At 62.3% G+C, this 57,153-nt stretch carries 50 protein-coding genes and 1 pseudogene (2 of these 51 running past the window's edge); 12 read left to right on the top strand and 39 right to left on the bottom strand.

From position 1 onward, the window contains the following. The 12 genes and pseudogenes from ACQR1W_RS33750 to ACQR1W_RS33695 form a co-directional block, all read right to left on the bottom strand. Positions 1–585, bottom strand: the 5' portion of a protein-coding gene (locus tag ACQR1W_RS33750) for an ABC transporter ATP-binding protein (RefSeq protein WP_434854858.1). The gene continues 408 nt to the left of window position 1, outside the view; the window shows 585 of its 993 coding nt (coding positions 1–585); its start codon is at positions 583–585; its stop codon lies off the left edge, out of view. 38 nt (positions 586–623) lie between these two features. Further along, positions 624–1,487, bottom strand: coding sequence for an ABC transporter permease (locus ACQR1W_RS33745; protein WP_434854793.1), 864 nt, complete (start codon positions 1,485–1,487; stop codon positions 624–626). Continuing rightward, positions 1,487–2,491 (bottom strand): ABC transporter permease, encoded by a 1,005-nt coding sequence (locus tag ACQR1W_RS33740; protein ID WP_434854792.1) that lies wholly within the window; start codon positions 2,489–2,491, stop codon positions 1,487–1,489. Before ACQR1W_RS33740 ends, ACQR1W_RS33745 begins: the two co-directional genes overlap by 1 nt. An 86-nt stretch (positions 2,492–2,577) precedes the next feature. Continuing rightward, positions 2,578–4,461 carry an ABC transporter substrate-binding protein gene (locus tag ACQR1W_RS33735; RefSeq protein ID WP_434854791.1) on the bottom strand — a complete coding sequence of 628 codons (1,884 nt, stop codon included), beginning with the start codon at positions 4,459–4,461 and terminating at the stop codon, positions 2,578–2,580. Positions 4,462–4,581: 120 nt separating this feature from the next. Next, positions 4,582–5,961, bottom strand: coding sequence for an alkaline phosphatase family protein (locus tag ACQR1W_RS33730; RefSeq protein WP_434854790.1), 1,380 nt, complete (start codon positions 5,959–5,961; stop codon positions 4,582–4,584). Between the two features lie 2 nt (positions 5,962–5,963). Further along, positions 5,964–7,256, bottom strand: a complete 1,293-nt coding sequence (gene phnA / locus ACQR1W_RS33725) for a phosphonoacetate hydrolase (protein WP_434854789.1) — start codon at positions 7,254–7,256, stop codon at positions 5,964–5,966. Beyond that, on the bottom strand, positions 7,243–8,595 hold the full coding sequence (locus ACQR1W_RS33720) for an amidase (protein ID WP_434854788.1): 1,353 nt from the start codon (positions 8,593–8,595) through the stop codon (positions 7,243–7,245). Before ACQR1W_RS33720 ends, phnA begins: the two co-directional genes overlap by 14 nt. Beyond that, the gene (locus ACQR1W_RS33715) at positions 8,592–9,491 is read right to left on the bottom strand and encodes a branched-chain amino acid ABC transporter permease (RefSeq protein WP_434854857.1); all 900 of its coding nucleotides are present in this window, start codon (positions 9,489–9,491) and stop codon (positions 8,592–8,594) included. Before ACQR1W_RS33715 ends, ACQR1W_RS33720 begins: the two co-directional genes overlap by 4 nt. A 162-nt stretch (positions 9,492–9,653) precedes the next feature. Further along, a pseudogene (locus tag ACQR1W_RS33710) lies at positions 9,654–10,505 on the bottom strand (branched-chain amino acid ABC transporter permease); the annotation flags it as partial. 10 nt (positions 10,506–10,515) lie between these two features. Beyond that, positions 10,516–11,223, bottom strand: coding sequence for an ABC transporter ATP-binding protein (locus ACQR1W_RS33705; protein ID WP_434854787.1), 708 nt, complete (start codon positions 11,221–11,223; stop codon positions 10,516–10,518). After that, positions 11,216–12,037, bottom strand: coding sequence for an ABC transporter ATP-binding protein (locus ACQR1W_RS33700; protein ID WP_434854786.1), 822 nt, complete (start codon positions 12,035–12,037; stop codon positions 11,216–11,218). The genes ACQR1W_RS33705 and ACQR1W_RS33700 overlap by 8 nt, the downstream gene beginning before the upstream one ends. Beyond that, complete coding sequence (locus tag ACQR1W_RS33695) at positions 12,034–13,236, bottom strand: ABC transporter substrate-binding protein (RefSeq protein ID WP_434854785.1); 1,203 nt, start codon at positions 13,234–13,236, stop codon at positions 12,034–12,036. Before ACQR1W_RS33695 ends, ACQR1W_RS33700 begins: the two co-directional genes overlap by 4 nt. Positions 13,237–13,399: 163 nt before the next feature. Here ACQR1W_RS33695 and ACQR1W_RS33690 point away from each other — a divergent pair, with 163 nt between their 5' ends. Next, a complete protein-coding gene (locus tag ACQR1W_RS33690; RefSeq protein WP_434854784.1) occupies positions 13,400–14,395 on the top strand; it encodes a sugar-binding transcriptional regulator in 996 nt (331 codons plus the stop codon). Between the two features lie 8 nt (positions 14,396–14,403). On the opposite strand, the gene phnY is transcribed toward ACQR1W_RS33690, so the two are convergent. The 5 genes from phnY to aepX form a co-directional block, all read right to left on the bottom strand. After that, a complete protein-coding gene (phnY, locus tag ACQR1W_RS33685; RefSeq protein ID WP_434854783.1) occupies positions 14,404–15,840 on the bottom strand; it encodes a phosphonoacetaldehyde dehydrogenase in 1,437 nt (478 codons plus the stop codon). Between the two features lie 60 nt (positions 15,841–15,900). Beyond that, positions 15,901–16,809, bottom strand: a complete 909-nt coding sequence (locus ACQR1W_RS33680) for a DMT family transporter (protein ID WP_434854782.1) — start codon at positions 16,807–16,809, stop codon at positions 15,901–15,903. Then, complete coding sequence (gene aepY / locus ACQR1W_RS33675) at positions 16,806–17,972, bottom strand: phosphonopyruvate decarboxylase (RefSeq protein ID WP_434854781.1); 1,167 nt, start codon at positions 17,970–17,972, stop codon at positions 16,806–16,808. The genes ACQR1W_RS33680 and aepY overlap by 4 nt, the downstream gene beginning before the upstream one ends. Positions 17,973–18,108: 136 nt before the next feature. After that, a complete protein-coding gene (locus tag ACQR1W_RS33670; RefSeq protein ID WP_434854780.1) occupies positions 18,109–19,185 on the bottom strand; it encodes a methyltransferase in 1,077 nt (358 codons plus the stop codon). A 56-nt stretch (positions 19,186–19,241) separates the two neighbouring features. After that, positions 19,242–20,192: a phosphoenolpyruvate mutase gene (gene aepX / locus ACQR1W_RS33665; protein WP_434854856.1), complete on the bottom strand. Its 951-nt coding sequence runs from the start codon at positions 20,190–20,192 to the stop codon at positions 19,242–19,244. A gap of 387 nt (positions 20,193–20,579) precedes the next feature. On the opposite strand from aepX, the gene ACQR1W_RS33660 reads away from it, so the two are divergent. Next, the gene (locus ACQR1W_RS33660) at positions 20,580–21,461 is read left to right on the top strand and encodes a hypothetical protein (RefSeq protein WP_434854779.1); all 882 of its coding nucleotides are present in this window, start codon (positions 20,580–20,582) and stop codon (positions 21,459–21,461) included. A gap of 345 nt (positions 21,462–21,806) precedes the next feature. Here ACQR1W_RS33660 and ACQR1W_RS33655 read toward each other — a convergent pair whose 3' ends face one another. Next, a complete protein-coding gene (locus ACQR1W_RS33655; RefSeq protein WP_434854778.1) occupies positions 21,807–22,655 on the bottom strand; it encodes a hypothetical protein in 849 nt (282 codons plus the stop codon). Between the two features lie 100 nt (positions 22,656–22,755). Here ACQR1W_RS33655 and ACQR1W_RS33650 point away from each other — a divergent pair, with 100 nt between their 5' ends. Beyond that, positions 22,756–23,232, top strand: coding sequence for a helix-turn-helix domain-containing protein (locus ACQR1W_RS33650; protein WP_434854777.1), 477 nt, complete (start codon positions 22,756–22,758; stop codon positions 23,230–23,232). Between the two features lie 68 nt (positions 23,233–23,300). Here ACQR1W_RS33650 and ACQR1W_RS33645 read toward each other — a convergent pair whose 3' ends face one another. The 5 genes from ACQR1W_RS33645 to ACQR1W_RS33625 form a co-directional block, all read right to left on the bottom strand. Beyond that, positions 23,301–24,656, bottom strand: coding sequence for an MFS transporter (locus tag ACQR1W_RS33645; RefSeq protein WP_434854776.1), 1,356 nt, complete (start codon positions 24,654–24,656; stop codon positions 23,301–23,303). Positions 24,657–24,970: 314 nt separating this feature from the next. After that, positions 24,971–26,407 (bottom strand): MmgE/PrpD family protein, encoded by a 1,437-nt coding sequence (locus tag ACQR1W_RS33640; protein ID WP_434854775.1) that lies wholly within the window; start codon positions 26,405–26,407, stop codon positions 24,971–24,973. A 15-nt stretch (positions 26,408–26,422) separates the two neighbouring features. Continuing rightward, positions 26,423–27,880: an MmgE/PrpD family protein gene (locus tag ACQR1W_RS33635; RefSeq protein WP_434854774.1), complete on the bottom strand. Its 1,458-nt coding sequence runs from the start codon at positions 27,878–27,880 to the stop codon at positions 26,423–26,425. Beyond that, positions 27,870–28,904 carry a PdxA family dehydrogenase gene (locus ACQR1W_RS33630; RefSeq protein WP_434854773.1) on the bottom strand — a complete coding sequence of 345 codons (1,035 nt, stop codon included), beginning with the start codon at positions 28,902–28,904 and terminating at the stop codon, positions 27,870–27,872. Before ACQR1W_RS33630 ends, ACQR1W_RS33635 begins: the two co-directional genes overlap by 11 nt. Before the next feature lie 6 nt (positions 28,905–28,910). Continuing rightward, complete coding sequence (locus ACQR1W_RS33625; protein WP_434854772.1) at positions 28,911–30,224, bottom strand: cation:dicarboxylate symporter family transporter; 1,314 nt, start codon at positions 30,222–30,224, stop codon at positions 28,911–28,913. A gap of 138 nt (positions 30,225–30,362) precedes the next feature. Between ACQR1W_RS33625 and ACQR1W_RS33620 the strand changes: the two genes are divergently transcribed. Next, entirely contained in the window at positions 30,363–31,307 is a 945-nt protein-coding gene (locus ACQR1W_RS33620) for a LysR family transcriptional regulator (protein ID WP_434854771.1), read from the top strand. Between the two features lie 81 nt (positions 31,308–31,388). Here ACQR1W_RS33620 and ACQR1W_RS33615 read toward each other — a convergent pair whose 3' ends face one another. From ACQR1W_RS33615 to ACQR1W_RS33570, 10 genes are all read right to left on the bottom strand, one after another. Beyond that, positions 31,389–32,897 carry a glycerol-3-phosphate dehydrogenase gene (locus ACQR1W_RS33615; protein ID WP_434854770.1) on the bottom strand — a complete coding sequence of 503 codons (1,509 nt, stop codon included), beginning with the start codon at positions 32,895–32,897 and terminating at the stop codon, positions 31,389–31,391. After that, the gene (locus ACQR1W_RS33610) at positions 32,894–33,631 is read right to left on the bottom strand and encodes a class II aldolase/adducin family protein (RefSeq protein ID WP_434854769.1); all 738 of its coding nucleotides are present in this window, start codon (positions 33,629–33,631) and stop codon (positions 32,894–32,896) included. The genes ACQR1W_RS33615 and ACQR1W_RS33610 overlap by 4 nt, the downstream gene beginning before the upstream one ends. Positions 33,632–33,650: 19 nt before the next feature. Continuing rightward, the gene (locus ACQR1W_RS33605) at positions 33,651–34,691 is read right to left on the bottom strand and encodes a 2-hydroxyacid dehydrogenase (protein ID WP_434854768.1); all 1,041 of its coding nucleotides are present in this window, start codon (positions 34,689–34,691) and stop codon (positions 33,651–33,653) included. Beyond that, positions 34,684–36,264 carry an FGGY family carbohydrate kinase gene (locus tag ACQR1W_RS33600; protein ID WP_434854767.1) on the bottom strand — a complete coding sequence of 527 codons (1,581 nt, stop codon included), beginning with the start codon at positions 36,262–36,264 and terminating at the stop codon, positions 34,684–34,686. The genes ACQR1W_RS33605 and ACQR1W_RS33600 overlap by 8 nt, the downstream gene beginning before the upstream one ends. A 2-nt stretch (positions 36,265–36,266) precedes the next feature. Beyond that, the gene (locus ACQR1W_RS33595) at positions 36,267–37,376 is read right to left on the bottom strand and encodes an ABC transporter ATP-binding protein (protein ID WP_434854855.1); all 1,110 of its coding nucleotides are present in this window, start codon (positions 37,374–37,376) and stop codon (positions 36,267–36,269) included. Positions 37,377–37,395: 19 nt separating this feature from the next. After that, on the bottom strand, positions 37,396–38,502 hold the full coding sequence (locus ACQR1W_RS33590; RefSeq protein ID WP_434854766.1) for an ABC transporter ATP-binding protein: 1,107 nt from the start codon (positions 38,500–38,502) through the stop codon (positions 37,396–37,398). 4 nt (positions 38,503–38,506) lie between these two features. After that, positions 38,507–39,364 (bottom strand): carbohydrate ABC transporter permease, encoded by an 858-nt coding sequence (locus tag ACQR1W_RS33585; protein WP_434854765.1) that lies wholly within the window; start codon positions 39,362–39,364, stop codon positions 38,507–38,509. A 16-nt stretch (positions 39,365–39,380) separates the two neighbouring features. Next, complete coding sequence (locus ACQR1W_RS33580; protein WP_434854854.1) at positions 39,381–40,307, bottom strand: carbohydrate ABC transporter permease; 927 nt, start codon at positions 40,305–40,307, stop codon at positions 39,381–39,383. Between the two features lie 112 nt (positions 40,308–40,419). Beyond that, on the bottom strand, positions 40,420–41,859 hold the full coding sequence (locus tag ACQR1W_RS33575; protein WP_434854764.1) for an extracellular solute-binding protein: 1,440 nt from the start codon (positions 41,857–41,859) through the stop codon (positions 40,420–40,422). 20 nt (positions 41,860–41,879) lie between these two features. After that, the gene (locus tag ACQR1W_RS33570; RefSeq protein WP_434854763.1) at positions 41,880–42,893 is read right to left on the bottom strand and encodes a sugar-binding transcriptional regulator; all 1,014 of its coding nucleotides are present in this window, start codon (positions 42,891–42,893) and stop codon (positions 41,880–41,882) included. A gap of 157 nt (positions 42,894–43,050) precedes the next feature. Here ACQR1W_RS33570 and ACQR1W_RS33565 point away from each other — a divergent pair, with 157 nt between their 5' ends. Genes ACQR1W_RS33565 through ACQR1W_RS33555 form a run of 3 tightly spaced genes read left to right on the top strand, consistent with a single transcriptional unit; the run spans position 43,051 to position 46,257 of the window. Next, positions 43,051–44,331: an FGGY-family carbohydrate kinase gene (locus ACQR1W_RS33565; RefSeq protein WP_434854762.1), complete on the top strand. Its 1,281-nt coding sequence runs from the start codon at positions 43,051–43,053 to the stop codon at positions 44,329–44,331. Then, positions 44,328–45,194 (top strand): TIGR01459 family HAD-type hydrolase, encoded by an 867-nt coding sequence (locus ACQR1W_RS33560; RefSeq protein WP_434854761.1) that lies wholly within the window; start codon positions 44,328–44,330, stop codon positions 45,192–45,194. Before ACQR1W_RS33565 ends, ACQR1W_RS33560 begins: the two co-directional genes overlap by 4 nt. A gap of 10 nt (positions 45,195–45,204) precedes the next feature. Continuing rightward, positions 45,205–46,257, top strand: coding sequence for a class II aldolase/adducin family protein (locus tag ACQR1W_RS33555; protein WP_434854760.1), 1,053 nt, complete (start codon positions 45,205–45,207; stop codon positions 46,255–46,257). A 29-nt stretch (positions 46,258–46,286) separates the two neighbouring features. Here ACQR1W_RS33555 and ACQR1W_RS33550 read toward each other — a convergent pair whose 3' ends face one another. The 5 genes from ACQR1W_RS33550 to ACQR1W_RS33530 all read right to left on the bottom strand — a co-directional run bounded on the left by ACQR1W_RS33550 (position 46,287) and on the right by ACQR1W_RS33530 (position 51,701). Next, entirely contained in the window at positions 46,287–47,291 is a 1,005-nt protein-coding gene (locus ACQR1W_RS33550; protein ID WP_434854759.1) for a 4-hydroxythreonine-4-phosphate dehydrogenase PdxA, read from the bottom strand. After that, positions 47,288–48,826, bottom strand: coding sequence for a tripartite tricarboxylate transporter permease (locus tag ACQR1W_RS33545; RefSeq protein WP_434854758.1), 1,539 nt, complete (start codon positions 48,824–48,826; stop codon positions 47,288–47,290). Before ACQR1W_RS33545 ends, ACQR1W_RS33550 begins: the two co-directional genes overlap by 4 nt. 12 nt (positions 48,827–48,838) lie before the next feature. Then, positions 48,839–49,321, bottom strand: coding sequence for a tripartite tricarboxylate transporter TctB family protein (locus tag ACQR1W_RS33540; protein ID WP_434854757.1), 483 nt, complete (start codon positions 49,319–49,321; stop codon positions 48,839–48,841). Between the two features lie 57 nt (positions 49,322–49,378). Next, positions 49,379–50,371: a Bug family tripartite tricarboxylate transporter substrate binding protein gene (locus ACQR1W_RS33535; RefSeq protein ID WP_434854756.1), complete on the bottom strand. Its 993-nt coding sequence runs from the start codon at positions 50,369–50,371 to the stop codon at positions 49,379–49,381. 70 nt (positions 50,372–50,441) lie between these two features. Next, positions 50,442–51,701, bottom strand: coding sequence for a CaiB/BaiF CoA transferase family protein (locus tag ACQR1W_RS33530; protein ID WP_434854755.1), 1,260 nt, complete (start codon positions 51,699–51,701; stop codon positions 50,442–50,444). A gap of 248 nt (positions 51,702–51,949) precedes the next feature. On the opposite strand from ACQR1W_RS33530, the gene ACQR1W_RS33525 reads away from it, so the two are divergent. Then, positions 51,950–52,615 (top strand): GntR family transcriptional regulator, encoded by a 666-nt coding sequence (locus tag ACQR1W_RS33525; protein ID WP_434854754.1) that lies wholly within the window; start codon positions 51,950–51,952, stop codon positions 52,613–52,615. A gap of 182 nt (positions 52,616–52,797) precedes the next feature. Beyond that, complete coding sequence (locus tag ACQR1W_RS33520) at positions 52,798–53,328, top strand: nucleoside deaminase (protein ID WP_434854753.1); 531 nt, start codon at positions 52,798–52,800, stop codon at positions 53,326–53,328. Between the two features lie 81 nt (positions 53,329–53,409). Here the strand turns inward: ACQR1W_RS33520 and ACQR1W_RS33515 are convergent, their stop codons facing one another. Continuing rightward, the gene (locus ACQR1W_RS33515) at positions 53,410–54,525 is read right to left on the bottom strand and encodes a hypothetical protein (RefSeq protein ID WP_434854752.1); all 1,116 of its coding nucleotides are present in this window, start codon (positions 54,523–54,525) and stop codon (positions 53,410–53,412) included. 256 nt (positions 54,526–54,781) lie between these two features. On the opposite strand from ACQR1W_RS33515, the gene ACQR1W_RS33510 reads away from it, so the two are divergent. The 3 genes from ACQR1W_RS33510 to ACQR1W_RS33500 form a co-directional block, all read left to right on the top strand. Further along, positions 54,782–54,976 (top strand): hypothetical protein, encoded by a 195-nt coding sequence (locus ACQR1W_RS33510; protein ID WP_434854751.1) that lies wholly within the window; start codon positions 54,782–54,784, stop codon positions 54,974–54,976. Between the two features lie 98 nt (positions 54,977–55,074). Then, positions 55,075–56,646: an ABC transporter ATP-binding protein gene (locus ACQR1W_RS33505; protein WP_434854750.1), complete on the top strand. Its 1,572-nt coding sequence runs from the start codon at positions 55,075–55,077 to the stop codon at positions 56,644–56,646. Continuing rightward, positions 56,630–57,153: the 5' end (the start) of an ABC transporter permease gene (locus tag ACQR1W_RS33500; protein ID WP_434854749.1), read on the top strand. The gene runs 568 nt beyond the window's last position; only the first 524 of its 1,092 coding nucleotides appear in the window; it begins with the start codon at positions 56,630–56,632; its stop codon lies beyond the right edge, outside the window. The genes ACQR1W_RS33505 and ACQR1W_RS33500 overlap by 17 nt, the downstream gene beginning before the upstream one ends.

The following is a 57,153-nucleotide window of genomic DNA, read 5'->3' as shown; positions in this document are numbered from 1 at the left end:
GACCAGGACGTCGAGCGCGGTCGTGGGCTCGTCGGCGATGATGAGATCCGGGCGGCAAACCGTAGCAAGTGCAACTGTCGCACGCTGCCGCATGCCTCCGGACAGCTCATGCGGATAGGCGCTCAGCACCGAGCGATCAAGGTTAAGCCGGGCCAGATGAGCGTGCAGCTCCTGCTCGAATTGTTGCCGAGTGCCCTCGACATGCGGATACGCGAAATCGACGAACACCGATCGGAGCCGGCGCAGCGGATTCAGCACGTTCATCGAACCCTGCATGATGTAGGACAGATGCCGCCAGCGGACGCGTGCGACCTCGGCCGGTGGAGCACGGTGCAATCCCCCATAGCCAGACAGAAATGCGAAATCGATGTTGCCGCCAACGATCTCCATCGGCGGCCTGATCGCCCCCGCGACACTGTTGAGCAGTGTGGACTTGCCGGACCCGGATTCGCCGGCGAGCCCGTAAATTTCGCCGCGCCGCACCGTCAAGCTGATACCATCAACAGCCTTCACCTCGCGTTTGATGCCGAGACGGTTAGCCCGATAATAGGTCCGAAGATCGCGGACCGACAGCATCGGGGGAATCGCTTCCGAGGGAACCTCAGGCACCGCCTGCGCGTACATCAGAAGTTGCCTCCAATGGATTGGAAGCGACTTCTCGGATCAATGTATGCGTTGGCGGTGACTGCGAGCAGGAACAGCCCGATGAACATCATCGTCACAGCGGCTACCGGAAAGACGATCCACCACCAAACTCCCGCCACCATTGCCGCGTGCTGGTTGGCCCAATAGATCATGCCGCCGATCGTCGGCCTGTTGATGTCGGTGAAGCCAAGCACCGCCAACGTCACCTCCAGACCGATCGACCAGACCATGTTGTTCATGGCAGTCGAGAACACGACCGGCATGACGTGCGGCAGATGCTCTTGAACCAGGATCTCGCACGTGCTCATGCCGGAGAACAGGCTGGTCTGGGTAAATTCCCGGGCCTTCAGGCTCATTGCGACAGAGCGGATCAGTCGCGCATCATAGGCCCAGCCGAAACACGCCATGATCAGCGCCAATGCGGGCCAGGACATGCGGTCGCGCATCACGAAATAGAACAGCACGAGCAGCGGCAGCAGAGGGATGACGATGAACGTGTCGTTCACCGACATCAGGGCCCGGTCGACCCACCCTCCCTTATACCCGCTGAGAAGGCCGACCAGGAGGGCCAGAACACGGCTGATCATCGCGACGATGGCGCCGAACAGCAGCGTGTTGCGAAGGGCGGCGCTCAGCTCCCAAAACACGTCCTGGCCGCGCGACGTGGTGCCGAACCAGTAGGCCAGCGATGGCGGCACATCCGGAGGCACCACATATACGCTCTCCGGCGGATATGGCGAGAAACTCGCCAGGGCCGACAGCAGCAGCACAAACGCGACCAGCACCGCCCCGATCCTGAACTCCGCGTGATCGCGGAAGAGGTCTCGCATGGCTCCAGCCATCAGTTGACCTTTACTCTGGGATCAAGCAACGGGTAGAGAAGATCGATCGCAAGCACGCCAGCCGAAACGGCCACGATCGAGACGGTCGTCACGCCGAGCACGAGGCCGTAATCTCCCGCGTAGACCGCGTCGACCAGGAGCGAACCGAGCCCCGGATAGCCGAACACCTTTTCGGTAATGACCGCTCCATTAAAGATGCCCCCAAGCGACATGGCCAGGCCAGTTAGCTGAGGCGCCAGCGCGTTCCGCATGACGTAGGACGACAGGATACGCCAGGGCCTCACGCCAGCCAATTCGGCGTAGACGACGTAGTCCTCGGTCATGACGTTCGATACCAGGGCTCGCATGCCGATAAACCAGCTCCCTACCCCGATCAGGATCAGGGAGAGCGCCGGCAGGATCGCATGCTGTAAGACGCTCGCGACGAACTCGATCGTCAACGTCTGCGGCAAGTTCATCGCCGAACCACCGGCGATCGGAAGCACAGGCCAGAGATAGCCGAACACGATGAGCAGCAGGAGTGCCAGAATATAGTACGGGATTGGATGCAACCCGATCGCGACCACGCCCATCAACCGCAATGTGCAGCTTTTCTGGTAGTAGCCGGCAAGCCCACCCAACAGATTGCCGAGCCCCCAGGCGATGGTGGTCGAGATGGCCAGCAATCCTGCAGTCCAGGGCAGCGCACGGCCAATCAGGGTCGCGACCGGAGTTGGGAATGCCGATAGCGACGGGCCGAAATCTGCGCGCAGAATTCGGCTCCAGAACAGGCGATATTGTTCGAGCGGCGTAGCGCCCAGGCCATAGAGCTCGCGCAGCGAGCTTCGCATCTGCTCGACCGCATCCGGAGCGGTGTTGCCGAAAGAGGTGACCGCTGAGATCGATTGCTCGACTGGATCAATCGGCGAGGCGTGGGTAATGACATACGCAACGTTGATGCCGATGAAAAGGACAAGCCCGAACTGTCCCAGGCGCCGCAACAGGAAAGCGATATACCCGCTCATGAACGCACCCCGATGCCTGAGGAACGATCCCGGACCACCGCAGTCGGCGGCCTCGTAGGACGGGATCGCAGCATCGCCCGACGGACCTAACTGGCGGGCTTGAGCCTGACGAACATATAGCGCGAGTTGCCCCAGTTCGGCACCGGATTCGTGTAAGGATTTTCAGATGTCGGAAATCCGGTCCAGTAGGTCTGGTCCATCGCGGTGAAGACGGTGTAGGCCATCAGCGGGATGGTGGGCATCTCCTTGACCGCCAGCTTGATATATTCCTTACCGAGCTCGATCGACCTCGGATCATCAAAATCGACTCTGCGGATCTTCTCGATGATCTTGTCGAGCGCCGGACTCGACCAGCGCTGCCAGTTGCGTAGTGGCTGGGATTTACCCGGCTCGGCAACGAACTGGGAGTGCCAGCTATCGAGAAAATAGGACAAATCCTGGTGGCCGCCCCACGTCTCGACGCTCCACCCGATCAGGGTGTCGAAGTCGCCGGCGGCCCGTCGCGTGGGCAGCGTCCCCTGCGCCAGATCGATTTTGGCATCGATGCCCGCCTGCTTCCACAGCTGCACGATCATCGTGCCGGCGCGCGTCATCACCGGGCGCAGATCGCCTTCGACCATGACGCGGATGCTGAACGGCTTCCCGTCCGGCGCGGTCCAGGCACCGTTACGCTTGGCAAAGCCCGCCTTTTCCAGCAGTTCCTGCGCAGCTTGCGGATCAGGCTTCCACCAACCCATCCCGAACGCTCGGGCGACCTCTTTCGGGTCGGATGGAATTTGTTCACCCATGGAGGGCCGCAGCATGTCGGCGATCTGCTTTCCTATCGTGGGATCGTACGGCCTGATCTTACGCTTACCGGTGTCGATCTCGAAGCTCTTGAGCCACTCTTCCATCGGCTGGTGATAGGTTTCCGGATGGGCTCCGGTCGGCGGTACGCCGATGGCTGAGATGGTGCAGGCGCCGCGATAGGCGGCCATCGCGACCGCCTTGATGTCGATCAACAGCGCAAGCGCCCATCGTACATCTGGGCTTTTGAACAGATCATTCTGCGTGTTGAAGATCACCGCAGGAAGGGTCGGATCGGGATGACCATAAGGAAATCCCTTGAACCATGTCCGCGTCGTCCCGCTCTGCCTGGCCAGGGCAAACATGCCTTCAGGCGCAATGTCATGGATGACGTCGAGCTCGTGATTGAGCTGCAGAATGACCCGTTTGTCCGGAGGACCGGGATCCACATAGGCGAGATATTTCGGCCCGGGTTTGCCGAAGCGAGCAAGCGTCGTGCGCTCCCAATCGCGGCGAAGTTGCCAAATGTACCATTTTCCGTTTGGATCGTAGCTGTGCAATTCGTATGCACCGAGAGAGATCGGCTTGTTGAAATCGAATCTGAGCGGATCATCCACCTTCTCGAAAACGTGCTTGGGCAAGATCCACACCGCGCCCCAGCGCACGGTGAAATTGGTGTGAAAGCGCGAATTTGGATGCTTAAGTTTGAACACGACTGTGTAACGATCGGGCGCTTCGACTGACGCGACGTTGCTCGCCATCACTGCGCTGAAGCGCATCCCCGGATGCATGATCTGAGTCATCACCGTCGCGACCACATCATCGGCAGTGAACTCAACGTTGTCGCTCCAGAAGATGCCCTTCCGGAGGTTCACCCTCATTTCGGTAAAGTCGGAATTATATTGTGGCTTGTCGGCAGCCAGCGAGTTGTCCCAGACCCCGTCAAGGCCGGCTTCAGGATCAATGTACCAAAGCGTGTCGAGCGCAACTTGCTGCAGCCCGTTCGACTGCGATCCGGCATTGATCGCCCAGATGTTGAACCAACCGGCGTTCTTGATGGTCCCTTCCGGGTTTTCCAGGATCAGCAGTTCCTTCCTTGGAATATCTTGCGGGAGCCCCTGACCATAACTTGGAGGCGCCGAAAGGAATAGCGACAGCAGAAGCGCGGACGTGATCAGCCGCATTGCACGAATGCAGCACATCATTCCCTCCCGTGCAGTTGATCTCCACGTTTTATTGTTTCGCAAATGGTAGATGCGTTGAAACTGCCGAACAACAGAAATCTTCAAGGTCTCTAGACCAGATCATGGGCTCCTATTCACCGCGGAGGTGACTCTGGAACGCCCCGCGGCGGTCAGCAGCACATCCTCACCGGGTCCGAAGTCGTCGTTCGATCTCAGCCATTGAGGCCCCTCCTGAGCGGCCTGGAGCGGGCGCCCGTCCATTCCGGAGACAGGAAGCCCAAGATGAGCAAGAATGGTTGGCGCGATGTCGACGATGCAGGAAGGCTCCTGCCTCACCGCACCACGGCGGAAGCCCGTGCCTTCGATCATGAGAAAGGGTGCCTGCTCGCCTGCGCCGAGACCACCGTGCTGGCCACTGCCGAGAATATCTGCTTTGCCGCCGGCGCGCTCCGCAACGAGGCTGGTGCCAGCCACGCCGTAGGCATTGTGTTCCTCGCTCGCGCGCATTGAGACCGCAAAAGCGAGGCCATGATCCCGGGACTGCCCCACCGATGCCAGTGCGCTGCCATCGAGAACGGTGTCCACCCATTCCTGATTGGCGAGGAAGTCACCGACCAAAGGCGTGCGCGCGACGAAATCAGGATGGACATAGAGCAGCGCGGAGGTGCCGTTCGAGGCGACGACCACGTCGGTGGAGTCGGTGCTCTCCTTCAATCCGGCTGCGACCAGTTCTTCATCGATGTCGATGACGCCGGCGACCGTCTGATGGCCGTGATCTGATCCTATCAGCAATAGAACATCGTCCCTGTCCGCAAGCGTGGCCACGGCGTCGATGACGCGCCCGGCATTGCGGTCCGCCTGTTCCAGCACCGCAAGATGACCGGGTGACCCCATGGGTAAGATGTGCTGCGTCGCATCCGGCTCACCGAGCCACAGCACCGCAAGAGCAGGAGGATCAGACTGGGGCAACACCGCTTCTCGGATGAAGCGCTCGGTCATCGCCCGGTCGCCCTCCGCATCCAGCGTGACGCGAAGCTGCTCGTCTTGCGGCAGCGGGACGCGGCCACGGCCGAACGAACCGGCGCGATGATAGACCCGCCCAAATCCATCCGGATCGTGCGCGTAGGCCGCCCCTGGCGACACGTTGCTGAAGATGACGGCGCCCCCGCTGTCCGTCAGGCATTCGGCCAAAGTCGGCACGGCCAGCGCGCGACCGGTGACGCGCCGCTTGTGTTGGAGGAAGTCGGGGTGACCCGCATCGTGCCGAACGAGGCGCCCGTTTTCCATCAGCGCCATGGTGTTGCCCTGCAAGCCGTGGCGCGCCGGATGGCAACCGGTTGCCAGGCTCGCCGAGACCACCCGCGTGCAAGACGGAAACACCGTGCGATGGGCGGCGAACTGCTCGGAGCGGTCGGCGAAGGCGGCAAGACGTGGTGTGGTCTGGGGTGTCACGAGATCGCGGCGTAGACCATCGAGGATGACGAGGATGGTGCGAGGCATGGTCAGACTTCCACATCGTTGAGCAATGCCGAAAAGACGTCGTAGTTGCGGAGCGGTTGCCCTGCCCTGCCCAGCGCCACCCCGGCCCTCAACGGGTGAGAGAGGATGAACGGTACCACCTGCTCGGCGAGCCCGCCATGAGAACGCAGCCGCTCGCCCGCGAGTCGCGAAATGTCGTGGTCGCGGGCGTGAGCGCCGAGGGCGACACCCGACCTGGCCACCACGGCGATGTCGCCTTCGCGATCTTCCGGCAGCTCGAAGCGCAGGCACGCTTCCTCGCGCGGAGCGGCCATGCAGACGCCGGGAAGCTGCCGAATGAACTCCAACACCGCGGCGCGGGAAATCCCCGTCCGTTGCAGATGCACCCGGACAAATCCGCCCAGGGCGCCATGGTGGCGTACGAAGGGATCGGTGATTGGGCAGATGACGCGGGTTGCACCCGCGCCGAAGGCGGCATCCAGCAAGTCGCCGAGATAGACGACATTCGGCTCGCCGGTCGGGTGGGCCATGTCATTCATGCCATGGTCGGCGACGATGCCGAGGCAGGCGCCGAGCGCGACCAACCTTGCGACCCGCTGGTCTACCGCGCGCATAAAGGCGATCGCTTCTGGAGCCTCCGGCCCATGCTTGTGCTGCACATAGTCGGAAAGCGACAGATAAATCAGGTCTGGCCGGCCGGCCTCGAGCAGGCGAATTCCGGCATCGAGCACGAACAAGGAAAGATCGGCGGAATACTGGTCCGGCGCTCCACGCCCCACCAGCGCACCAATTGCGGAGATGCCGTTCTCCGCATCGGTTGCATCGTCGGCCTTCTCGGCGGAGAAAGCGATGCCGTCGAGCCCATGGCCGAGCGCCCTGCGCAGCTTGTCCTTGGCAGTAATGGCAGCAACCTTGGCTCCCGCTTGCGAGAACGCTGCCAGAATGGTTGGCGCGCGAACCGGCGTCGCATCGACCATCATAATTTCTGCGCCGGTGTCGCGGTCAAGATAGAAATTGCCGGAGACACCGTGCACAGCAGGCGGTACACCGCAGACGATGGACACATTGTTGGGGTTGGTGAATGTCGGCATTGCCGCAAGTGCCGAGGTGCTGAAGCCTTCGCGCCGCATCCGATCGATGGCCGGGATGGCTCCGGCGGCGCTGGCAGACTCGATATAGGCCGGATCGCAGCCGTCGAAACAGATGACCACAGCGGGATGTTTCGGCCACGCGTAGGCCCGCCCGTTCACTCTCAGCAGAGGTCTCTCGGCGCGACATGACGCGACATCGGTCGAGATTCGATCAGATTTGTTCATGAGAAGACTTACCGTCGAGTGTTACAACGTCTGTGAGCCACGCCGCCACGCCCAGAAGTTCGTGGTCACCCCCGTGACGACCAACGAGTTGGACGCCGATCGGCAGGTCGTTCATTCCGCGCAGCAGCGGCAGGGACACGGTGGGTAGTCCGCACAGGCTCCAGGGCATGGACATGACGCCAGAGCCCGGCCCCTCCTCAAGGCGCGTAGCCTCACCTGGCGCGGAGAGCGTGAGCAAAGCATCATGGTCGCACAACAGCGCCGCGGCCAGAGCGCTGAGCCGGTCGGCCATGGCCTCGAGTTCGAGATAGCGCTCGGCACTCAACGAGCGCCCAGCAACGATCCCCTCCTGCAATGGTGGGCAGAAGCTGCGGAACGTTTGCTCCGGCAGGGCACCGAAACGATTTGCCAGATGGGCGTTCAGAAGGCCCAGCACAACCTCAAGCGCCATATCGAATTCGCTTGGAAGATCGACCGTCACCACAGCCACAGGCAGTCCGGCGACCAAACGATCGAGAGCCTGACGCGCGTCGGGACTGACGCTGTCCCAGCCCGGCCCACGGACCAAACCGAGCCTGGGCGGATGCCGCAGTGCTTCGACATCCGCGAGACTGCGATCGAATGCTCCGGCGAATAGTGTGAGATCGTCGAGAGAGCGGGCCAGCAGACCTATATGCGCCATACGCGGGACCAGCACGTTCGATCCTTGCATGCTCGCAAATCCGAACGACGGCTTGAAGGCGAACGCGCCGCAAAACGAAGCTGGCAGCGTAGTGGATGCCGTGTGCTGGGTGCCGAGCGCCAGCGGAACCATACGATCGACCACGGCCGCCGCGGAGCCCGCCGACGACACGCCGGGGGAGCGCGACAGATCCAGGGGATTGTGGGTCGGACTGGGATGATACATTCCGAATTCGGACGTGCTGGTTTTGCCGACGACGACTGCACCGGCCCGGTGCAGCAGGCTGACGGCATCCGCGTCTTCGGTCGGGCGACGCCCACGCAAGCTTTCGCTGCCGTATTCGGATGGCATATTGCTGGTGTCGAACACGTCCTTCACGCCGACCGGCAGGCCATGTAGCGGGCCGAGCGGGAGTCCGCTGGCCTGATATTCATCTGCCAGCCGCGCGCGTTGCCGCGCCGCATCCACATCCAAGAAGCTCCAGGCCTTCACCTCCGGTTCGCGAATGGCAATTCGCTCCAGGCAGGCTTCCATCACGGATATCGCCGTCAGCCGACGCTCGCGGATCGCATCGACGATCGTACGCGCCGACAATTCGTTCAATCGCCTGCCGTTCGAAGCGAGCGCCAGCCTCCGGGTGCCTGATGCGCGATTCATTGGCCGACGGCCTCCACCGTTCTCGGGGCCGCAGCGTCTTCCGAACTTGCATCTCGCCGGCGAAGATTTGCGACAAGCGCAAGGGCATGGGGCAATAGCCCGTCACGAAACAGCAGGACGGAAAGAACGAAAACGCCTCCCTGAATTGCCACGATCCAGGCACCGAACGACGACAGGAAATGTTGCATGGTCACCAACACGGCGGCGCCAACGAGAGGTCCACCGAAGGTGCCGATACCGCCGATCAACGCCATCAGCACGGCTTCGCCCGAAAGTTGCCAATGCGCGTCGGACAAGGTGGCCAATTGGAAGATGATGGCACTCATGGAGCCGGCGACCCCGGCACAGAAGGCGGCGACGCCGAATGCAGCGAGTTTGTATCCATCGACATTGTGCCCCAGCGACAAAGCCCTGCGTTCATTGTCGCGAATCGCGATCAGCATCATCCCGAACGGGGAATTCATCAGACGGCGCAGGCCGAAGAGCACGCCGAGCATCGCGACGGCACTGAGCCAATAGACATTCGCGTCGTTGCGGAGATCGATCAAGCCCAGCAACATGCCGCGAGGAACCGACTGAATGCCGTCCTCGCCATGGGTGAAGCTGGCCTGCACATAGGCAAAATAGATCATCTGCGCGATCGCCAGCGTGATCATCGCCTGATAGATGCTCCGACGCCTGATCGCAAAGATGCCCATGACGAGGCCAAGAGCGAGCGCTGCCGCTATCCCGATGCCAATCGCGGCCTCCGGTGGGAGCGCCCACTCCTTTGCCGCATGCGCTGTAAGATAGGCCGCGGTACCGAACAGGGCCGCCTGGCCGAAGGACATGATGCCGGCAAACCCAAGCAGGAAATTGAATGAGGCGGCGAAGATGGTGAAACAGAAGATCTTCATCAGATAAACGGGATAGAGCAGCATCGGTAACGCCAACAGCGCGGCGGCGACAGCGAGCGCCGGCACCATGCCGATCAAGCGCTTGGCGGCAGCTTCCTTTCCGGCCGGCTCGATCCGCGATAGCCGGGCAGTCAGGAATTCGTGGGATCGAACCACCGAAATGCCGAACAGCCCCTGCGGCCGAAGCAGAAGCACCACGCACATAAAGGCGAAGACGATGAAGCTTGCCGCCTGCGGGACCAGCGCCTGCGTAAGGCTCTCGATCAGCGCGAGGGCATAGCTCGAGATGATCGTCCCTCCGATCGAGCCCATGCCGCCGATAACGATGATTGCAAATACGACAAGCAGGATGTCCGAACCCATCAGCGGGCTGACCTGGTAGATCGGCGCAGCCAGCGCGCCTGCCAATCCCGCCAGGGCCGCGCCCAGGGCAAAGGTCGCGGCGAAGACACGGGGCACGCCGACGCCGAGCGCTTCGGCAGTGGCTGCATTTTCAGACGAGGCGCGCAGAATCGAGCCCAGCCGCGTGCGAGCAATGGCGACCCAGACGATCACACATATGACAAGCGCCACGGCGACGACCCAAAGCCGGTACGTGGGGAAATACAGAAAGCCGAAATCCAGCCCGCCGGACAACCAGTCCGGCGCGGCGTAGGGAAGTCCGGTCGAACCGAAATGGGCCTGGAAGCCGCCCTGAACGACCATCGCCACGCCGAACGTCAGCATGAATCCGTAGAGCGGATCGAGGCCGTAGGTTCGACGCAGCAACCAACGTTCGAGGATCATGCCGAAAGCGGCCACGCACACCGGCGCGAAAGCCAGCCCCTCCAAATAGCCCAATCCGAGATATCGAGAACCCGCCCATGCAGCAAAGGCGCCCATCATGTAGAGCACGCCGTGCGTCATGTTGAGAACGTTGAGAAGACCGAAGATAAGCGCCAACCCGAGACTGAGCAGCGCATAGAACGAACCATTGACCAGGCCGATCGTCAGGTAGCCGAGAATGAGGTCCATCATGGAGGAGTCACAGCGCGAGACGTTGGAGGAGCCGAGCCCTGACGTGCTCGCCACCTTGGGTTTCGAGGTCGTCCACAACCTCACCGTTCTCGATCGCCACCACGCGATCAGCGAGATGCAGGACGAAGTCGAGGTTCTGTTCCACAAGCAGGATCGTGTAGCCGCGGTGCTTGAGTTCGATCAGCGCCTGCTCGATCTGCCTCACGACGACCGGCGCTAGCCCTTCAGTGGGTTCGTCCAGAAGAAGGGCCTGGGCGCCCGTGCGCAAAATCCGCGCGATGGCGAGCATTTGCTGCTCGCCGCCGCTGAGTTGGTCGCCGTAATGGCGTCCCCTGGTGCGAAGATTCGGAAACAGCGAGAAAATCTCATCGTTGGCCATGCCTGCAGTGCAAACCGCTGGAGGAAGGGCAAGATTCTCCTCGACGGTGAGACTGGAGAAGATCGCGCGCTCCTCGGGGCAATAGCCGATGCCGAACCGGGTGCGCTCATATGGGCGCATTCCGCTCGCTTCGTACCCGGACAGGACGATGCTGCCGGTTTGTCGCGGCAGCAAACCCATGATGGCGCGAAGGATGGTTGTCTTACCCGCGCCGTTGCGACCGACCAGACAGGTGACCTCGCCTGGCCGAACCGCGAATCCGACGCCGAACAGCACCTGGGAATCGCCATACCAGGCTTCCACATCCGAGAGGCGCAGCGAAGCAGCGTCAGCCACGGCGCTCCGCTCCGATATAGGCGTTGATCACGCGCGGGTCGCGCGCGACTTCGTCGTAGCCTCCCTCACAAAGGACCGAGCCTTCCGCGAGCACCGTGACCTTCGTCGCTAGACTTCTCACGACTTGCAGATTGTGCTCGACCAGAAGCACGCCACAGCTGGCGGCAACCGTCTTGATCAGGGCTGCGACAGGCGCGATGTCTTCACGGGCGAGGCCGGCGGTAGGCTCGTCGAGCAGTAGAAATTTCGGCGCGACTGCAATCGTCGTGACGATCTCAAGCAGTCGCCGACGGCCATAGGGCAGATCCGCGGCCCTGCGTTCGCTTTCGTTCGCCAGCCCGCCTTGATCGAGAAGATGGCGGACCCTTGCTTCATTTTCGTCTCGTCTCGAGCGGCCGCGCAGAAACTGCAGACCCCGCAGGTTCAGCGCGAGTGCCGTGCGGATATTGTCGGCGACCGAAAGGTTCGGAAAAATCGAGCAAATCTGAAACGATCTGGCGAGCCCGAGCCGAGCAAGTCGGTTCGGCGGGGCTGCCGTCACATCCGCATCGTTGAGACGAACCTGGCCGCTGCTCGGCTTCACAAAGCCGCTGATCACGTTGAAGAGCGTGGTCTTGCCCGCCCCGTTCGGCCCGATCACGGCATGGATCGACTTTGCGTCGAGATTGATCGAGACACCGCGAAGCGCCTCGAAATCGCCGAAACGAACGGTCAGGTCGCGGGCGGTCAGCATCGAAGCTACAGCCCGCCCCCGGACCGCCGAAGCAATCGGCGCGGCTGCCCGCTGCGGACGATCAAGAAGGATGGTCGTCATCGAACGCTCGGAGCGGCGCAGCCCGCCGTATCGATCGAGCGAAAGGCGGTGTCGGCCGGGACCGTGGCGATCCGCTCATAATAGTCCCACGGAGCCTTGCTCTCGGCCGGGCTCTTCACGCGATAAACGCCCAGATCATAGATGACGCGGCCGTTTTCCTGGATCCGGACCTGTTGACCGAATTTGTCGACGGGCAGCTTTCGCATTTCCGCATTCACGATGGCGGCATCGTCACTCTTGGCTTTGTCGGCGGCCTTGAGATAGTGCAGCACGCTTGTATAGACGCCGGCCTGCTCGCGGGTCGGCATGCGACCATGAGCCTTGAAAAAGCGCTCTGAGAAGGCGCGAGTCCCGTCCGTGTCATTCCAGTAAAAGCCGGTCGTGATGATCAGGCCTTGGGCCGCTTCGAGGCCGACACTATTGATATCGGTGACGAAGGCATGGAGCGCCGCGACACGCTGGCCACCACGCATGATACCGAACTGACCAGCCTGCTTGATAGCGTTGACAGTGTCAGCGCCGGCGCTCGCCAGAGCGACGACCTGCGCCTGCGAGGATTTCGCGCGGAGGAGAAGAGCGGAGAAATCGGCCGTGCCCAGAGGGTGGCGAGCACTTCCGATCACCTTGCCTCCACGTTCCTCGACCAGGCGCGTGGCGTCCTTTTCGAGATCGTGGCCGAAGGCATAGTCCGCGGTCAGAAAATACCAGGACTTCAGATCCTGCTGCATAAGGGCGGCGGCTGTCCCGCGCGCGAGCGAATAGGTGTCATCGGTCCAGTGCGTGACAAATGGCGAGCAGCGTCCTCCGGTGATCTCCACGCTTGCGGCGCCCGATATCATCAGGGAGCGCTTTTTTTCGGTGGCAATGGCCATCAATCCGAAGACCACACCAGAATGCGGCAGGTCGACGATGACGTCGACACCGCGCCGGTCGAACCATTCGCGGGCAATTGCAGAGGCGACCTCGGGCTTGTTCTGGTGGTCGGCAGTGATGATCTCGACGGGGACACCGCCAGCGGTGCCGCCAGAATCTTCGACCGCCATCCGGGCCGCCAAGATCGATCCGGGTCCGCCGACGTCCGCAACGACTCCGCTTTGATCACCCATCACACCGATGATGATCTTGTTGTCGGAAAATTCCGCGAACGCGGAGGTTGCCCCGCTGCACAACAGTAAGGATGCGATGATCAGCCGACGCATGGACCGTCTCCTGTTTCCAAGCTCGGCGGACAGATAGAGGTTGCCGTTAACACATTTGTGACGTCTATGGTACATTTGAGCAGAGAAACTCTAGCCTGTGGAAAAATATGATGGGTTGCCATTTCGCCCCGGGAACAGGCAAACAGCAGGCTCCTGAAGCTGATTGGAGGGCCCGGGCGTGTTGATTCGAGGCCCACAAGCGGCACCAAGCGAAGGCGAAGCCGGCGACGGTCGGATCGATGCCGCTCTGGTTGCCAGGATCTGCTGGTACTATTTCAGGGAGGGGCAAACCCAGGACGCGATCGCGCAGCGGCTGAAGATGACCCGCAAGCGCGTCAATCGCATCCTCGGTGAGGCAAGGGAAAGCGGCTTCGTTCAAATCACGATCGCCGATCCGGCGGGCCAACGCACCGAGCTCGAAGAAGAACTCGTCCGCAAATTTGATCTGCGTCACGCGATCGTGGTGCCGGTCCCCATGGGCGGCACCGATGTGCGCTCTTTCATCGGAGCCGCCGCCGCGCGATACGTTGCCGAATGCCTTCCGCCGTCGGGTTCGCTGGGAATCACCTGGGGAGGCACCATCAATGCCGCGGCTCAAAACCTGCCGCTGCGATCTGGAGACGGCACCCGCGTGGTGCTGATGTCCGGCGGACTCGCCGAAAGTGCGCCGATCAATCCGTATGACAACGCAACCATGATTGCCCGGGCGCTTGGCGCGCGGTGCTATTATCTGACCGCGCCGATGTTCGCCGAGACTGCGGAGCTAAGGGACATCCTCGTCGCGAGTGAACCTGTTCGTTCCGTGCTCGCGATGGTGCCCACCCTCGACGTCGCGCTGTTGAGCGCGATCGACCTCTCTCCGCAATCAAAAGCGCTCGAATATGACGTTATCTCTCGCGAAACCTGGGCTTCGTTGCTTGAAGCCGGTGCGGTCGGGGATATTTGCGGTCACTACCTCGATTCAGCCGGTAAGCCGCTTCGCCACCCCCTGGTGCAGCGTACGATCAATCCACCGATCGAGCATGTGCTTCAGATCAGACATCGAATCCTTGCCGCCGGAGGTGAGCACAAGGTCGACATTATTCGCGCCGGCCTGCTGGCTGGCTTCTGCCAGGTCCTGGTCACCGACGAAGCGGCCGCGTCCAAACTCCTGGATTGAAGTTTGTCTCACCACGGCAGCGAGTAGGTTTTGATATTGGTAAAGCTCTTCATGGCCTCCAGCACGCCCTCCTTATGGCCGAGGCCGGAATCCTTGATGCCGCCGAACGGCGTCAGCTCCGTCCGGTATCCCGGGACTTCCCACACGTTGACGCAGCCGACGTCCAGGGCATCCACAAAGCGGGTGACGTAATCGAGCCTGTTTGTGCACACCCCCGCCGAAAGACCGAAGGCGGATGAGTTTGCGACGGCGACGATCTGTTCGACGTCATCCGGGCAGCGAATGATCGGCAGGACCGGGCCAAAGGTCTCTTCGCGCACCAGCTCGCAATCGGGCGGGACATGGTCCAGCATCGTCGGCGGGTACAGCGCGCCCTGGGGGGTATTGCCAAGCAGCAGGCGGGCGCCCCTCCGGATTGCCGCCTCGACGCGGCCGGCAATCGTCGACGCCGCCCTCGCGTTGATGACCGTTCCCACATCCGTGTTGGGGTCCATGGGATCCCCTGCCACGAGACGATTCATCAGAGCGAGGGTCGCTTCGGCAAAGCGATCGGCGATGCCATCAACGACCAGAACCCGCTTGACGGCGGTACAGCGTTGCCCGGAATTTCTCGTCGCCCCCTGCACTGCCAATTGGGCTGCGCGGTCGAGATCGGCGTCACCCATGACGATCAGAGGATCATTGCCGCCGAGTTCGAGCACCAGCCTTCTGTACCCCACCCCCTCGGCAATTCTCTTTCCGATGCTCACCGATCCCGTGAACGTCACCAGGTCGATGTCCGGGTCATTGATCATCGCGTCTCCGATCGAACGCGGATCCCCGGTGACCACCGACAACATCTGAGGTGGTAGTCCTGCCTCGTAGAGCAGATCGGCAAGAGCAAGCGAGGTCAAAGGCGTCGTCTCCGCCGGCTTCAGCACGACCCTGTTGTTGGTCGCGATCGCCGGAGCGAGCTTGTGGCTCACGAGGTTCAGGGGATGGTTGAAGGGGGTGATCGCGGAGATGACACCAAGGAGCGGCGTCCTGGTCGAGAATATGCGTCGGCCCTGCGCGCCCCCTCCGATATCGCCCGCATAAATCTCTCCGTCGTCGTGGAGCACTGCATGCGCCGCGAATGACCAGACATCCCTGGCCCGCACGGTTTCATGCAGCGAGTCTTTCAAGCACAGGCCGCTCTCCGATGTAATGAGATGCGCAAGCCGATCCCGGTTTGCTTCGATCGCCTCCGCCGTGGCCAGCAGGATCCGCGCCCGCTCACGCCTTGTGAGCCTGGGACGGAATGCCCGGGCAATCGCGAAGGCGCGTCGAACGTGCTCGGGATGCGCCTGCGGAACTGCCGCGATCACCTGATCGGTAAACGGGTTCCGCACGTCGATAGACGAATCCGTAAGGACATTCTCTCCTGCGATCTTCATCGGGTGATAGAGACGTGCTGCCTCTGACATCGCCGGGCTCCATGTGGTGTTCCCTGCCGATCATGGGCTTCCGCGCGGGCGGGATCGCGCTTATGGAGATTGGCGCCTCTGGCCACCAGCATGCCAAATCGCGATGGTGACACCGACGATGATGAGGACACAGGCGAGCATGACACGTGTCGTGGGTGTCTGCTGCTGCAAGACAGCGGCCGCAATCAGAGCGACGACAGGGATGAGCACGAGGCTCTGAGATGCGATCTGCGTCGAAATGGAGCTGAGCGCCCGATACCAGGCGACGAATGCCAACCCGGTCGCCACGATGCAGTTGAATGCGATGGGCCAGGCAAGATGCGGCAACTGATTCCAATCGGGACGACGCTCGATCAGAAGCGACGCAACGATCACAACGACGCCCGAGATCGTCAATTGAAAGATGGTACGGCTCCACAGGTTGCCGCCGCCGGGAGTGCGTTTATGGATCCATGTTCCCAGCGCCCAGCTGAAAGCCGCCAGCGAAAGCAGCGCGATGCCCAGGAAGCCATGAGATGTCGCCACCGGATTGGCGCCGGACGCCAGCAGCCCGAGACCGAGCATGCCACAGGTCAGCGCAATGATATCGAGCAGTGATTGCTGCTGACGATCGATGATCCATTCGATTGCAACGAGCCATAAGGGCATCGTATAGAAGATCAAGGCACTGGTACCGACATCGAGATACTGCAAGCCGACTAGGCTCAGCCCGAGACCTCCGGCCATTTGAAGAAGACCCACTGCAACCAGCCTGCCCTTCCCAGCACAACCGAGCTGAAGCGGATAGCCAAGACACAGACGTGCGGCTCCGATGGCAATGGCCCCGCCGAGCAGACGGATGCCGGTGAAAAGCAGCGGTGGCGACGACTGCAGGGCGTCCTTGATCACGAGCCAGTTCGTGCCCCAAATAATGACGACGAACGAGAGGCAGAGGAAGCTGGTCAGCATATTGACCGCCTGATGTTTCACCGCGCCACTCCCACCGGTGCAGCTTGCTGATGGAAAGTTCGCGGCTGAGTCAGCGCGATCTGGAACGCTCGTTTGTTTTCTTCCGGGCTGTGCTGGGATGTCACCCGGGGCAGCGAACGCGAATGCGATTGATTGACCTTGCACAGCACGAAATGCGGCCCTTCGGTCGACAAGCTTCGCGCAACCGCCTCCCCCAATTCGGCCCCGGTTACGCACCGGCTGACCGCCCGGTAGCCGCAGGCCACGGCGACAGCTTCCAGCGATGACGTCACCGACGTGGACTTCTGGCCGCCGGTTGAAACGTAACCTTCGTTATCGAGCACGACATGCAGCAGATTTCGCGGAGAGGCGTGCCCGATCGTCGACAATACCCCCATATGCATCAGCACGGCGCCATCGCCGTCCAGCGCGACTACGCGACGCGATGGATGCGCGAGCGCAATGCCCGCAGCCACCGCGCTGCAATGGCCCAACGACCCCTGCATGTAGAAATTCTCCGGGCGGTCGCTCAGTCGGAACAGCTCGCGTGAAATAAATCCGGTCGTTGAGACGATGAGATCGGTCGGGCGCAGGGATTCGCTGACGATTTCCAGAGCGCATCCGACGCTCAGCGGATAATCGCTCTCGCGTTGCTCGCCATTGACGACGACGCCGAGGCCTGTCGACAGCTGACCTTTCCGGACCAAAATCGCAAACGAGACCGATCGCTCAATTGCCTCCTCGGCCTTCAGCAGGGTCGCCATAAAGCCCTGCGGCGTCCCGTCGAACTCGCTCCATGGGATCGCCAATTGATCGAGCAAAGCGTGGGTTTTGGCACCCATGATACGATGCTGCGGTTCGTCCTCCGGTTCGTCGGTGTGTCCCCGGACCGAGATCAGAAGCAGTGTTGGAATGCAATTGATCTGGACCAGCGACGTCAGCGGATTGATGATGTTGCCCAGACCGGAATTCTGCAGGGCAACGACGCTTCGTTGCCCTGCCAGCGCTGCGCCGACGGCAAATGATAGCGCGCTGCCTTCGCTCGCCGCCGGGACTGACATCATATCGTTGTCCAAGGCGACCTGCTGGAACAGATCGGCGAAATTCGAGCAGGGGACCCCGGAAAAAAACGCGTACTTCTGCTGCTTCAGAAGACCCAAGAGTGTCGTTGTCGACAAAGTCATTTTGAGGCGTCCTCCCGACAAGGTGATATTCTTTCTGACGTCAGCCAGAGCGCAGCGTTTGGTGTCGTCCGCTGGACGACACCAGGACCAGGCAAACCGCCTTCGGACAGCGATCTCGTGCGGAAAAAGGTCTTGTTCAGCTCGGGCTGCTGGCGAGCTTTCGCGCTGTGATGAGACTTCGGTTGCAGATCGACCTGCGATAGTCGACGTGCTGAAAGCCAACGCCTTCCATGAGGGAACGCATGTCCTCGAAACTGTAGCAGCAGCCCTCATAACCGGTCGTCAGCAGAACCGAATATTCTGCTTCCGCAATCGGCGCGGGACGCCCGCCTCGATCGTCCGGGTGACAGCTGTAAACGGCCACCCGGCCGCCTGGCAGCAAGCTTCGGTAGGACTTTTCCAGCAGCAGTCGTACTTTTTCCGGCCCCCAATTGTGAAGGACGTGCGAATAGAGATGGAGCGAAGCGGTCTTTGGAAATGGATCGACGAACATATCTCCGGCGATCACACGCGCTCTTGCTGCGGGCAGCTTGCGTTCGGCCAGACATTGCGTAGCGAGCTGGTCGACAGGAGGACGCTCAAATATCGTGGCCGACAGGTTGGGATATCGGTTAAGCAGGTGCGCGGAATAGACGCCCGATCCACCTCCCACATCCAGCACAGCCGTGTCCTGCGAACAGTCGAGCAGCCGCGCGAGATCGGGAGCAAAGATCCGTCCACGTTCCTCCATTCCGCGCGTGTTCAGATCGGCGAAATCGTCGGTCTGCATCAGCGCGTCCCAATTGGTCGTGTCGCCGCGCTCAACATGCCACGTGTCGGGTGCGCCTAGGCGCAATACGTCGTAGATCTCCCGGACAGATGATTTGTACTTCATGGTCGCGATGTAAGAGGAGATATTCTCGCTCGAGTTGCGGCTCAAATAGCGTCGCGCCGATGCGGTAGCGCAAAGGTTGCCATCGACGTTGGTGAGCAGCCCCCAGGATTCAAAGAGCCTGATCATCGTCCGCGTCGGTCGCTCCTTGATCTGAAAATGACTGCGCAGCGCGGCTTCGGTCGCAGGGGCTTCGTCGAGATAGGTGAAGAGATCAAGCCATGAGACGGCTGCAATATAAAGGTCAGCCGCATAGGAACTGTCACGCCAACGGATCACCTCTGCAATATCCGGTTCAGGCAGCTGATTGGGTATTGAGGCCGCAAGTGTTGAATGAAGCATGGCACGATCTCCGCGTTGGGATGCTTTCTATGCTGTGGGGATGGAGGGCCGGAGAATCACGCTTTCGCGTGACCATTTCCGTTGCAGGTCGGCAGATATCGCTCCTCGGCGGCAGCGAGTTCGCCGTAACGCATCAGGCCGAAGACCTCGTCGAGCGAGGCGACTTCGCCTTCAATGCCGGCGATGCTCTCCTCCGCGAGAATGCGGTCGCAAATGTCTCTCATCCCGGCGACTGCCGCCCGCATCGAGTGGTTGGCCCAGATCACGGTCGAGATGCCGGCTTCGCGATAGGCGGCAACCGGCGTTCGATAGTACTTGGTGGGAACGATCACAACGGGGAGCCGATTTTGCCAAGCGCCGGCGAAGGCGAGGATCTCGTCTGCTACGCTCTTGCGCGAATGAATGAGGATGGCGTCAGCTCCGGCCTCGGCATAGGCGTGGGCGCGTGTGAGGGCCTCATCCATTCCGTGACCAGCGATCAGCGCCTCGATCCGCGCGACGAGAACCAAGTCGTCGCCGACGGCATCTCTCACGGCGCGCAGCCGCCCCGAAAATTCGCCGGTATCGGCAAGCGGATGCCGATCGCCGACGAACGAATTCATCTTGGGAAAGCCCTTGTCCTCCAGTGCCACACCGGCGGCGCCGCGTTGCCGCAGCTTGCGTGCCAGAAGGCGCGCGTTGTTGAAATTGCCAAAGCCGCTGTCGCCGTCGACGAGCACTGGAAGGTCGGTCGAGTCCACCATGCGCTCGACGACATCAACGAGCTGGGTCCAGGATGCTTCGTTGGCGTCGCGGTAGCCTAGCGAGCACGAAATCGACAGGCCGGATGCCCAGAGCCCCTTGAAACCTGCACGCTCGGCTATGGCGCCGGACAGACCGTCGTGAGCTTCCATCAGGAACGAAAGCTCGTGATTGCAGCAGATCTGGCCGCGAAGTTTGTCCGCCACGCGCGTCGTAGCGTGGTGATGATGGCCATTCGCGACGACGGCCTGTTTCTGCGGTTGCATGCCGAACTCCTTGAGCGTTCCATCAGAAATTCTTTGACTAGCAATACTAGTCACAAATCCACACTCAGCGTCAATATCTAATTCTAGTTGAGATGCGAAAAATCTAGTTCTGGTTGCCGATAAGGAGCTCATGCTGAAGCGACACAGCCCGTTTCGAGCGTCCTTAATTTCGCCACAACCTATAATTGATGCGACTGCGCCCTCGCGCACGACGACGAAGCGACTGCAGCAAGGCGAACTCACAACTACGCGGTCACCAAAGCGTGAACCCAATCACCCGTTGAATTTTGATGTCCCGCAGAGCGAGCGTAGTTAAGATGACGCAACTTCGCCAAAAAATAAGCGCCAGATGGACGACTTTACTCCGGGTTGACGGGTGAGTGTCGCATGCAAACGATCGTTCTGGATGACCACGGTCGCGCATGGGATGCGCGATCACCAACCTTGAGAAGTTTCCTGCATTGCTCGCTTCCCGACTTCGACTTTCTGGCCTACTTGATCGAAAATCTGGGATTTGTGGCCATAACGAAAATCGCTCCCGACGCGGCGCGCATCCGGTTTCGACCTGAAACGGCGTCCCCGACGAGCATCGCGGCAGCTCTCTATTTCCTTGCTGACATGGGGATCGAGCGCACCATCATTTCCTGCCCTGACCGGTTCGTCGAAAAGCTGCTCCCGAGCCTCCCGCAGACGATCGCCTACATTGCCGAGCAGGTTACTGCGAGCCATCAGCAATATTCGTCCGTCTTCACGAGCCGAGAGCAGCCGCTCGAAATACTCGCGAACGCGGACGAAGCACTTTCGTCGCTTTTCGCGCAATGGATTGATTCGAAGCAGGTCTATGATTCGGCAGCGCTGGCCGACGCGCTGCCTGAATCGCTTCGGGCGCGCTTTTTTATTGTCGAGCCCGTGGATGGGCGCCTGACTATTGCCGATGTCGGATCCGGCTTTGAGATTTACGGCGAGACCTGGCGGAAGAATGCGAGGGGCCTGCCTCTGGAGGAACAACCGGATTACGATTACGGCCGATGGGTGAAAGGCATTTACCTCCGCGTCCAGGAGACGCGACTACCACGCCTGGACGAGGTGGACGCCACGATCAGACGGCCAGACAGGAACGATAGCCTTCGCTGCCACTATCGCCGTCTCATCTTGCCGTTCACCTATAAGGGAAATGGGGGAGCATGCCTCCTTGGCGCATCGGTGTTTGACGTCAGGGAGCAGCAATCCACACTCGATTCCCGGGTTATCGAAAAATATCTCGCGTAGATCGATCCGCCCTTCCCTGATGCAGTAGACATCAGCAGAATCCACGCTGAGATTGCCCCATTCTTGGCACCCCCGGAAAAGCTGCCCGCAACACGCATGTTTGCGCCGTCGCTCAGCGCCCTCTCCACGCGGTACCGCCGAGCGAGATAATCCGTTTCGTCAGATCGAATTCCAGGATTGCCGGCTTTCCGACAAACGGCTCGTAACCCGGTCGTTCGTAGATCGCATCGTTATGGAGAAATTCGGAAAGCCCTGCCCAGTCCCAGCCGTCGATGCAACCGAACAGTCCCTTGACCAGCCCTTAGTCCTCGGGACGAACGGTTCATACCGTCTTGCCTTGCAACATCAATTCTTTGCCTCCTCGGCAACGCGGAGTCCGATGTCGGGGACGCTCGCCCGAGCCATGATTGCGGCGAGATCGGCGAGGAGTTCGTCAGACTGCATCCAGGCCAACCCGCAATGCAACTCGCCAAGCGGCGACGCCATGAGCTTGATGCAAGCCTGCTCGACCTTGGTGTATCCGGCACGCTCGGCCAGGCCGCCGGCGATGATGCCATCGCCCAACATGCCGATCGTGAAATCGCTATGCCAGCTTGTGAAGGCGTATGCCCGCGAAATGCGCGGCAGAATTGTTCCAAGATCCTTGCCTCTGAAATCACGCCGATACCAGATGGCGCCGGAAAAGACGACGCGCCCGGTGATTTTCTCGGCGATCGGCGTGTTGATCTCGCAGCGATCTTCACGCGCCAAAGCTGCATCAGGATCGGCATAGAACATCCGCAGCGAGGTGGCTTCGTCCTTCAGAGAGGTTTCGGGCCAATCATAGAGGCGCGCCGCTTGTGTTGCGACGATCTCCCCATCATGGCTCCGCCCGATCAAGACAAAGGCTGTCTCCGGCGTAACCCCGCCCAACGCCTCGTCAAAAACCGGCACAAGCGGGCGCCAACTATCGGAATTGGCCCTGTTGGCTTCGATGAGATCCTGCAGGCTGCCAAAAGACAGCGTCACTCCGCGATCCCTGGCCGCGCTGTCGGCCCAGAGGAAGAACCGCCCGAGCAGGCCTACCGGCCCGTGCTTGACCTTGAGATGGGCGGGTAGACGCCCCGATGTCGGAAGAGGCTCTTGCATGGGTGAGACGTCCCGCAATTCTTGTGTGCCTTGACGCCCAATAATCCGTGCATTTGTAACCCGCATGACATAATTCTAGTTGATAGTGCCGCCTAGGAGTTGATATGGCCTGTTCACTATTCCAGCTGATTGTGCCCCGGAAAGAATTCAACCGCGGTGTTTTTTGATGGCCTCTGAACCTTCTCCGAAAAAGTCGAAATCTCGCGCGCCGAACCGGCGCGGCGGCAAAATCAGGGTTTCGTCGAAAAAGCCGACCCAGGTCGACGAGCACGTCGGGAAGCGATTGCGTCTCAGGCGTAACCTCCTGGGCCTCAGTCAAGACGAGTTAGCAAGACGCCTTGGCCTGACATCTCAGCTCATTCAAAAATATGAGGCCGGGGAAACCCGCATCAGCGCCTCGAGACTCTACGGCATTGCCACCCAACTCGCCGTCCCGATCACCTGGTTCTTCGATGAGTTGCAAGACAAGAAGCGGCCGTCCGTCGAGTCGAAGCAAACCTCGGAAGCGCAGGATTGGAGTGAACTCGTTACCAAGCGGGAGTCGCGTCAGCTCCTCGAGCTCTATTTCGGCATTACTGATGAGCGCCTGCGCCGAAAAGTAATGGAAGTCGCGCAGCTCTTGAAGGCGACTGATACGGAATAGCGGTGCCAACTGCTCATCAGCAAGCGTCTCGCTTGCTCCGATGCGGATCGGCAATCATCTCGAAGACGCTAGGCGTGCGTATCCGCCGAAGTGACACGATGCAGATCAGCGCCGCTGGTCTCGGGCAAGGCCATCGCTGCGACAAACGCCACTCCGTAAGAGGCGAGCGCACAGATGCCCATTGAGAAGCCCAGGGGATGAGACGCGGCCAGCATGCCGACGGTTGCGGGTACGACCGAACCGAAGCCGCGCCCTCCACCAAGACAGAAGCCCTGTCCGCTCGCACGAACTTCGGTCGGGAATAGTTCCGCGAAGGTCGGCAGCATGCCTGACGCCAATCCGCCCTGAAAGGCACCAAGGAAAAAGCTGAGCAGGATCGTGGTATTCGCGCCGATCGGCGCGAGCAGATAGATGCTCGCATTGATGGCCTGGCACAGCAGGAAGATCATGAAGGCGGGACGCCGCCCTGTCCGGTCCGAAAGCCAGCCATACAGCAACGGCCCAACCAACGAACCGAGGATGTTCATTGCAAGATATCCCGCGCTGGTCCCGACCGTGAGGTTCAGGACCGTCCGCAGATAGGTCGGCAGCCAGGTGATCATGACGTAGGCTCCGCCAAAAATGCCGGTGGCCATTGTGGCGGCCGCCACTGTGCGCCGGAGATGCGCCCTAGTGAAGATTGTCCACGCTGGCATTGCGGCTGTCTTGTTCGCCCGGCTTTCACGATAAAGCCCCGACTCCGGCACAAGGCGTCGGATGAAGAAGACCAGAAACGCCGGCGCAATCCCGATCGCGAAGAAGACGCGCCAGCCGAGCTCGTCCGGGAAAATTGAAGAGATGACGGGCAGCAATGCGACGGAGACGGCATAGCCCACCGCATAGCTGCTCTGGACGGACGCCGCGACACGGCCGCGCAGCGCTGGCCTGACGACCTCGCTGATCAAAACGCCACCCACGGCAGCCTCGCCTCCGTAGCCGAGCCCCTGGAGAAAGCGCACGACAAGCAGAAAATTGAACCCCGTCGCGAACGCGGAGGCCAGCGTGAAGAGTGCGACCCAAAGAATCGTCAACTGGAGCACTTTGATCCGACCGATGCGGTCGGCGAGGATGCCACCACCCCACCCGCCAACGGCCGCACCGACGAGGGCTGCCGTCGCGAGATAGCCAGCTTCCGGACGCGTCAGGCCGATCGTTGCAATCAGCGCTGGGATGACCAACGCGTAAATTGTCGAATCCAAGGAATCGAGGCCGAATCCGGCGAAGCACGCCCAATAGGTTCTACGTTCGACGTCGTTGAGTTCCGCATACCAGCCGAGTTTCATTGTCTCTTTCACTTTGTGATGTCGAATTCCGCCAAAGGTACGCGTCCGGCCCGGCGGCAGCGGGCGAACAGGCACGGAGCATAAGTGCGCCGCCGCCTCCAAGAGTCGGCCGGTGCATGTTCAAAGCAGATCGCAGGCTGCTATCGTCGAGCCCGGCCGTGGCGCCGGCCGGCTCGATCATCCCAACGACTGGTCGTGAATTTACGGCAGACGGCACGACGGCCGGGGCCCCTCCCTGAACCGCGGCATTCGTCACGAACTTGAATTTTTCGCCTGGAATTTGGTGAGCCTTTCGGTTCCGTTAGACCCAATTCCACAGCAGCGACAATACTGTTTTGGATTGGTGGTCATAAGAAAGACATATGGTTTGGGCGCGACGCGTCGCCTCCAGAGCAACGTTGTTATGGTCGTCGACATTACGTCGCGAATGCCTGTCGCAGTGCGGCCACATCCTCCAGCCGTTCAAGCGTCCCGATCTGCGTGATCAGTTTTTCCGTCTTGTCGAGTCCCAGAACCGGAAGCATCAGGTCGCGCGCCTTCGCGCTGACTGCTTCGGTGCTGAGTGGATTTTCCTTGGTGCCCGGCGGGTATTTCGTGAAGTGATCCACCCTTCTTCCATCGGTCAGCGTCACTTCGACGATAGCGCCGCGCGGTGCAGCCGGGTCCATCAGCGCCTGATCCCCAGCCAGCATCACCTTGGCACGCTGTTCGATGATGCTCGGATCGTGCATCAGCGCAACATCATGGCTGTCGTCGAAGGAAACCGCACCCTTGACCAGCGCGACCGCCACGAGGTGCTGACAATTGACGTCCGGCATCGCGCTCTCACCCACGATCCCCATCGCGTCGGTCGGAAGCTTGACCAGAATGCTGCGAACGTTGTCCGGGCCAAGGCCGTAGCGCTTACGCAGCGTCAACAGCGCATCCAGCGGCGACTGAATGGGATAGCCGACCGAATAGGTCTTGATCGCGGTCTCCGTGACATAGAAGCGGCTGCCGAGGTGCTTGACCATTTCTTCTGGTTTCGGATCGGTTGAGAGCGCGATGAGGAGATTATGTGTGCCATCGAGCACGTCGTCGACGCCAGTCAGCCCGGCCATCACCATGTCAACGGCCATCACACCGTTGCGTTCGCCCATGCCGGCAAAGTCGAACGCTTTCTCAACATGGTCCTTGTCCTTGACCCAACTCCAGAGCCCAGAGACCTGCTGGGCCGAATAAGAGATCGCAAAGCGCATCCCCCTCTCGTCAAGCCTTGCCAGCGATGCGGCAGCCCCGAGTGCGCCGAACGTCGATGAGGTGCCCTCGGCACTGCGATGCGAGCCGCGCACGAGGTCCGGCCCCAGCGCCATCAGGAGCCGACAGTTCAAGTCATAACCCAGCGCAACCGCCCGAATGAACTCCTCCCCGTTGCGGTGCTCACGCTCGGCCATCGCAAGCGCGGCAGGAATGACCGAGCAGCCGGGATGCGCCTTGGTCACCGGTTCGAAATCATCGGTTTCATCGGCATGAGCGCACATGGCGTTGGCCAGCGCCGCATTGACGGCGCTGGTACGAAGGTCGGATCCCACCACGGATGCTTGCGGCTCCCCACCGAGGCTGCGGACATATTTCAGCGCCATCTCGCCCGGATGCATCCGCGCACCGGACACCATGGCGCCGAACGTATCCAGAATGCGGTGCTTGCATGCGAGCACCACTTGTTCCGGCAGTTCTTGATCGCGTGCCGCGGCCATGTAGCGCGCCAGCCGTTCGGTCACGCGCGGCCCGGCCGCCCTGACCGCTCGGCTTCGCGTCGCCGCCAAAGCGGCGATCGAGCCGGCGGACTGAAGGAAACGACGACGTGACGGCATACTCGTCCGCTCCACTCAGGTCGAAACGGACATCTTGGCGATTTCCGCAGCACTCGGCAGGCTCTCGACATTCCAGCACGCGTCCATCACGCGCCTGATCATCGCACCGGGTATGATGCCATCCGCAAGGTCGGAGAACTTCGCTTCGAGCTGCTTGTCCGTGAGCGGCACCTCGACGCTGCCGATCGCGTGTTCGATAAAGCGGTTCAGCTTTCGCCCATCCTTGAGCACGATTGTCAGGTCGACTTGTTCCGGCTTGATCGCGGGCGTGATGACCGGGACCACCTTGCTCCGCAGCGCAAGGACGGTCGGATCGGTCACAGCACGATCGCTGAACTGCTTCTCGCCGCCCGCTCCTTCCACGATCGCCACGGCAACCGCATGATAGACGCTGAACTTGCCCTCGAGGCCCTGCTGCGGCGTCTTCTTGCCGGTGAGCTCGAGCACGAGAGGATTGACCTTCAGGTCGATCCTCTCGATCTGGTCGGCGGTCAGCTTGTTTTCATTGCGCAACTGGATCGCGGCGTCGATCGCGGGATGGAGCACGATGCCGCACGCGAATGGCTTGTAGGTGTTCAGCGCCGCCTCGTAGCGCTTGCCAAGATCGCCCAGGATCTCGTTATAGTCCTGCTTGGTGCTGATGGTATTGGCCCAGCCGCGCTTGGCTTCGATCATGCCGTCCGATGACGTGAAATTCTTCGCCGCCAGCAAAGCGGCGAACATGCCGTTCGAGGCTGCACGCCCGGGATTGAAGCTCTTGTTCATCGAGCCGAAGGATTCACGCAAGCCCACGGGCTGCGACGCGGCAAGTCCGAGCGCCCATGTCATCTGCTGCTCGTTCAGCTTCAACAGCTTGCCGACTGCAGCTGCCGAGCCGAACACACCGGCCGTGCCCGTGATGTGCCAGCCGACATCGTAATGGTTGGGGTAGACGGAGTTTCCGATCCTGCATTCGGTCTCGACGCCGAGCACGAGTGCGTTCAGGAATTCCTTGCCGGAGACCGGCTGCATTTCCGAAAGCGCGAGGATCGCCGAGGCCACCGGGCCGGCGGGATGGATAATCGTCTTCAGATGCGTATCGTCGTAGTCGAAGATGTGGCTCGACACGCCATTGATGAAGGCGGCGTTCATGATGTCGAAGCGCTCGCGTCGTCCGAAAAGCGACGCTTGCTGCGGACCCGAGAACGGCGTGAGCGCGGCGACGGCGATGTCGACCGTCTCGTGGTGCGATCCGCCGATGGCGACGCCGACCCAGTTCAACAGCGTCCGGACACCTTCCTTGCGGACATTGGGCGGCAAATCGTCATAGCTCGCCGTCACTAGATAATGCGCAAGCGCACGTGTCACCTCCTTGGGCGGCGGGGCTGCGGGCGCCGCGGCCGGAGCCTCGGCGGCGAACGCGGGGCTGGCGCCGACGGTGGCCAGCGGAAGCGCGGCCGCCGCCTGCAGCAGGGTTCTGCGGTCAGTATGCATAGGATGCCTCCTTTACCTTCATCGACGCGAGTTGGGCGGCAAGGCGGACCGCGCTTTCGAGCGCGCCGGTCTTGGCGACGCCCTTGCCGACGATGTCAAAAGCTGTTCCATGCGACGGCGTGGTGAAGACCGTCTCCAGGCCGGCAGTGACGGTAACACCGCGGTTGAAACCGCGAAGCTTGGTCGCGATCTGGCCCTGGTCGTGATACATCGCAACCACACTGTCGAACTCGCCGGCGAAGGCCCGGACGTAGACAGTGTCGGCGGGGTACGGCCCGGTGCAGCAAATGCCGCGCTTCGCAACAGCTTCGATCGTCGGCCGGATCATCTCGATCTCGTCCCGGCCGAACAGGCCACCCTCACCCGCATGCGGATTGAGAGCAGCCACCGCAATGCGCGGCTCGGCGACGCCGGCCTTTCGCATCATCCGGTCGACCAGCTCGATCGCGTCGGTGATGCTCGCCGGGTTGATGCTGTCGAGGGCCTCACGCAGCGACTGATGCCCGGTGACGCGCGACATCCACTGGCCGTCCAGGACGTTCATCTCGGAGAAATAGCTGCTGTGACCGAGCAGACTCGCGAACATCTTGTGCTCGTCAGGAAACTTCCAGCCGCCGTCGAACATCGCCCGCTTGTTGAGCGGCGCGAACGTGATCGCGTCGACCTCACCGGACTTGGCGAAATCGATCGCGCGCGACAACGTCTCTCCAGTCAGCCGTCCGGATTCTGCGTTGGACTTGCCGATCGGGAATGTCGACGGATCGGTGTTACCGAGATCAACCAGTTGCACGGCGCGACGGCCCCAGTCGGCCGCCTTGGGTGACTTGATCCGCTCGACGGTCAACTTCACGCCGGCATGGGCCATGCCCATCTCGAGCACACGGGCGTCGCCAATCACGACGAGGCGTGCCACATCCGCAAGCCGGTCGTCAGAGAGAATGCGAGCGATCTGTTCGGGGCCGATGCCGGTGCAATCTCCGGGCGTCAACGCGACGATCGGCAGCTCATTTGTGTTGGTCACCATTGATCCTTACTTCGCTGCTTGGATTTGAAGGGAAGACCTGGTCCAGTCCTCCTTGTCGAATTCACCATCCCATTTCGCGACCACAATCGCGGCGACCGCGTTGCCGATGGTATTGGTGATCGCACGCGCCAGCGACATGAACCGGTCGATGCCGAGCAGCAGCGCCAGCCCTTCCGCGGGCAGCCCCGCGGCGACGACGGTTGCGGCCAGCGCAGCGAACGCTCCGCCCGTGACCCCGGCAGCGCCCTTGCTGGTGAACAGCATCACCACGAACAGGCTCAATTGCTGCGCCGCCGTCAGCTCGATGCCGTAGACCTGGGCGACGAAGATCGTGCTGAGCGGCAGCGTCAGCGCGACGCCGTCGAGATTGAAGGAATATCCGGAAGGGATGACGAGGCCTGCCACCGCACGCCCCACGCCGGCCTTCGGCAGCTTCTCCATCATCCCAGGGATGGCGGTTTCCGACGACGAGGTCCCGAGCACGACAAGTAACTCCGTGCGCAACAGGCGCAACAGATCCATCAGACGAATCCCGGCGAGACGGCAGATGGTCCCCAGAACGACGAAAATGAAGAACGCCATCATCGCCCAGGCGGTGCCGACCAACACGCCGAGCGCATACAGCGTCGCGACACCAAACTTGGCGACCGTGAAGGCCATCGCGCCGAAGGCTCCGATCGGGGCCAACGCAACGACGACGTGGACGACGCTGAAGACAAGCTCGGTCACTCGCTCAAGGCCCGACCGCAGCGGCGCGGCCTTCTCGCCAAGGAGCAGCAGGCCGATCCCGCATAAGAGCGCCAGCACGAGAACCTGGAGCACATCGCCGCTCGCGAATGCGCCGACGAAGCTATCCGGTATCATATGCTGGATGTAAGCCGACAGAGATCCGACATGGCTCTCCGCGTAGCGGGCCACAGTTTCGGCCTGCTGTGCGGTGGCGTGGGCTACGCCCGCACCGGGCTGAACCCAACGCACGACAACGAAGCTGAACAGGAGACAAAGGGTCGTGACGATTTCGAAATAGGCGAAGGCCTTGAGACCGATGCGGCCTACCGCCCTCATGTCGCCCACCTGGGCAATGCCGGTCACCACGACCAGAAAGATCAGGGGCGCAATTGTCATCTTGATCAGCGAGATGAAGGCGTTGCCAAGCGGCTTCAGATCGACCGCGACGGTTGGAAAGAGAGCGCCAACCAGCACGCCGAGTGCGGCGCCGGCCACAACCAGGACATACGGCTCGCGCCATAGCGGCTTGCGGCGCCCCTCGGATACGGGCCGCGGCAAGGGCTCGGACAGCGATGGTGTTACGACCCGCAATTCGTTTCCCCCTGAGACGTTTTTCCGCGCCATATCAGGAAGGCGCTTTGTTCTGGTTTTTGCGACGCGGTTACAATGGACCAGCGCCGTCCGAGGCGCTAATGCCGTATCGGAATGATTTGAGGACAAAACGTTATTATGGACCTGGTTTGGCTCGAGGATTTCCTTGCGGTTGCCGAAGAGAGCGGGTTTTCGCGCGCCGCCGAGCGCCGTCATGTGACCCAGCCGGCGTTGAGCCGCCGCATCAAGGCGCTGGAGGAGTGGCTTGGCGCTCCCTTGTTCGAGCGCAGCACACACAACGTGACGCTGACGTCAGCGGGCGAGAGCTTTCTCCCGGTCGCCGAGGACGTGCTCCGCAGGGTGCTGAACGGGCGCGAGGAAGCCCTGGAAGCCGCCCGGTTCAAGGCCGAGACCATCCATTTCGTCGCAACCCATGCGCTATCGCAGACGTTTTTTCCCGATTGGATCCGTCGGGTCGACCGTGCCGGGGCCGGTGCGGCGATCCAGCTCGTCGCCTCCAATTTCGCCGGCTGCGAAAGGCTACTCCTCGACGCGCAGGCGCACTTTCTGCTGGCCCACTATCACCCGACCCTCACCAGCCGGCTCGAGCCCGATCGATTTCAGCGCATTGAGCTGGATCGCGACGTGCTGATACCGATCAGCGCGCCGGCGCCGAAGAAGGCCACCCGCAGCGGGGGCCAACGCAGGGCGGTCCCGCGCTATGCGTTGCCGGGCGCGAGCAACGCCCCGCTCCCCTATCTCACCTACCATCCGGGCTCCGGCGTAGGACGAATTGTGACGTCGTTTCTCGCCACCAAGGAACCAAGTGCATCACTGGCGCCCAGCTTCTCGGCTCCCGTGATGCTGCTCGTCAACATGGCGCGCGAAGGCCGTGGCATCACCTGGGCCCCGCGCAGCCTGGTCGAGGGCGATATTCACAGCGGCCGCTTGCTGCGCGCAGGTCCGAAAGAATGGGACATCGACATCAGCATCTGCCTGTTTCGATCGCGGGCTCGCATTACGAGCGCAGCCGAAGCTTTTTGGAGCACGATCAAGAAACTCGGCAAAAGCCCGATCTCATAGCGTCAATCAGCGCGGCGCTCAAAACTCGGATCGCTTGTTGACAAGCGACGCGTTCAGCTCGTTATCAGTTCAGCAAGCTCATCAAATATCGCGCTCAAATGCCTCCCTTTCAGCCGGCGCGAGATGCAGCCCGTGCTTGGTCCGCCGATCGAGGTAGTCCGCAGCCGTCCTCGCCCACTCCGTTTCGCGAAGAAAGATCGCTTCTCGCTCGTAGAAACTTCCTCCGAAATGGCGGCCGAGATCGGCGGTCGTACGGACTGCGCCAAGAAGCAGTCGGGTGCGCGTGCCATACAGACGCGCATAGTGATGGATCAGTCTGTGCGGCAGATCGGGATACTCGCGCGCCAGCTGGAGCGCGAAACTCTCGAAGCTGCCAGCGATGTCGCCGCCCGGCAGCGGCTGACCCGCCGTCCAAGCTGAGGCCATCTTTGGAAACCACGGCTGCAGCCGCTGTAGCGCATGCTCCGCCAGCCGGCGATACGTCGTGATTTTGCCGCCGAAGATGGAGAGCAGCGGCGGCGCATCGTGCGTGCCATCGACCTCGAACACATAGTCGCGCGTGACTGCAGACGGATTTTCCGCGTTGTCGTCGTAGAGCGGCCGGACGCCGGAAAACGCATGCACAATGTCGCTCGCCCGCGGCGCAGCCTGAAAATAGCGATGCAAGACCTGCAGCAGGTAGGAGATTTCCGCTGCGTCGATCGCGACGTTCTCCGGTCGACCGTCATATATTATGTCGGTGGTGCCGATCAACGCGAGCTCGTCCTCATACGGATTGACGAAGATGACGCGACGATCCGTATTTTGCAGCAGATAGGCTTGCGGTCCGCGCCAGAATTTCGGCACCACAATGTGGCTGCCCTTCACAAGCCGCACGTTATATGCGGAGTTCATCCCGGTCACGCCCTGCAGGACCTCCTGAACCCAGGGCCCCGCTGCATTGACCAGAGCTCGTGCTCGCACAACCTGTGCATCGCCGTCCTCGCCCTTCAGCTCGAGGACCCAGACCTCGCCCTCTCGTCGTGCGCGCACCGCCCGCGTGCGGGGCAGGATCGTGGCGCCATTGCGCGAGGCATCGATCAGATTGAGAACGACAAGCCGGGCGTCGTCCACCCAGCAGTCGGAATATTCGAAGCCGCGGCGAAATTCGCGGCGCAGGGGTGCTCCCTCGGGAGCCTGCGCCAGATCGAGCCCGCGGCTCGCTGCCAGCTGCTTGCGGCCGCCCAGATGGTCATAGAGAAACAAGCCCGTCCGCACCAGCCAGGCCGGCCGCTGCTCCGGCGAATGCGGCAACACGAAACGCATCGGCCAGATGATATGCGGCGCGGAGGCAAGCAGCACCTCGCGCTCAATCAGGGCCTCACGGACCAGGCGGAATTCGTAATACTCAAGATAGCGCAGCCCGCCGTGAACGAGCTTGCCCGAGCGCGACGAGGTGCCTTCGGCAAAGTCGTCCTTCTCGCAGAGCAATACCTTGAGGCCGCGGCCTGCGGCATCGCGGGCAATACCCGCTCCATTGATGCCGCCGCCGATGATGGCGATGTCGACGAGCCCGTGATCCCTGCCCGCAACCGGCGCAGTCTCTGTCATCGCTTCGTGCTGAGCTTCTTCTCAGGCCGTTTCCGTGCCGCAGCGGTGGTGAGGCGCGCCTTCGCTGGCTTCGCTTTCGGCGGCTGCAGGCCATAAGTTGAAAAGCCCCTCGCCGTCTCCGCGATTTCCTCCTCGCCGAGAATATGAGGCGCGCCGAGCGCGAGCGAGAGATAATACTGCCGCGCGATCGTCTCCAGCTCGACGGCAAGCCACATCGCCTTGTCCAGATTGGCGCCGACCGCGATCATGCCGTGATTGGCCAACAGACAGCCGTTGCGGCCTTCCAGCGCCGCGAGCGCAAGCTCGGACAATTCTTTGGTGCCATAACGCGCATAGCCGGCGCAGCGGATATCGTTGCCGCCGAATGCCGCCATCATGTAGTGGCAGGCGGGAATTGGCTTGCGTGCAATCGCAAGCACGGTGGCATAGGTCGAATGCGTATGGACGACGCCGCCGACATCCGGCCGTCCGCGCATGATGTCGAGATGGAAGCGCCATTCGGTGGAGGGCTGCAGCGGCCCCTCCCAGGAGCCGTACTCCTTGCCGTTGATCGGCATCGCCGCAATCATGTCCGGTTTCATCGCGTCATATGGCGTGGCCGACGGCGTGATCAGCATCCTGTCCTTGTAGCGCGCGGAAATGTTGCCCGACGTGCCCTGGTTCAGACCCGACGCATTCATCCATCGACACTTGGCGATAATGGCTTCGCGCAATTGCCGTTCTTCACGGGTCATCTGGCAATACCTTTCGTCTTCAGCACGGGTTGAGTGGCGGTTCGCCGGCGAGGAAGCGGCGAACTTCTTCCGCCGCCTGATCGGCGGCGAAGGTGACTGTGCGCACGGAGGCACCGGCGATGTGCGGCGTCAGCGTGACGTTCGGCAATTGCAAGAGCGGCCAGTCCGGCGGCACCGGCTCAACTGCGAACGTATCGAGCATGGCGCCGCCAACACGCCCCGATGACAGCGCGTCGTAGAGCGCGTCGTAGTCGACCAAGGGCCCCCGCGCCGTGTTGATCAGGAAGGCGCCGGGCCTGATCCGCGCAAACGCGTCCCGATCGATGAAGCCCGTCGTCTCCGGCGTCACCCGCGCATGCAGGGTGATCACGTCGGCGCGCGCCAGCAGGTCCGGCAGAGCGACGTGCTCGACGCCGTCATTGCGGTCCTGGGCGCTGAGCTGGACATAAGGATCGGCCACCAAGATCCTGCAGCCGAACGCCTTGAGCAGCTTCACCACGCGCGTGCCGATCGCCCCATAGCCGACGATGCCGACGGTCATCTCGCTGAGCTCGCGGCCGGTACGGTCGGCGCGATAGAGATCGCCGCGCCATTCCCGGCCACGCAGCGATTCATGGCCACTGCGAATGAGACGGGTCTCGGCGAGAATGGCACCGATGGTGAACTCGGCGACCGCGCTGGCGTTGCGGCCCGGCGTGTTGACGACGAGCACCTCATGGTCGCGCGCGGCCTGCATGTCGATATTGACCGGGCCGCCGCGCGACACCGCAATGAACTTCAGGTTCGGAAGCCGCTGCAGCATCGATCGCGAGATCGGCGCCAGGTGGGTCACGAGCATCGACGCGTTACCGATGAAATCGACGACGTCATCGGGATCGCCCATGAACTCCTTCAACCCATCGAGCTTCGAGCCGGCATAGCCGTGCTCCATCGGCTCATCCGGCCACGGCTGCTCGAGCATGCGGATCTCGATGTCGTTACCGCAGGCCGACGTAATCCGTTCGGCAAACACCGACGGCAGCATGAAGCGATCACCGACGATGGCGATGGAGCTAGACATGACCGGCCCCCGCGCGCAGCGTTGCCAGCTCTTTCCAGACCGGACGCGCGGCCAGCCTGGCATTGAGATAGGCCGGGAACATCTGTCCATAACGCGCGACCAGCGCGGCATCCGGCGCCTGTGGCGCGTTCAAATAAGGTGTCACCCAATCCTCCGCGCAGGCCGCCATATCCGGATAGAGGCCGGTCGCGACGGCTGCCATCATGGCAGCTCCCGCAGCGCCTGCTTCGCCGCGGCTGCAAATGCGAATCCTGCTTTCGAGCGCCGCGCCCAGAATGGCTCCGAGCGCGCGGCTCCGTGCCGCGCCGCCGGTCATTCGCACCTCACCCGGGAGCGAGCCCATCGCCGCATAACAATCGCGCGCAGCAAAGGCTAGCCCTTCCATCACGGCGCGCATCAGGTCCCAATAGCCATGGCGCGAGCGCAGGCCCAGGAACTGCGCGCAGGCCTCATGGGCAACGAACGGACCCCGCTCGCCGGCGTCGGAGATGAAGGGATGAAACAGCAGCTCGCATGGCCTGGCCTGCAGCACGTTCTCATCGAGACGCCGGATCAGGTCGGCGCGCGAACGACTGACACCTTCGGAGGCCAGCAGATCGCGTGCGAGATCGACAAGCCAGTCGATATTGAGCGTCGCGGCCATGTTCGACTGCATCTGGGCATAATAGCCAGGCACCGGAAAAGGCATGGTGTAGCCGGTTGCTTCCGGATTCAGAGCCACGGCGTCGGCGCTCGGCGCGAGCCGCATATGCATGCCGGTTGAACCGATGATCGTGCATCCGACATCGGGAGCCGGGTCATATAGGCCGGCGCCCAATGCCGTACAGATCACGTCGACATAGCCCAGCGTCACCGGCAGGCCCGCCGGCAGGCCCGTCTCCGCCGCGGCCGCCGCATTGAGCTGATGCGTCGTCGTTGCCCCGTCGACGACCCGCGGAAACAGCCGCTTCAGATCGGCGATGCCGATCAACCGCGCGGTTTCCGCATCGAAGCCACCTTCGCGGAAATTGCCGCAGGAAAAACTGGCCTCCGCGGGATCGGTCGCGCGTTCTCCGGTCAGCAGAAAATAGAGCCAGTCCTTGCAGTGGAATGCAGTCGCAGCGCGCGACACGATCTCCGGTGCGTGCGTCTGCAGCCAGGCCAGTTGCGGTCCCTGCTGGCAAGCATTCAGTCCGGAGCCGGTCCGCCGATAGAGCGCCGTATTGCGCTCGCTGGTGCGAATCTCCTCAACGATGGCAGCGGCGCGAGAATCGAGCCACAGAAGCGCCGGCGCAACCGGCTGGCCGTCGTCGTCGATCAACCACGTCCCGTCGCCCTGGCCCGTCACCGCGATGGCCGCGACGCGCCCTGCGAGATCAGGAACGGCCGCACCCAGTCCACGAAGTGCCGCGACCGTATCGCGCCAGGTTCGCGCCATGTCCTGCTCGACGCGGCCTCCGGCTGCGGTGTCATAGGCATTCGGCAGCGAGACGTCGCCAAGCTGTTGGCCGCTCGTCGTGAACGCCACAGCCTTGATCAGGGACGTTCCGGCATCGATGCCGATGATGAGGTCGCGGCCTGGGGAAAGCTGCATGATCAGCCCGCCTCCGCATGATGGATGCAGGTGCCGTCGCCGGCGAAGATGTGGAGATGACGCGACTCCATCGCGAATGGGACGACATCATCTGGCCGCGCCGCGATCCGGTTCGGCGTGACTGCGATCAAGAGCTTGCCGGCACATTCACCCGCGACATGCGACTGGTCACCGAGCCATTGGTTGGAGACGACGCGCAGCCGCACATCACCACTGCCAACCGCAACCTTCTGGGGTCGGATGCCGACCGTCAGGCGCGCACTGCCCTCCAGCGCTTTCTGCGCAGCATTGTCGAGCGTGTCTCCCGGAATCTGGAACACCAGATCCGGCCCAACCGACAGGCCAAAACCGCCGTTGTTGCGGGCAACCTCCGCCTGAAGCAGGTTCATCGGCGGCTCACCGATGAAGCTCGCGACAAAAAGATTGGCTGGACGGTTCTTCAGATCCTTCTCGCTGGCAAATTGCTGCAGGATGCCGTCTTCCATGACCGCAATACGATCGGCAAGCGCGCTTGCTTCGGCCTGATCGTGCGTGACGAAGATCGCGGTCATGCAGCGCTCGGCGAGCAGTCCCTTGATCCGGCCGCGCAGCACGGCGCGAAGCTGCGGCTCCAGCTGGCCCATCGGTTCGTCCAGAAGGTAGAGATCGGCGTCGCGCACCAGGGCGCGCGCCAGCGAAACCCGCTGCTGCTGGCCTCCCGAAATTGCGCGCGGATAGCTGTCCAGGATGTCGTCGATCTCGACCAGCCGCGCAATCGCATCCACCCGGCGGGTCACCTCGCTCCGCGACAATTGTTGCGCCTTCAGCGCAAAGGCGATGTTCTCGCGCACCGTCAGCGGCGGATAGAGTGAATAGCCTTCGAACGCCATCGCCACCTTGCGCTGAGCCGGCGGCAGCCGATGGATCTGCCGATGTCCCAACGCAATCGAACCCGAGGTGACCTCTTCAAAGCCCGCGATCATGCGCAGGGTCGAGGTCTTGCCACAGCCTGATGACCCCAACAGCGCGACGATCTCGCCGCTCGGGACGTCCATATCGAGCGCACGGACCGCATGGACTGGCGGCTTGCCACGGCTGCCATAGACCTTGTCGACGTTTCTGAGCTCGAGCATACCCATCGCCAACAGCTCCTCAGGCCGCATATCGCCGATGCGGAAGGCCGACGCGAAGGCCCGTCGCTCGATCGAACAAAAGCGCGGCCTCCGGCGCAAAACGAACGAACACGTCCTCGTCCGCTCCGGCAATCCCCGCCTCCGACGGCAACGCGGCGAGCCACTCCATGCCATCGGCGAAACGGAGCAACATCACCGCCTTCTCATGCATCGGCGTGACCGCAACAATCCGCGCCGGAATCCCGCCCTCGCCAGCTGCCGCCGAAATCAGGAGGTCATCGGGCCGGACGCCAAGCCAGCATGCACCGTCGTCTTCTGCCTGCCGGTCCACTGGACCAAGCCGCACGCGCGACCCGGAAATATCTGCGAAGACGCCGCCCTGGTCTACATATGGCGCCACTTCGACGAGATTGATGCTGGGGTCACCGAACAGCCGGGCAACCGCAACCGAAGCGGGACGGCCGTAGATCTCGTCCGGGCGCGCGACCTGCTCGAGCCGCCCGTTGATCAGGACAGCGATACGATCGGCAATCGCCATCGCTTCGCGATAGTCCTGGGTGACATAGAGGACCGCGGCAGTGCCTCGTCGCAACAGGCTCGGCAACTCCAGCCGCATTTCATAGCGCAGCTTGGCGTCGACATTGCGCAGGGGATCATCGAGCAGCAGGACCTCCGGGTTGCCGATGAGGGCGCGCGCCAGCGCCGTGCGCTGCTTCTGACCGTTCGACAATTCGCGCGGCGCGTGGCCAAGCACATGCTCGATTTTCAGGAGCCGGGCAATCGATTTGACCCGCGCCGCTGCGTCGCTCCTGGTCTGCTTCGCCCGCAGCCCGCTTGCGATATTGTCTTGCGCGGTCATGTGCGGAAACAGCGCAAAATTCTGAAATGCCATGCCGACGCCGCGCCGCTCGGGAGACGCGCCCACGACCGACTGGCCGCCGATCAGAATGTCTCCGTCGTCCGGCTCGAACATCCCCGCGATCATCCTCAACAGCACTGTCTTGCCGCTGCCGGACGGACCGAAGACCGCCACGATCTCGCCGGGTTCGACAGTGAGCGACAGATCATCGGCGCAGCGTACCGCGCCGAATGCTTTCGTGAGCGAATTGAGCTCGAGCCGTGCCATACGTTCAGCCTTTCACCGCGCCGAGCGACAGACCTTCGACCAGGTATCGCTGCGCATAAAGTGCAAGCAGCAGCGTCGGCATGACCGACAGCACGATGGCCGCGGCGATCTGACCATATTGGATGCCGGACGCGGTCACGAAGGCGAGCGCACCCACGGTCACGGGCTGCTTGTCGGCGGAGGCCAAGATCAGAGCAAACACGAAGTTGTTCCAGCAGAAGATGAAGGACAACAAGGCTGCCGCCGCAATCCCGGGCCCAGCAAGCGGCACTGCGATGCGCGTGAAGGCCTCGCGCCAGGAATGCCCGGCGAGGCGATAGGCGTGCTCGATATCCGGGCTGATATCCTCGAAATAGCCGCGCACGATCCACAGAATGAGCGGCAGCGCGATCAGCTGATAGACCCAGACGATGCCGAAATAGGTGTCGTTGAGGCCGAGCTGCTGATAATAAAGCGACAGTGGCAGCAGCACCAATAATGGCGGCGCAAAGCGAAACGACAGCAGGGTAAACGCGATGGTTTCACCCAGGCGAAACTTGAACCGCGCAAAAGCATAGGCTGCCGGCACGCCGAGCAGCAAAGCGAGCACCACCGCCGCGCTCGACAGCACAAAGCTGTTGAAGAGATTGCGCATGAAGGAAATCTCGAGATTGCCGGCGGCGGTGCGCAGCTGACCCGAGATCAGCGCCTCGTAATTGGCGAGCGTCGGCTCGAACAGGAGACGTGGCGGAATTCGCAGAATCTGCTCATTGGTCTGGAACGACATCATGAGGATCCAGACGATCGGGAACATGAAGAAGACAAGCACGAGCGTCAGCGCTACGCCCCGGAAGATACGACCTAACAGGCCCGAATGGTCCATCGCCGCCTCCCGTTCCCTAGGCGTGACTGTGGGCACGCGCCCGCAACCGCAGCCAGTTCTTGATAAAGATGTTCGACAGGATGTTGGTGATCAGCCAAAGGATCATCAGCAGCGCCGCCGAGCGTCCGACATTGGTGTACTGGAAGAACTCAAGATAGGCCTGGACCTGGAACACCATCAGCCGGTCGCCGGGCCCGCCTTGCGTCATTGCGTAAATGATGTCGAACTGCTGGATCGAATCCAAAAGCCGGAACAGCGAGGCCGTGATGATGTAGGGCGCAAGCATCGGCAGCGTGATGCGAAAGAACACGAAGCTTGCCGGCACCCCGTCGAGTGCGGCCGCCTCGAACGGCTGGCGCGGCAAGGACCGCAATCCGGCCAGCAGCAGGATCATGATAAAGGGCGTGTAGACCCAGACGTCGACCAGGACCACGGTGAACAGCGCCGTCGATGGATCGGACGCCCATTTGAAATCATGCACGCCGAACAGGCTGACGAGATAGGAAAGGATACCGAAGCCCGGGTTGGTCATGAGCTTCCACATCAGCGCCGCGATCGCAGGCGCCGTCATCAGCGGCAGCAGCAGCATGATCGAGACTGCATTGTGAAAGCGGGTTGGCCGCCGCAGCAACAGCGCAATGCCAAGGCCAAGCAACAACTCAAAGACGACTGTCACCGCCGTGTAGATCAGCGAGATCCGAAGCGTGTTCCAGAACGCCGGGTCCGAAAGGAAGTCTATATAGTTGTCGACCCCGATGAAGCCGCGGAGATAAGGCAGGTTCAACCGGTAGCGCTGCAACGAATAGATTGCCGCCGTCACAAACGGCACCAGGATGGCGATGCAGACGAGCAGCGCCGGAAGGCTCAAGAGGTAAGGCAGGAGGCGTCCGCGCAGCTTCGTCGTGCGGCGTGGAAGCGCATTGGCCTGCAGTAGTTGCACCATGCTCATGACGATAAAGGATCGCTCATTCGTTGCAATACCGCCGGCTCGGATCGGGTCAAGGTCCGAACCGGCGGGTTGGCGTGGTGTGGAGGATCAATCACCACGTCAGACTTCAGCCGAGGCCAGCCTGCTTCAGCTGCCGGTTGATGCTGTCGGCGAGCTTGTCGAGCCCCTCGTCGACGCTGACCTCCTTCGCCACCATCTTCTGCAGCGATGCCGCCCATTCGGTCGTGAGGTCGAAGAACAGCGGCTGCGCAGTGAAATAGATCTTCGCGCCAGGAGACGACACGTCGAACTGCTCGAGATAGCCGGGATAGGATTTTGCGATGCGGTCGCGGAACTCCTGGTCTTTCCACACCGATGCGCGCACCGGGTTGACGAAGTCCATCTTGCGCGCGCCGAACAGATCGTGCTCGACGGAGGCCGCCCATTGCATGAACAGCCAGGCCGCGTCCTTCTGCTTGGAGAAGCTCGAAAGAGCCAGCGACCAGATCCACACATTCGGCGTCGGCGCCTTGGCTTCCGGGTTCGCGGCGAACGGCGCGTAGCCGAGATTACCCTTTTCCTTATTGTCACCGCCATTCATGAAATAGCCGAGGATGTCGGCATCGAAGATCATGCCGGAAGCACCGGCGCCGAGATCGGTGCCGACCTGATACCAAGTGTAGGTGGACCAGTTCTTCGGGCCCGAGGCCTGGATCATCTTCACCCATTTCTCGTGGAAATCCTTCGAGGCCTTGGTGTTCATTGCGGCTTTCAGCTTGCCGCCCTCCATCACGAAGTCCTTCTGCCCGAAGTTCGAATAGGCCGACAGGAACCCGGGATGGATGGTCGCCCAGGAGCGTGATCCGCGGACGCCGATGCCGTAAGGACCGCCGGCATCCTTGGTGATCTTGGCGGCGACGTCGAGCATCTCGTCGAGGTTCTTCGGCGGCTTCACGCCGACTTTGTCGAAGATGTTGCGATTGTAAGTGATGTTGTTGAGCTCATAGCCCCAGGGGATGCACCACTGCTTGGCCTGGCCGGAGCCGAGCTCGGAGCCGGCAACCCCGTCCCAGGCGGTCGAGGCCCGCAGGTTCGGCAGCACATCATCCCACGCGAAAGCCGGACTGGTCTTCGCTGGGTCCTTGATGTAGGCGTTGAGATCCTCGATCCAGCCGGCCGGACCATAGGTCCAGGTCATGTAGGCGCCGGTCATGAACGCGTCGTACTGATCCGACTTCGACGACAGCGCAGCCGTCACCTTGTCGAAATAGACATCCTCCGGGAAGATGTCATAGGTGACGTTCATCCCCGTCAAATTCTTGAACGCCTCGAGATCGGCGATCATCGCGTCGACATACGGATGCTTGTTCAAGAGCAGCTTGATGGTCTTGCCGCTCGAGGCCTTCCAGTTGAAGTCCGCCGCCATCGCGCGCGACATAGCGGACGCGAACGCCGCATTGGCCGCAACGCCGGCGATGCCTAGCTTGGCAGCTCCGTCGAGGAGATCACGCCGACTGAGACGTTTGGCGGCGTAGGAGTCGAACAGATTCTTTTCGCGATCGTACATTGACACCTCCCATATTGTCGTTACCTGCCCTTCCGACTTTTGATTTTGGTCTTGCCGGATGTTGCCTCCGGCTTATCCGTCACGAGCGCCTGTGCGGTCACCTCGTCGATGATGAGGCCATGCAAGAGGCCGCTGCACAGCGCAGCACGCAAAGCCGTCACCTTGGCAAGTCCGCCGGCAATGGCGACAATGCGGTGCTTCCTGAGGTCTGCCGCCCCCATCGAGGTGGCACGTGCCGAGAGATCGATGTCGAGCATCCCCCCCTTGGCATTGAGAAAATGACCAAGCAGATCGGCACAGGCGCCGGCCCGCTTCAATTCGACAACCTCGTCCGGCTTGATCATGCCGCTCGAGACCAGAAAGCCGTCACTGTGAATCTGGCCGATGCCGACGAACAGAACCGAAGCCTTGCGGGCAAGCGCGAAGACATCGGCAATGCCGTATTGCTGCATCAGAACGGCACGGTCGGCGACGGAATTCGCAAACACTGGAACCGGCAGCAGATAGGCTTCCGCACCAGTGCGCTCGGCCAGGCGATGAATCACGTCGAATGGATTGGCGGCAAATTTCCGCGTGAGGCCGCCGAGCAGCGAGACAAACTGGACGTCGCGCGCCGGCGTCTGCGGCAGTTGCTCGACCACCGCCGCGAGCGTCCGGCCATGCCCGACGCCGATGATCTTGTGCTCGCCACGCTCGAGAATTTGCCGCAGGAAGCTTGCGCCTTCGAGCGCCAGCGCTTTCAGCGGCAGATCGCCTTCACCGAGATCTGGCGCGACCCGACAAAACGACAGGCCATAACGCTGGGCCAGCGTGTTCTCCAGCGCGACGCATTCCGCCACCGGCCCCTCGACAAAGACGCGGATCATGCCTTCGCGGCTTGCGCGCGCGATCAACCGGTGCGCCTTGGTGCTTTGGATGTTCAGCCGCTCCGCAACCTCGGACTGCGTCAGGCCGGCGGCGAAGTACAGCCATGCCGCCCGCGTCGCAAGCGAAGCTTCTCCGTCAATCGTCGGCAGCCTGTCTGGTGTCGCCACGCCGAAAAGCCCGCTTGCAAAATTCTTCACACCTTGCAAAAAATTGCAGAGGCACGGCTGGCCGTCAATCCCCAAAACGTGCTGCGGTGCAATCGGACCAACTTGCGTTGTGCTGTGTCAGTTCGCCCTTGAGGCAACTGCAAAGATGGTGAAGTCGATGACAGCTCTATTCCTCGGCATCGATATCGGAACCGGTGGCGTCCGCGCCTGCGCAGTCGATCTGCATGGCGAAATCCAGGCGATCGAGGCCTCTCCTCTGCCTTCGCCGCGTCGGGATGGCGACGCGATCGACCAGGATCCGGAACTCTGGTGGCAGGCAACGACGTCCGCGATTTCAGCACTCGGCCGGAAGCTCGACCTCAAACGCGTCGAGCGGATATCCGTCGACGGCACCTCCGGCACGCTCTTGCTGATTGACGCCGCAGGCCGTCCCACCACGCACGGGCTCATGTACAACGACGCGCGCGCGGCGAGGGAAGCCGCCCGCATCGCGGAGGTCGCGCCGGCGGAAAGCGGAGCACATGGCGCAAGCAGCGCGCTCGCGAAGTTGCTTTTCCTGCTGGATCGCGCGCCCCTCAAGGACGCGCACATCGCCGTCCATCAAGCGGATTGGATTGCCGGACGGCTCGCCAGCACTCACGGTGTCAGCGACGAGAACAACGCGTTGAAGCTTGGCTACGATCCCATCGCGCGCAGCTGGCCGGGGTGGCTCGACCAACTCGGTGTCAGCCGCGAATGGCTGCCCAAGGTGCTCGTGCCGGGCACGCCCGTTGCCGTGGTCGATCCGGAGGTTGCATCCGCGCTTGGCCTGTCACGTTCAGCTCAGATTACGGCCGGCACGACTGATGGCGTTGCAGCCTTCATTGCCACCCGCGCCGACGCGCCGGGCGACGCCGTCACCTCACTCGGGACGACACTCGTCGTCAAGCTGCTCGCAACGCAACCGATCTTTGCGGCGGATCAAGGCGTCTATTCGCACCGTCTCGGCGACCGCTGGCTCGCTGGCGGCGCCTCCAACTCGGGTGGCGGCGCATTGCTGACGCATTTCACCGCGCAACAGATGGACCTGCTGACGCCGCTGCTCGATCCGGATGCGTCGACAGGTCTCGACTACTATCCCCTCCCCAAACCAGGCGAACGCTTCCCGATCGCGGATCCTGCTCTGGCGCCACGGATCACGCCACGCCCATCCGAAGATCGTCGCTTTTTCCAGGCTCTTCTCGAGGGAATCGCAGCGGTCGAAGCCCTCGCTTACCGACGCCTGATGCAGCTCGGAGCACCGACGCTGCGCCGCGTCATCAGCATCGGCGGTGGCGCAAAGAACGCTGCGTGGACAGACATCCGGCGTCGCGTTCTCGGCGTGCCTGTCGAAGTCGCCGTGCAGACCGAGGCATGTTATGGCGCCGCCCTCCTTGCCTTGCGGGGTGGTCCGCCATGAGAAGCGAAACGATCGCGATTGAAGGCCTTTCCGCCATCGCCGAAAGGTTCGATCATGTCCTGCTCGACCAATGGGGCACGCTGCACGAGGGCGGAAAGGTGTTTCCAGCGGCGCGGGAGTGCATGGACAGGCTGCGGAACGCGGGCAAGCGCGTTGTGATCCTCTCGAACTCAGGCAGGCGCGCACGCAACAATACGGAGCGGCTTACGGAACTGGGCCTGCCACCCTCGACCTATGACGACATCCTCACTTCGGGCGAAGTGACCTGGCATGGCCTGCGAAGCCGGACCCGCAAGCCGTTCACCGATCTTGGCCCTTCCTGCTTCCTGATCACCCGCGGCGCCGACCGGTCCATTGTCGACGGGCTTGATCTCGCAATCACGGACGATGTGCAAAAGGCCAGCTTCATCCTCCTTGGTGGTCTGGACGATGATTTCGCCGAGCCCGAATCCTGGCGCGGATGCTTGAGCTTGGCCAAGGCGCGCAGGGTGCCGATGCTCTGTGCCAATCCGGACCTCAAGATGTTCGGCCGAACCGGATTGATCCCTGCCCCCGGCGCACTTGCGCGCTTCTATGAGCAGCTCGGCGGCATCGTGACCTATATCGGCAAGCCGCACGCACCGATCTTCGAGGCGGTGCTGGAACGCCTGGGTCGCCCAGCACCAGGGCGGGTCCTGATGGTGGGCGACTCGGTCGACCACGACATTGCCGGAGCGCACGCCGCCGGAATGCTGACACTGCTTCTCAGTTCAGGTGTGCACCGCGATCTCCTGACGACGCGAGACGTGGCGGCCGCGACGCGACGGCTCGCCGGCTCGCCGGCGCGAGTTCCGAATTGGACGATGGATCATCTGGCCTGGTGAGGAAGCGCTGATGCGAGAACCTGCAGAACTCCGCGAGCTGCGCCTGATGTCCACGCGGGTCGGCACCAATATCCGGCTGGTTCAGGGCGCAGGCGGCAACTCCTCGATCAAGCACGGCGACGTACTCTGGGTGAAAGCCTCGGGCACATGGCTTGCCGATGCCGAGCACAAGGACATCTTCGTCCCGGTTGCGCTGCAGGCAGTACGGGCGGCGCTGGCGCGCGGCGACGAACGGATCCCGCTAGCTGATCAGGGGCAGGCTGCCCTTCGTGCCTCGATCGAGACATCGCTCCATGCGCTGATGCCGCATCCGGTGGTGCTGCATGTGCATTCCGTCAACACGATTGCATGGGCGGTCCGGCAAGACGCGCGCGATGAATTTGCCAGACGGCTGGCCGGATTGGCGTGGCGCCACCTCCCCTATTATCATCCGGGGCTGCCGTTGGCCCGCGCCGTGACCGAGGTCATCGCGCGAGACACGGTCGACGTCCTGATCCTCGGCAACCACGGTCTTGTGGTGGGAGCGCCGAGTTGCGAGGCCGCGGAGGCGCTGGTGCACGAGGTTGAAGAACGGCTCGCGTTGACGCCGCGCATCGCGCCGGCCGCGGACGAGAGAACGCTCCAAGAGCTTTGTCGAGGGAGCGACTATCGCCTGCCGACTGATCCGCTTTGCCATGCCGTCGCCATCGACCGCTTCAGCCGTGCACTTGCAACAGGCGGCTCGCTTTATCCCGATCACGTCGTGTTTCTCGGTCCCGGCCTGCCGGTGTTGCAGCGAGGCGAGGAGCTCTCCGCGATCGCCGAGCGGACCGTTGCAAACGGGCTGCCGCCGCCGGTTTCGCTTCTCGTGCCCGACATGGGCACTGTCGTCCGCACCGATGCCAGCCCCGGTGCCGAGGCCATGTTGACCTGCCTTTCGCTTGTCACCTCGCGCCTGCCATTGGACGCCGAAGTCGTTTATCTCACGGCCGAGAACGAACAAGCTCTGCTGAACTGGGACGCTGAGCGCTACCGACAGCAATTGACCGCTAATCGCAGCGGGACGGCGATACAGCAGACATAAGCAGATTCCACTCGCAATAAGGCTGATACTCAGACGACGCGACGAGCGGCCATCTCCGCTGCGAGCAGCAGCGCGGCGCGGCTCGCGCCAATCGATGCGATCCCCTGGCCCGCGATGTCATAGGCGGTGCCATGCGCCGGCGTGCAGATCGGAAACGGAAAACCGCCGAGCAAGGTCACGCCGCGATCAAAGCCCATCAGCTTCATCGCGATCTGGCCCTGGTCATGATACATCGTCAGCACCGCATCGAAGGCGCCGCCCTTGGCGCGTAGAAACACCGTGTCGGCAGGGAACGGCCCTTCTGCGGCAATGCCGTCGCGCTGGCCGGCCGCGACCGCCGGCGCAATGACATCGATCTCTTCGCGGCCGAAATTGCCGCCGTCGCCGGCGTGAGGATTCAGTCCGGCAACCGCGATGCGTGGACGCGCGAAGCCAGCGTCACGCATGCAGGCCTCCGTCAGCTTGAGCGCGCGGTAGATGCGTTCGCTGGATAGCCGCGCCGCGACGTCCTTCAGCGGGATGTGCGAGGTGACGCGCGCATTCCAGAGCTCGCCCAGCACATTGAATTCGCTTGCCGCGGTCGTGAGCCCGACCACCTTCGCCGAGAAGGCTATTTCGTCGTCATAGTCGGCGCGCGCGAGCCGCATCGCCTGCTTGTTGAATGGCGTGAAGCCGACGGCATCGACGCGGCCGTCGCGGCCAAGCTCGAGCGCGTGCCTGTAGTTCGCCAGCGCGAAGCTTCCGCCGGCAAGAGTTGCGGTTCCGCGCTCAACGTCAGCGGGATGGAGGTGACCGAGATCGACGAACAGTGCCTCCTCCCGTTCGGAACGAAAGTCGGCCCCCTGCTCCACGGTCTTCAGCTCCGGCGTCACGCCGGCCACGCGCGCCCCCGCCTCGAAGATGCGCCGGTCGCCGATGACAACGAGGCGGCAGCGCGCCCGGATGTCGTCGAGCGCAACGAGCTTCGCCGTCAGCTCCGGGCTGATGCCGGCGGGATCTCCCATCGCCAGTGCGATGAGCGGCTTTCCGGTCATACGATTACTTTCTCCTGGCCTGTCGTCTCGTCGGCGGGCGAGGCGGGCTTGCGCCGGATACGCGTGAGCTGCAAGGCGAGCGGAAGCAGCAGCAGCGCAATGCCGGCCACGACCAGGCTCGTCACCAGCCGGTTTGCAAAGAAGATCCCGAGCGATCCCTTGGACATCAGCATCGATTGGCGGAACGCATCCTCGGCCTTGTCGCCGATGACGATCGCAAGCACCAGCGGTGCCAGCGGATAGAACAGCTTTTTGAAGAGATAGCCGACGACCCCGAAGCCGAGCATCAGCACCACGTCGAGATAGGAGTTCGACACCGAATAGGCGCCGACGACGCAGATGATCACGATCAGCGGCGCGATGATCACGAAGGGAATCCGTATCAAGGCCGCAAACACGGGCACGGTGAGCAGCACCAGCGCGACGGCGACGATATTGCCGACATACATCGAGGCGATCAGCCCCCAGACGAAATCCTTGCTGTCGACGAACAGCATCGGCCCGGGATTGAGGCCCCAGATCATCAGCCCGCCCATCATCACCGCTGCGGTGGCCGATCCGGGAATGCCGAGCGAGAGCATCGGCAGCAGCGCGCTGGTGCCGGCCGCGTGGTCGGCCGTCTCCGGCGAAATGATGCCTTCGACTTCGCCGGTGCCGAAGTGCCGGCCACGGCGCGAGAAACGCCGGGCGATGCCATAGCTCATGAAGGACGCCGCCGTCGGGCCGCCCGGCGTGATTCCCATCCAGCAGCCGATCGCAGCACTCCGCAGCAAGGCAACGCCATGCCGTGGCAGTCGCGCGACCGCACGAAACACTTCCCGCCAATCGATCGTCGATGAGACGGCGCGGGCATGAAACTCCTCTTCAACGGCGACCAGGAGCTCGCCGATGCCGAACAGGCCCATCACCGCGACGACGAAGCTCACGCCTTTCACCAATTCGTCGATGCCCATGGTGAGGCGCACGCTGCCGGAGACGGTGTCGATGCCGATGGCCGCGATCGCAAAGCCGATCGCCAGCGCCACAACGGTCTTCATCGGTGCCGCGCCGCCCATGCCCACGAAGCTGGCGAAGGCAAGGAAGTAGACCGCAAAATATTCCGGCGGTCCGAAGGCAAGTGCGACCTGCGCCACCCATGACGCGAGGAAGGTAATCAGGATGACGCCGACCAGCGCGCCGAACGCCGCCGAGCCGAAGGCGGTGGCGAGCGCTGTCGTCGGCCGTCCGTCGCGCGCCATTGGATAGCCGTCGAAGGTGGTCGCGACCGACGATGGCTCTCCCGGGATATTGAACAGGATCGAGGTGACGGAGCCGCCGAACAGCGCTCCCCAATACATGCTCGAAAGCAGGATGATGGCCGACACCGGCTGCATGCCGAAGGTCAGCGGCAGCAGCAGCGACACGCCGTTCGGCGCGCCCAGGCCCGGCAGCACGCCGACGAGAATGCCGAGCAGCACGCCGATGACCATCAGGACCAGATGCGGCACCGTCACCGCAATGGTGAAGCCGTGCAGGAGCTCCTGGAGATTATCCATCGGTTCTCTCCGTCAGAGCCCGATTGCCGCGGCAAGCGCGCCATGCGGCAGCGTCACCTGGAACATGCGCTCGAACACGACATAGAGCGCAAGCGGCGTCGCCACCGCGATCATCAGCGAGCGAAGCACGGATTGATGCCTGGGGATCGCGAGCACCGCGAACACGTAGGCGGCCGCGGCCAGATACATCCCGAGCAGCGGGATCGCGGCGACGAATATCGCGGCCGGCACGAACAGGCCGGCGAGCCGGCGCAGTTCGGTCGACGTCAGAGCGATGGGAACGTTTGCGAGCCTCGCAGCCGGCACGACACCTCGCACCAGATTGTAAAGGCTCCCGAGCACGATCACGAGGCCGGTCAGGAACGGAAACGTGCCGGCGTCCACGCCCGCACTCGACCAGCCGATGCCGTTGTCCAGGCTTGAGACGACCACCGCGACGCCGAAACCCCCGGTGAGGATGGCCGTCGAGAGTTCGAGGGCGCGGCGCGATATCATCGAAAGCTCCAGTGCGGCGTCAGGCAGTGGGATGTCGTTGCGCGGATGTTCGCAATCTCACTTGATGAGCCAGCCCTGCTCGCTCGCAACCTGCTTGAGGTGCTCGAGATCTTGCTTGATGAATTTGTCGAAGTCGGCTCCGGTCAGGAACGTGTCGACCTGGGAGGTCTTCTCGATGTAGTCCTTCCATTCCGGCGTGGCCTGCACCTTCTTCATCAGGTCGACATAGAACCCGGTCTGGTCCGGCGTGACCTTGCCGGGCAGCCACACCGTCCGCGGCTGCTCATATTGCGCAATGTCGAGACCCTGCTCGACGCAGGTCGGAACGTCGCTCCAGCCTTCGGTCGTGGTGATCTTGGGGCCCTGCGGCAACCGCTTCGGGCTGAAGGCGCACAGCGGGCGCTGCGTTCCGCCGCGCCATTGCCCGAGGCTCTCGCTCGGATTGTTGACGTGGGAATCGATGTGCCCACCGGCGAGCTGCACGGCGGCTTCGGCGCCGCTCTTGAAGGGGATGTAGGTCAGTTTGACATGACCGACCTTCTCGATCATGCGGGTCAGCACCTCGTCGGTGTCCTTCGATTGCGCGCCGCCCATCTTGAATTCGCCCGATGCGGCCGCCTTCAGATAGTCGCCCGCCGTTTTGTAGGGGGCGTCCTGCTTGACCCAAAGCAGGAACTCGTCCTGCGCCATGGCCGCGATCGGGGTGAGATCGGTGTAGTTGAAGGCGACCTTGGATACGAGCGGCTGCTGCCAGGCGTTCGAGGTGCCGAAGATCACCTTGTAGGGATCGCCCGCAGAGGCCTTGCCGTAGACATAGCCCTCCGCGCCGCTGCCACCCCCCTTGTTGACGACGACGATCGGCTGATCCGTCAGCTTGTACTTGGTGATGATGTTCTGCACCGCACGGGCGAGATTGTCAGTCCCACCGCCCGGTCCCGCCGTGGCAACGAACTCGATCGGCTTTTGCGGTTGCCAGGCTGCCAGCGCCGGCATCGTGCCGGCGAGCACCGCAGCAGCTGCGGAAAACAGAAACGACGACGTACGACGCATGATTTCCTCCGACTGATTCTTTGTTTTTTGTGTTGTCTTTGTGTGTCGTATAGATCGTATCGATATGCAGTCAGGCGACGCGTTCCTCGCACCTTCCTGAAGCCGAAACAATTGCGCCCTGCTCTTCGAGGGCGTCAATCTCCTGTTCGTCGAATCCGTACTCCGCCAGCACCTCGCGTGTATGCTCGCCATAGACCGGCGCGCCGGAACGGACCTTGCCCGGGGTCTCGGAGAATTTGACCGGAAGCCCGATCGTCTTCACGGGGCCGAGCGTGGAATGTTCGACCTCGACGACCATCTCGCGCGCCAGCGTCTGCGGATCGCTCAGCGCCTCCAGCATGTCGTGCACGGGTCCGCACGGCACGCCCTTGTCGTCGAGAGCCGCCAGCCAATGCCCCCGCGGCTGGGTGCGGAAGCGCTCGCTCAACACCGCCTCGAGCTCCTTCAGGTTCGCCATGCGATCGGCGCCGGTCACGAACCGCGGATCGGAGGCGAGTTCGGTGGCGCCGAGCGCCTCCAGCATCAACAGCCAATGCTTCTTGTTGGCGCCGCCGACCACAAGCCAGCCATCCGAGGCCTCAAAGGCCTGATACGGCGCGTTGAGCGGATGCGCGGAGCCCATGGCGCGAGGCGCGGTGCCCGCCGCCAGCGCGATCGTAGATTGCCAGTAGGTCTGCACCAGGGCCGCTTCGTAGAGCGACGTCTCGACCCACTGCCCCTCGCCGGTCTTAAGACGATGGGTATAGGCGGCGAGGATGCCCATGCTCGCGAGCAGGCCGGCAGTGATATCGGACAGCGGCGGACCACATTTGACCGGCGGTCCGTCGGGACGTTCGCCGGTGAAGCTCATGATGCCGCTCATGGCCTGCGCAACCAGGTCGAATCCCCGGCGATGCTTGTAAGGGCCGGTGCGGCCAAAGCCCGACAATGAGCAGTAGATCAGCGCCGGAAATTCCTTGTGCAGTGCTTCATAACCAAAGCCCAGCCGCTCCATGGCGCCGGGCGCAAAATTCTCGACCAGCACGTCGGCGCTCGCGATCAGGCGCCGCAGCACCTCCTTGCCGCCGTCGGTCTTCAGATCCAGCACAATGCCGCGCTTGTTGCGGTTCATCATCAGGAATGAAGCCGCCTCGTCGCCGATCTTGGGCGGCATCGAATGGCGAGTGTCATCGCCGTTCGGCCATTTCTCGATCTTGATGACGTCGGCGCCCATGTCGGCGAGCATCAGCGTGCAGGTCGGCCCCGCCATCACATGGGTGAGATCGATCACCTTGAGGCCGGCAAGCGGACCCGAGCGACCAGATGTGGATTGCGATGGATCGCTTTGCATCGACCTGTCCTATTGGCGCGCGTGTTGGGGAAAATACCGAGCCCTTCGCGGCCAGCCTGGCTCGTGTCGCACATCAGGATGAAGCGCATCCCGGTCAGCCGCTCGTGTCCGCCTCGCGACCTGCAGGTCCATTTCCTCATGTTCCTTGTTTTCAGTATTTTTGAATGCAAAACTTGAGACTTTCAAGCTGGAACTTGCGACGTTCCGCCATTAAGTTCGATTTTGCATGCAAAATGGAGCCTGATGCCATGCTTCATGAAGAGGTCGTCGGCCGCATCCGCACCATTCTGCTCGACGGCGAAATCACCCCGGGCGCCCGAATTCCCGAGCGCGACCTTTGTGAGCGGCTGCAGATCTCGCGCACACCGCTGCGCGAAGCGCTCAAGGTGCTCGCCGCCGAGGGCCTGGTGCAGCTGCTGCCTCATCGCGGCTCACGCGCGGCGAAGCTGACGGACAAGGACGTGCGCGACCTGTTCGAGGTCTGCCAGGGCTTGGAGGCACTCGCCGGCGAGCTCGCCTGCGAGCGCATCACGGACAGCGAGATCGAGCAGATTGCCGCAACGCATGCAGCGATGGTGCAGCATTTCCGCGAGGGCGATCTGATCCAGTACTACCGCGGCAACCGTGCCATTCACGAGGCCATCGTCACTGGCGCCCGAAATCCCACGCTCGCAGGACTCTATGCCTCCGTGACCGCGCGCATTCGACGCGCGCGCTATGTCACCCCGATGACGCCGCAACGCTGGGCCCTGGCCGTCCAGGAGCACGAAGCGATCCTGAACGCACTCCAGAGGCGCGACGGCGTCGGCCTCTCCCACATCCTGCGGACGCATCTCCGGCATAAGCGCGAAGAGGTCCTCCAAGCGGGCTTTGCCGAGACAGAAGCGAGCGAGCTCACACTGCGGATCGCGTGAGCGCTTGACATCGCCTATCGATCCGATGGCTCGCGCTTGCCGAGCCTACCGCCCGGCCTCCGGTCCTTCGATTCAACCAGGTAGTTGCGCCTCGCAGGCTCGCTTCGATTCGGGCGGCGCGGGCTTGCGGTGCGATCAGAAGGAGCGCAACATTAGTTTGTCATGCCGCATCGGAGAGATCGATGGAGGAGCAACACGCGGATGGAGGCACGCGAGCCGGCATCGGCTCGCCCGGGTTGCTGGAGCGCGATGAACATTTCTTGCGGCGTTCCTATGGGGTCGCCCGCAGATCGCTCACGCACGGCAACCATCCCTTTGCGGCCATCCTGGTCGACGAGCACGGCCGAGTCCTGATCGAGAAGGAAAACGGCTACATGCCCGCGCGTGACGCAACGGCGCATGCGGAGCGGCTCGTTGCCACCGAGGCCTGCACCACGCTGACCGATTCCGTCAGGGCGAAAGCGACACTCTACTCGTCAGCCGAACCCTGCGCGATGTGCGCCGGCGCCATCTACTGGGCCGGCATCGGGCGCGTGGTCTATGGATTGAGCGAGCGCCGATTGCGCGCGCTCACCGGCAACCATCCGGAAAACCCCACACTCGATCTGCCCTGCCGCGAGGTCTTCGCGAGCGGGCAACGGCCGACGGACATTACCGGACCGCTGCTCGAGGACGAAGCCGAAGCCGTGCACGCCGGAGTCTGGCAGAGCTGAGTGCGATTGCATCTTGCCTTCATAAGCGATGACGCCGCGGAGGACCGCGGCGCCATTATTTCAACCGGCGAGATCAGGCGATCAGAACTTCACCGTGATACCGGAGTACAGCGAGGACTCCGTGCAGGCGCCCGTACTGATACGCGTGCCGCCACCCCCGGCAACCGAGCATCCCACCGCGTTGTTGTGGTCCAGGCCGAACTTATTCTGCCAGTAGCGATAGGCCACCCAGACGTCGACGAAGTGGCTGTACTTCGCCCCCCACATCGCCTTGGAAGCGTCAAGTGTCAGACGGATCGGCTCGGAGTTGAACTCGACCTTGGTGGGGTAGACGCCATTGGCCACGCTGACCGGAAGCGGCTCGGTGTCGCTGCCCTTTTTGCCATACCAGCCGGCGCGACCGGAGATAGAGAAGAACTGCATGTTTTCAGGGAGGAAGCCGAGATCCATGTAGTAGTTGGTCTCGATCGCCCAGGTCGGCTTGAACTTGGTGTTGCCGTCGGCGAGGCAGGGGTTCATCCAGCCGGCGCCGCACTGCGAGAACCCGTTATGGTTGTAGAACTCCCAATACACCAAGGGAGCAAAGTCGAAGTATCCCTTGTAGGGCAAGTCGAAGGCGAATTGCAGACCGGCGACTACGTCACGCTTGGCCGCCCCGAAATACCGGTTCTCGGTGTTGGCATCCATACCAACTTCGAAGGAGATGTTGTGCAGCGGCCCCATCGTGAAGGCCTTGGTATTGAAAATCTCATTCCAGCCGAACGTCGAGCGGAACAAGCCGTAAATTTCGGTGGCGCCGGCGCAGCTCGCCGGAGTGAACGCGAAGCCCGCCGCAGGCGACACGATGCCCCCGGTCTGGGTGCACGGTCCGGCCGGATCGTTATGGTCCGATTTGAACAGCGAGATCGTGAAGAAGTTAGTACCGTAGGCCCAGATATCGAAATGGGTAAAGGAGTAAACTTGCTTGGTCGTCTTGGCGTTGAACGTGCCATTGCCGTTCGCGGTCCAGGCACCCGGCTGGCTGGCGTTAAAGATATAAGAGAACGTCACCCGGTCATCGACGACCAGGAAGAATGGCAGGTCAGGTGCCTTCTTGGCGGCCTTCACTGGTAGATCGGCCGCAGCAGCGGTACCGATCGCGCTTATCGCGCTAGCGGCCAATGTTACCGCCGCAAGGATTGTTTGACGAAACGTCATGAGCAGCACCCCCGAGTTAAGAAGCAATCACATTGTTAAGCGGAGAGTTGCGCCGATATGCCCGGTGGGAGAAGCCTCATCTTTTTTCAGGCGCTGCTGCAGGTTTCATCACCATGGCGCCTGGATATCATCGGCTTGTATGCAACTAATGAGCTGCCGGCAGCATTGAGAAACTCAACCCAAGTCGCATCGCACCTGCTGCTTGGTAGTTCACATTATTGGGATTTCTACGCGCGTCGTCATCGGCCTGGAGCGCATGAAATTCAACGTGACGATGTTCCGATTTGTCGAACTTGCGCGTTGGATGATGCTGCTCATCCAACAAGCAGCCCTGCTGCAGCAAGTTGATTTCCGAGGCCTGTCGCAAATTTGCAACATTCCAGCCGCGATCGATGTTGGATCATGGGGTCGATCGACGCTGCCGGTCGCTCTGATCCAAAGTACTAGCTGAGCACAAGTTAAGCACGAGGTGCCGCTTTTCACCTCTTACGTGCGCGGACAAATTAGCCCACAATTGAGGCAAGCCTCTTGATCAAGCTGTGGCAGAGAATGTCTGACGTGCCGCCTGTTGTTTCACCCGTGCGCGGGACGCCGCTCCTGCAGACAGTCGGCTTGACCAAGCGCTACGGCGACTTCGTTGCCAACGACTCGATCGACCTCGAGATCTGGCCCGGCCAGATTCACGCTCTGCTCGGCGAGAACGGTGCTGGCAAGTCGACCCTGGTCAAGACCATCTACGGCCTGATCCAGCCCAGCGCCGGTGAGTTGCGCTGGCAAGGCCAAGCAATGGCACTGTCCGGCCCGGCGCAGGCTCGCGACCTTGGTATCGGCATGGTGTTCCAGCATTTCTCGTTGTTCGACAACCTCACCGTCACCGAGAATGTCGCGCTCGGCCTCGACGGCAAGGAATCGTTCAAGGCGATCTCGGCGCGCCTGGCACAGGTTGCGCGCGACTACGGCCTGCCGCTCGACCCCAAGCGCGAGGTCTGGCAGCTCTCGGTCGGCGAGCGCCAGCGAATCGAAATTGTACGCGCCTTGATGCAAAACCCGAAATTCCTGATCCTGGACGAGCCGACGGCGGTGCTGACGCCGCAGGAAGCGGACCAGCTGTTCGTGGTGCTCGAGCGCTTGAAGGCGGAAGACCGCGCCATTCTCTATATCAGCCACAAGCTCGAGGAGGTGAAACGGCTCTGCGATACCGCCACGATCCTGCGGGGCGGCAGGAAGATCGCGACCTGCAATCCCAAGCTCGAGACGGCAGCGTCACTGGCCCGCATGATGGTCGGCACGGAAGTCAAGGAGGTCAAACCGAGAGGCGAACGCCGCATCACGGTGCCGCGCCTCGTCGTCAACGACCTGAACCTTCCGCCCGACGATCCCCACGGCGTGAGCCTGCAGCATATTTCCCTGGAGCTGAAGGGCGGTGAAATCCTGGGGATCGCCGGCGTTGCCGGCAACGGCCAGGACGAGTTGTTTGCAGCCCTTTCCGGCGAGCGGCTGGTGAAGGAGCCGGGGACCATCATCATCGACGGCATCGCCTGCGGGCATCTTTCGATCACGCATCGCCGCAAGCTGGGCGCGGCGTTCGTGCCCGAGGAGCGGCTCGGCCATGGCACCGCCCCACGCATGAGACTCTCTGAAAATGCGCTGCTGACAGGTCACGCGGCAGGCGACATGGTGCGGCATGGCTTCGTCAATGCCGCAGCCACGCTGCAGACGGTCGACCGCGCCACGCAAGCGTTCGACGTACGGAAGGCCAAGCGCGATCCCGAGGCGGCCAGCCTCTCCGGCGGCAATCTGCAGAAATTCGTCGTAGGACGAGAAATCTTGCGCAACCCGGCGGTGCTCGTAGTCAACCAGCCGACCTGGGGCGTCGATGCCGGCGCGGCGGCGATTATTCGCCAGGCTCTGCTCGATCTGGCCGATCAGGGCGCAGCGCTGCTCGTCACCAGCCAAGACCTCGACGAGCTGATGGAGATCGCCGATCGGATTGCAGTGATGTTTCACGGCCAATTGTCGGCGGCCTTGCCGCGGTCTGAGGCGACGCGCGAAAGACTCGGCCTGTTGATGGGCGGCAGCAGTATCGATGGGAAGGACCCGGCGCATGCAGCTCGTGCTTGAAAAGCGCGCCGAGCGCTCGCAGACGATCGCACTGATCTCGCCACTGATCGCGATCGGACTCACCATCGTGACCATGAGCCTGCTTTTCGTTATTCTTGGGAAGAATCCGCTTGCCGCGCTCGATGCCTATTTCGTGGCGCCGCTCACAGATGGCTATTCGCTGCAGGAGATCGCGGTCAAGGCGACGCCGCTGGTGATGATCGCGATCGGGCTGTCGCTGTGCTATCTCGCCAACGCCTGGAATATCGGCGCCGAGGGGCAGTTCCTGATTGGCGCGGTGGCAGGCAGTTGGATCGCGGTGAAGACCCAAGGCACCGAGGCCGGCCATTGGGTGCTGCCGGCCATGCTGCTGGCGGGCGCCGCGGCGGGTGCGCTCTACGCCCTGATCCCAGCACTGTGCCGGGTCAAGTTCGGCGCTAGCGAGATCCTGACCAGCCTGATGCTGGTCTATGTCGCGGACCTCCTGCTTGACTATCTCGTGCGCGGCCCCTGGCGCGATCCGGCCGG

Source organism: Bradyrhizobium sp. HKCCYLS1011 (genome assembly GCF_051167795.1).
In the GTDB taxonomy this organism is placed as follows: Bacteria; Pseudomonadota; Alphaproteobacteria; order Rhizobiales; family Xanthobacteraceae; genus Bradyrhizobium.
Note: the sequence above shows the minus strand (reverse complement) of the source record. Positions and strands in the feature narration are given on the sequence as shown.

Excerpts from the sequence above, each read along its gene's own strand:
- ACQR1W_RS33745 (WP_434854793.1), bottom strand. The coding sequence starts at position 1,487 with ATGGCTGGAGCCATGCGAGACCTCTTCCGCGATCACGCGGAGTTCAGG.
- ACQR1W_RS33740 (WP_434854792.1), bottom strand. The coding sequence starts at position 2,491 with ATGAGCGGGTATATCGCTTTCCTGTTGCGGCGCCTGGGACAGTTCGGG.
- ACQR1W_RS33735 (WP_434854791.1), bottom strand. The coding sequence starts at position 4,461 with ATGCGGCTGATCACGTCCGCGCTTCTGCTGTCGCTATTCCTTTCGGCG.
- ACQR1W_RS33730 (WP_434854790.1), bottom strand. The coding sequence starts at position 5,961 with ATGCCTCGCACCATCCTCGTCATCCTCGATGGTCTACGCCGCGATCTC.
- phnA (WP_434854789.1), bottom strand. The coding sequence starts at position 7,256 with ATGAACAAATCTGATCGAATCTCGACCGATGTCGCGTCATGTCGCGCC.
- ACQR1W_RS33720 (WP_434854788.1), bottom strand. The coding sequence starts at position 8,595 with ATGAATCGCGCATCAGGCACCCGGAGGCTGGCGCTCGCTTCGAACGGC.
- ACQR1W_RS33715 (WP_434854857.1), bottom strand. The coding sequence starts at position 9,491 with ATGAAGATCTTCTGTTTCACCATCTTCGCCGCCTCATTCAATTTCCTG.
- ACQR1W_RS33700 (WP_434854786.1), bottom strand. The coding sequence starts at position 12,037 with ATGACGACCATCCTTCTTGATCGTCCGCAGCGGGCAGCCGCGCCGATT.
- ACQR1W_RS33695 (WP_434854785.1), bottom strand. The coding sequence starts at position 13,236 with ATGCGTCGGCTGATCATCGCATCCTTACTGTTGTGCAGCGGGGCAACC.
- phnY (WP_434854783.1), bottom strand. The coding sequence starts at position 15,840 with ATGTCAGAGGCAGCACGTCTCTATCACCCGATGAAGATCGCAGGAGAG.
- aepY (WP_434854781.1), bottom strand. The coding sequence starts at position 17,972 with ATGACTTTGTCGACAACGACACTCTTGGGTCTTCTGAAGCAGCAGAAG.
- ACQR1W_RS33670 (WP_434854780.1), bottom strand. The coding sequence starts at position 19,185 with ATGCTTCATTCAACACTTGCGGCCTCAATACCCAATCAGCTGCCTGAA.
- aepX (WP_434854856.1), bottom strand. The coding sequence starts at position 20,192 with ATGCAACCGCAGAAACAGGCCGTCGTCGCGAATGGCCATCATCACCAC.
- ACQR1W_RS33660 (WP_434854779.1), top strand. The coding sequence starts at position 20,580 with ATGCAAACGATCGTTCTGGATGACCACGGTCGCGCATGGGATGCGCGA.
- ACQR1W_RS33655 (WP_434854778.1), bottom strand. The coding sequence starts at position 22,655 with ATGCGGGTTACAAATGCACGGATTATTGGGCGTCAAGGCACACAAGAA.
- ACQR1W_RS33650 (WP_434854777.1), top strand. The coding sequence starts at position 22,756 with ATGGCCTCTGAACCTTCTCCGAAAAAGTCGAAATCTCGCGCGCCGAAC.
- ACQR1W_RS33640 (WP_434854775.1), bottom strand. The coding sequence starts at position 26,407 with ATGCCGTCACGTCGTCGTTTCCTTCAGTCCGCCGGCTCGATCGCCGCT.
- ACQR1W_RS33635 (WP_434854774.1), bottom strand. The coding sequence starts at position 27,880 with ATGCATACTGACCGCAGAACCCTGCTGCAGGCGGCGGCCGCGCTTCCG.
- ACQR1W_RS33630 (WP_434854773.1), bottom strand. The coding sequence starts at position 28,904 with ATGGTGACCAACACAAATGAGCTGCCGATCGTCGCGTTGACGCCCGGA.
- ACQR1W_RS33620 (WP_434854771.1), top strand. The coding sequence starts at position 30,363 with ATGGACCTGGTTTGGCTCGAGGATTTCCTTGCGGTTGCCGAAGAGAGC.
- ACQR1W_RS33615 (WP_434854770.1), bottom strand. The coding sequence starts at position 32,897 with ATGACAGAGACTGCGCCGGTTGCGGGCAGGGATCACGGGCTCGTCGAC.
- ACQR1W_RS33610 (WP_434854769.1), bottom strand. The coding sequence starts at position 33,631 with ATGACCCGTGAAGAACGGCAATTGCGCGAAGCCATTATCGCCAAGTGT.
- ACQR1W_RS33605 (WP_434854768.1), bottom strand. The coding sequence starts at position 34,691 with ATGTCTAGCTCCATCGCCATCGTCGGTGATCGCTTCATGCTGCCGTCG.
- ACQR1W_RS33600 (WP_434854767.1), bottom strand. The coding sequence starts at position 36,264 with ATGCAGCTTTCCCCAGGCCGCGACCTCATCATCGGCATCGATGCCGGA.
- ACQR1W_RS33595 (WP_434854855.1), bottom strand. The coding sequence starts at position 37,376 with ATGCTCGAGCTCAGAAACGTCGACAAGGTCTATGGCAGCCGTGGCAAG.
- ACQR1W_RS33590 (WP_434854766.1), bottom strand. The coding sequence starts at position 38,502 with ATGGCACGGCTCGAGCTCAATTCGCTCACGAAAGCATTCGGCGCGGTA.
- ACQR1W_RS33585 (WP_434854765.1), bottom strand. The coding sequence starts at position 39,364 with ATGGACCATTCGGGCCTGTTAGGTCGTATCTTCCGGGGCGTAGCGCTG.
- ACQR1W_RS33580 (WP_434854854.1), bottom strand. The coding sequence starts at position 40,307 with ATGGTGCAACTACTGCAGGCCAATGCGCTTCCACGCCGCACGACGAAG.
- ACQR1W_RS33575 (WP_434854764.1), bottom strand. The coding sequence starts at position 41,859 with ATGTACGATCGCGAAAAGAATCTGTTCGACTCCTACGCCGCCAAACGT.
- ACQR1W_RS33565 (WP_434854762.1), top strand. The coding sequence starts at position 43,051 with ATGACAGCTCTATTCCTCGGCATCGATATCGGAACCGGTGGCGTCCGC.
- ACQR1W_RS33560 (WP_434854761.1), top strand. The coding sequence starts at position 44,328 with ATGAGAAGCGAAACGATCGCGATTGAAGGCCTTTCCGCCATCGCCGAA.
- ACQR1W_RS33555 (WP_434854760.1), top strand. The coding sequence starts at position 45,205 with ATGCGAGAACCTGCAGAACTCCGCGAGCTGCGCCTGATGTCCACGCGG.
- ACQR1W_RS33550 (WP_434854759.1), bottom strand. The coding sequence starts at position 47,291 with ATGACCGGAAAGCCGCTCATCGCACTGGCGATGGGAGATCCCGCCGGC.
- ACQR1W_RS33545 (WP_434854758.1), bottom strand. The coding sequence starts at position 48,826 with ATGGATAATCTCCAGGAGCTCCTGCACGGCTTCACCATTGCGGTGACG.
- ACQR1W_RS33540 (WP_434854757.1), bottom strand. The coding sequence starts at position 49,321 with ATGATATCGCGCCGCGCCCTCGAACTCTCGACGGCCATCCTCACCGGG.
- ACQR1W_RS33535 (WP_434854756.1), bottom strand. The coding sequence starts at position 50,371 with ATGCGTCGTACGTCGTCGTTTCTGTTTTCCGCAGCTGCTGCGGTGCTC.
- ACQR1W_RS33530 (WP_434854755.1), bottom strand. The coding sequence starts at position 51,701 with ATGCAAAGCGATCCATCGCAATCCACATCTGGTCGCTCGGGTCCGCTT.
- ACQR1W_RS33525 (WP_434854754.1), top strand. The coding sequence starts at position 51,950 with ATGCTTCATGAAGAGGTCGTCGGCCGCATCCGCACCATTCTGCTCGAC.
- ACQR1W_RS33520 (WP_434854753.1), top strand. The coding sequence starts at position 52,798 with ATGGAGGAGCAACACGCGGATGGAGGCACGCGAGCCGGCATCGGCTCG.
- ACQR1W_RS33515 (WP_434854752.1), bottom strand. The coding sequence starts at position 54,525 with ATGACGTTTCGTCAAACAATCCTTGCGGCGGTAACATTGGCCGCTAGC.
- ACQR1W_RS33510 (WP_434854751.1), top strand. The coding sequence starts at position 54,782 with ATGAAATTCAACGTGACGATGTTCCGATTTGTCGAACTTGCGCGTTGG.
- ACQR1W_RS33505 (WP_434854750.1), top strand. The coding sequence starts at position 55,075 with ATGTCTGACGTGCCGCCTGTTGTTTCACCCGTGCGCGGGACGCCGCTC.